The sequence below is a fragment of the Minwuia thermotolerans genome, assembly GCF_002924445.1.
In the GTDB taxonomy this organism is placed as follows: Bacteria; Pseudomonadota; Alphaproteobacteria; order Minwuiales; family Minwuiaceae; genus Minwuia; species Minwuia thermotolerans.
Map to the genome: position 1 here is coordinate 1 of NZ_PIGG01000045.1, position 57,522 is coordinate 57,522.

The window sequence follows — 57,522 nt, forward strand, 5'->3', positions numbered from 1 at the left end:
GAAGAGCAGCGTCATGGGGTAGTAGCGGACATGGAAGCGCTGCCAGGCATGCGTCTCGGGCGTGCCGCCCCCAAGCCACGGCGCGCGGCCGGGGTCGGTCAGCCCCGCCCGGCCTCCGACCTTCTGCAGCGCCAGCGCCAGACCCACCGCCACGGCGACCAGCACGGCAGGCCCAAGGAGGGTTTCCATCGGCTTCCCTCGTTATTGGTTGTTGCAGTTACAGCTAGGTGGCGCCCTGCCAAATGCCAACGCTGTCCGGACGAAACGACGCTTGATCGCGGGCCGATCTCGGGTCGCCCATTGCCCATCCATCAGGACGAGCACGCCCTCGCGCTTGGCCTTCAGACCGCTGGAACGTAGTGATAGAGCCAGGTTTCGGAGAGCGTCCGGTCGCCCAGGCGGAGATGACAGCGGAGATCGACGCCCATGCCGCCGCTCGTCGCGAGGTCGAAGACGGCGCGCCAGATATCGGTGCCGACGACCCTGACGACATAACGCCCGGAAACCTCGCCGCGCGAGGCGCTGACCACGGCCTCGACATCATAGCGCGGCTCCATTTCCGAGATCGGTCCGCCGCGGAAATCGATGACGAACTTCCTGACCGCGCTGGCGTCGGGCCGCGCCTGTCCCGGCCTCCCACCCCGGCCGGTCCGCGTGGCGACGACGCTGGCCACCGCGTCCGGCGGATAGGGCTGGCGGTCACGCCAGTGCAGCCGATAGGCGAACCGCATCGCATCGCCGGCGGTGACCGCTCCGGCGGGCGACCAGAAGGCGGCGATATTGTCATGGATTTCGTCGTCGGTCGGAATCTCGAGCAGCTGCACCGAGCCCGGCCCCCAATCGCCTTTCGGCTCCACCCAGAGGCTCGGCCGCCTGTCGTAGAAGGCGCCGTCATCCTGATAGCTGGCAAAATCGCGGTCGCGCTGGACCAGGCCGAATCCCTTGGGGTTGCGGTCCTCGAAGCTGTGAAGACGGACCGTCGGAGGATTGGTCAGAGGACGGAAGATGCGCTCGCCTGCGCCGGTCCAGAGGGCCAAGCCGTCACTGTCGTGGACCTCCGGACGCCAGTCGACCGCCCGGCGGGGCTCGTTCTCGCCGAACCAGTACATGCTGGTGAGCGGTGCAAGGCCCAGGCGTCGAACCGCGCGCCGGAAGAACAGAGACGTCTCCACGTCCATGATCACGCCCTCTCCGGGACGCGCGTCGAAGCGATAGGCGCCGGTGACGCTCGGGCCGTCGAGCAGCGCATGAATGCGCACGCCCCCGGCCACATCTGCGAGATCTTCCAGCCAGAACTCGGTAAAGGCAGGAAACTCCTCGGCACCCTCCACCGCCGTGTCGATGGCGACGCCGCGGGCGGAGAGACCGTACTGATCCGATTGTCCGGCGCTGCGGAAATAGCTCGCGCCCTGGAAGGCCAGCCAGTCGGACGGGCCGTCTGCCGGGTCCATGACACGGAACCCGGCGAACCCGAGATCCTCGGGCAGTTCGTCGGCGAGACCCGGGACGTCCCGTTCGAACATGCCGGGCCGGTAGACGATCTCGCGCGCCTCACCGCCTTCCACCCGATGAATGCGCACCGGGGACGGCGCAAAGCGATGCAGATGGAAGAACCGGATCGGCGCCCCGCCCGGGCGAACGGCCCATGGCGCGGCGTCCGGCCGGAAACGGATTTTCTGCACCGCATCGAAATCGATACGTTGAACGATATCGGGTGCCGGGGTCGGACGCGGCCTGAAGGCGTCTTCCGCCATCCGGCGGGCGCGGCTCCGGAGCCGGTCATAGCTGAAGGGAACCGCCCGGCCCGAAGACGACCGTGCAAGTGCGCCCCCGTAACCTGCGAGCCAGGCGGAACCCGTCAGCGCCGCCAGAGCCAGGAAGCTCCGGCGTGTGGCTCCTCTCGAACCGTCCATGTCAATGTCGACGCGCCAGCGCGCCGAATATTCCATCGCCGCGCGCGCGGTCTGCGTGACCGCGCGGCTCGTGCGGCACAAGGAACAGACCGAGTCGCGCCGTCGCCCGCCCCGAGGCGGCGCGGCCGGAAAGGACATCGATCGGCGCCGCCAGCAGCAGACCGGCCAGAACGGGCGCGAGCCACAGGAAATGGACCGGCGCGAAAACCGACAGCAGGGCGGCGCCGCCCAGCGCCGCCGCAATCTCCCACCTGTACTGACGCAGCGCTTCGGACCATCGCATGCGGTCCGCTTCCCGCCTTTGCGGATTCCACGCGACCGAGCGGCCGGTCAGAACCTCGATGACGAAACGCGTATACAGGATCATGAGGATCGGCGCCAGCAACGCCGAGAAGATCATCTCCAGCAGAACGCTTGCGCTCATGCGCAGGCCCCCGCCATGACCGTTCCGGATCCGCCGGTCGACCAGGCCATGGGCAAGAGCCAGAAGCTTCGGACCCACCAGATAGAAGACGGTCAGCGCCAGTACGGCGACATCGCCGGCGACCGGCAGATCCACGAGCGCCGCCCGCCGCGGCAGCGCGTCGGCCAGCGCCGCGGCCGTCATCGTGGCAAGCAGCAGGAACCAAAGCGGCCCGGCGACATAGCCCATGATGCCGAGAACGAAGTTCGCCCGGCTGATCCAGTTCAGACCGGCCACCGGGAGCAGCCGCGCGTGCTGCAGATTGCCCTGACACCACCGCCGGTCGCGGGTGGCAAAGTCGGTCAGGCTGGGCGGCCCTTCCTCATAGCTGCCGTCAATGTCCGTCTCGATGCGGACCTTCCAGCCGCGCCGGCGCAGCAGTGCAGCTTCAACGAAGTCGTGGCTCATGATGGGTCCGCCAAGTGGCGGCTGTCCCGGCAGTTCCGGCAGACCGCACGCGCCGGCGAATGCCTCCGTGCGCATGATCGCGTTATGGCCCCAGTAGAAGGCGGCGTCCCCCTGCGCCGCGGCTAGTCCGGGGGTAAACACCGCCCCGTAGACCGAGTTGGCGAACTGCCGGATCCGGGCGAAGAGCGTCACGCCATCACGCTCCAGGGGCCGGGTCTGCAGCAGGCCGAGCGCCGGATCGGCCTCCATCCGCTCGACCATCTCGGCCATCGCGCCGCCGGTCATCAGACTGTCGGCGTCGAGCACGATCATGTAGCGGTAGCGGCCGCCCCAGCGTTGGCAGAACTCGGCGATATTGCCGCTCTTCTTGCCCCGGTTGTCGGGCCGGCGGCGGTAGAATATCCGCCCGTGTCCCGAAACCTCGGCGCACAGCCCTCGCCACGCGCGTTCCTCGGCCGCCGCCACCTCGGGCCGGCGCGAATCGCTGAGGATGAAGAACTCGAAACCACCCAGCCGTCCCTCGCGACGCAGCGATTCATACATGGTCCGGATCCGGGCGAAGACCTCTGCAGGGTCCTCGTGGAAAACAGGCACGGCGATGACAGTCAGGAATCCGGCCTCGCAGGGCGTGCCGGTCGACTCGGTGGGGCACTCCGCCGATGGCCGCTTGCGCGCAGATTCGACCTGCCACAATCCCAGACAGGCAAAAACGAACCCCGCCGCCAGCATGGCATGCAGGGGAAGGATCAGAAGGAGAATCAGCGCCTCGATCGCGCTGACGCCGTCGCCCCCAAAAGCGGCGACAAGCGCGGCGCTCACCGCCAGAGACGAGACGGCGACGAAGGAAACGGCAAGCGGCGCGGCCGACATGGCCGTCTAGCCGCGGACAGCGGGCAAGCCGCGTCGCCGGAAGGCGGCGAACCGCCGAAGCCCGGCCAGCGGAGCGCGGATCGCCACAGCGACGGCCGTCCAGGCTGCGAAGGCGCTCAGATCCTGCTCGGGCATGTCCAGCGGCGCGGCGGGCGGGGATTGCGCCAGACGGTGACGCGGGGCCCGGGCAGCCAACGCGTCCAGCCGGTCGGCGGTGCGTCTGAGCCGTCTGCCGGCGGCGTCCACCGGCGCGTTATTGTAACCGGGCGCGAGCGCGCGACGGAGCGCCCGCGCCACCTCGCCATGACCGCGAGCGCTCCCGAACCGGGCGTCCAATGCTCTTTTTGCTTCAGGCATCTTGCCGACCTCCGATATCCCCGGTCCTGATCCGGCGTCGGGAAAGACGCCGTGACCGCCGGCGGCATGGGTTCCTGAAGCTGTCGACTGATTTGGTCCCCGGTTATTCCGCGCCGTGCTTCATTCCTTCGAGAGGTCCCCGCCGGACGACACCGTCGCCGATGCCGAAGAGGAGGCTTCGCACCCCTCGCCGTCTCCCCTGGCGCTGTCCTCGTCATGATCGACCACGCTGCGTTCGCCATCGTCGGCGCGCGCGCTGGAGCTGGCCCTAGATTCGCACTCGCCATCGCCTGACCGATTCGTCGAGCTGGATGCTCTGGCGGACGCAGAGGCCGACGACGAAGAGGTGGCCGAAGACGTGGCATTGGCGCCCGTCTTCTCGCCCGATCCAGCGACAGCCATCGAGACGCCTGTGACGGCGCCAAGCGCCAGGATCCCGATCGTGGCCAGGGCAGGCAGGGTCACGAGGTTGGATGGAGTGGGATTGAACATGAAACCATATCTCCTGAAACGGTGATGGCCCGGCGTGCGGTCGCCAGGCTCCTTCTCTCTCCGACTCACTCAACCCGGTCCTATTCCGAAGGCGCAGCCAATTCGCCGACCGAATGTCGAAACGCCGCAGCTCAATTGGATTTCGCGGTATTCTATTACTTACTTTATCCCCTTCAATTCGTAAGAGACGTCTCACATCGCATTTTATTTCTTTTGAATCCCTCTATCTGCGATATTTTTATTTATCTGGAATGATCCCGATCAGGTCCCGTCAACCCGAATGAGCGACCTCGAAGCCCGGTCGATGGACCGACGCCGGATGGGCCGTTCAACGAGTGCAATTCTATTTGGGAGACGGACTGATGAAGAACGCATCGATCCGAAAACAACTGCTGGGCTCGGCAAGCGCCGTTGCTCTTCTGGTCGTGGGAACGGCCAGCATGGCGCAGCCTGCAGCCGTGGCCGACAACAACTGGAACGATCTCATCCAGTCTCAGAAACTGACGGCGTCGGATCCTGAAGGCCGCGCCGTGCTCCATCTCGCCCAGGCGGGTGGCGATGCCGGTGGTGACGCTGGCGGCGATGCTGGTGCTGGCGGCGATGCCGGTGGTGACGCTGGTGGCGATGCTGGTGCTGGCGGCGATGCTGGTGCTGGCGGCGATGCCGGTGGTGACGCTGGCGGCGATGCCGGCGCTGGCGGTGATGCTGGCGCGGATGCCGGCGGCGATGCTGGCGCTGGCGCGGATGCCGGCGGCGACGCGGGCGCGGATGCCAGCGGCGATGCGGGCGCGGATGCTGGCGGCGACGCCAGCGCGGACGCGTCCGGCGAGGCCGGTGCGTCGGCGGGCGATGCCGGTGTCTCGGCTTCCGCCTCCTCCGGATCGTCGGCAAGCGCGTCCGGTGACGGCTCCGCGAGCGCTTCTTCGAGCGCCGGCTCGTCGGTGAGCGTCGGGGATGATGGCGCGAGCGCGAGCGGCGAGTCCGTATCGAGCGGCACCGCCAGCGGCGATTCGGCCAGCGTGGACACCAGCGCCGGCGTCTCGGTTGACGCGGGCGATGGCGATTCGGCCGGCTCCTCCGCGGCCGCGGACGGCTCGGTCGACGGCGAAGGTTCGGTTGGCGCGGCTTCCGGCGCTTCGGCCGGGGTGGCCGTCGACGGCACCAACGGCAGCTCGCAGTCGACCGGATCGGCGGCGGCGAGCGTTGATGGCGATGGCACGGGTTCGGCCTCGACCGACAGCAGCGCCGATGTCTCCGTCGACGGCGCGGGCGTGGCCAGCTCCGACGCCGATGCCGCTGCGGACATCGACGGCAGCGGTGCGGCAAGCGCCGGCACCACCGCCTCCGCGGACGTCAGCCTGGGCGAGGACGGCTCGTCCGTGGCGGATGCGGACTCCACGTCCACGGCCAGCGCGACCGGCGAAATCTCCGACTCTGCGGAAGGCGACACCGCCGCGAGCGTCGATCTGGACGGCAGCGCTTCCGGTGACAGCGCCGCTTCGGCGAGCACCACCGGCGGTTCCGCCAACGCTTCGAGCGGCGCCACCGCGTCGATCGACGTCGGCGAGGACGGCATCGCAGCCGATGCGGGCACGACCGCTGCGGCTGATGTCACCGGCGAGGGCGACACGTCGGCTTCGGGCGAGACCTCGATCGACATCTCCCTCGGCGATGATGCCAACGCCACCGCCACCGCCAATGGCGCGGCCGACGCCATCTCCGACACCGCGGCTTCGGCCGAGACCGGCGCGAGCGGCAGCGTCTCGCTGGGCGATGACGGCGCCGAGGCGAACGCCGGCGCAACCGCGGACGCCAACGCCGAGGGCAATGGCGAAGCCAACGCCTCGGTGAACGGCGAGTCCGGGATCGACCTGGGTGAGCTCGGCAACGCCAATGGCGCGGCTGAAGCCAACGCCGCCACCGAGAACGGTGCGGCCAGCGCGGCGGTCGATACAGCGGCCCGCGGCGAAGTCGACGGCACGGACGTCGGCGTCGACGCACAGGCGAACGGCGCCGCCGACGTGACCGGTGACGGCACTGCGACGGTCGATACCGATACGTCGGGCACCGCCAACGCCAACACCGAGGCCCCGGACGATGGCGTCGACGAGGGCGAAGAGTCCGAGACCGGCGCGCTCGACGAGAACGCCACCGAGCTCGACGACGAAACCGCGGCCACCGAGCCGACGGCGAAGGCCCGGTCGTTCTCGCGCACGCACAGCGTCGTCACGCCGAACATGGCGCTGAGCCTGTCGAAGTCGCACAGCAACGCGATGTCCCTCGACGATGAAGGCGGCGCAAACGTTGCCGTCAGCAACGCGATGGGCAGGTCGATGGCGCTGGACACGCCGGGCAAGACCATGGCGAAGGCGGACACGAAGACGAACACCAACGTCATCGGTGACGCCGACGCCGACAGCGATGCGGTCGCCGACGCCTCCGTGGATCCGGATGGGGATATGAACGCCTCCTCCGGTGCGGAGACCAGCGCGACGGCCGACTGATCGGCCGAAACGCGACGGCCGGCCTGGGCTCGGAACCTTCGGGTTCCGGGCCCTTGGCGTGTCGGAACGTCCGTTCTCTCGCGCTACCACCATCGAGCATCGGAATATTTCGGGACCGCGACGGGTCATGAAGGACAGCGCGGGGCGTCCATGCCGGAACGCCCCGTTCTGTCGCGCATCACCACCGAAACCAGCCGACCATCGGAGTACAAGAATGAAAACGACGGCTCAACGCCTTGGCCTGATTGCTGTTTTTTCCGGAATCCTGGCCGCGTGCGGCACCAGTCAGAACGCGTTCCAGAAGCAGACGGGCGTGGAACTGCCCGAGGAGACGGGCGTCTTCGCCATTCGCGGAGACGAACTCCAGCGCCTGGACGGCAGCCCCGAATGGGAGAACGAGACCTGGGCCGAGCGGTCCGACCTGTCGCCCAATGTCCGTTTCGTCATCCATGACCCGGCGGCGACCGGCGCCGGCGTCAGATTGTGGCGGGTCGCCTGGGCGCGAAGCGAAGTCAACGGTCCGGCTGCGGTGATGCCCCTGGAAGGATCCCGCTGGGTGGTGGCCCGCCTCTCCGAGTTCGAGACACCCGTCTCCGTGAACCGCTTCCCCGACCATCCGGGTTATCTGCTGGTCGAGCCGGTGCAGCGGGTCGAACCCGGCCTATACCAGCTCGAGGTCGGCCCCACAGGTGAAGTCCGCCGCGCGCGGGTCGGCGTGAACTGGCCGGGAGTAGAGCGCCGGCGCTACTCCTCGCGGAACTGCGTCGACCGCTACAGCGATCTCTCGCCGGCCTATCGCCCGTGCCGCAGCCAGGGCGAGGTATTCAATGAGATGGCGCGCCGCGGACTGGCCATCGAACTGACGGACACGCAGGTTCAGGACGGCACGCTGACCCTCCGGGGAAGAATCGTGAACCAGGCTCGTCGGCTCCGTACGATACCACCTCTGGAAGCGGAACTTGTCGACGCCGAGGGCAATGTCCTGCAGCGCTGGCTGTTCGAGCCTTCGTCCCGCAGCATCGAAGCCGGGGACGACGTCTCCTTCACGACCTCGACCGCCAACCCGCCCCGCGGCACGAAAAAAGCCAACATCCGCTTCCTCGACGCAGGGTGAGGCGGCTGGCGGGCCTGCCGGCCACAGGATTGTCATCGCGAGGACAGCGATGGGTCATCGGATCCACCCGATGTCCGGAACGGGCGCACTTCAACCATGGGAACCCGGCCGTGACAGATGGCGCGACAGAGGATTCGGACGGCGCTGAAGGCGCCGTTCCGGATCCCGAAGATCTTGAAACTCATGTCCGCGTGCTGCGGCGCTACGCCCGGGCACTGATGGGCAACCCCGCCGGCGCCGATGACCTGGTTCAGGAGACCCTCAAACGGGCACTGATCCACATCGGCAAGGGCCGTCAGGTCCGCAATCTGAGATCCTATCTGCTGACCATTCTGCACAACGTTCGCATGGATCAGATCCGCAAGGAGAAGAACCACGGTCAGCAGGTGCCGCTGGACGAGGCGATGACCGTTGCCGAGCCCGCCGCCCAGCCGCACCGGCTGGAATACAATCGGCTGCTGGCGGCCCTGTCCGAGCTTTCCGAAGACCAGCGCGCGGTGCTGCTGCTCGCGGGCCTGGAAGGCCGCAAGTACCGTGAAGTCGCCGAGATTCTGGGTCAGCCCATCGGCACGGTGATGTCGCGGCTGAACCGGGGACGCGCGGCGCTCAGGCGCCGTCTGGATGACGAAGCACCGGCGCAAGCGGCCGAGACCGCGTACGGCAAGCGGGACAAGCCGGTCCGTCGGCGCCACGCACGCTGAGCCCTCGTCCCGGCCGCCTACTCCGCCGCTTCGGGCAGCGCGCCGGGCTCTGCCCCGTCACCTTCGTCATCCTGTCCCCGGCCGGCGCCGCCGACCAGGCTGGCGATCGGCACGTCCATCACGATACGGGTGCCATCGCTGCCCTTGATCGAAAGCACGCCGCCGATCTGCTTGGCGAATGCGTGCATCAGGTGCACGCCGAGTCCCTCCCGCGCGGCCTCGACATCGAATCCGATGCCGTCGTCGGTCAGGATCAGTCGGCCCGTACCGTCGTCCCGGATCGCGAAGGACAGCCCGATATGGCCGGCCCGCCCGTCGGGAAAGGCATGTTTCAACGCGTTGGTGATCGCCTCGGTCACAAGCAGCGCGATCGGCACCGCCCGGTCCGAAAGGATTGGCAGGTCGGGAATATCGCACTGGAACGCGATCCGTATGCGGTCGTCGCCGCTGCTGGCCAGCACCGCCTGCCCCAGTTCAGAGACGAAGGAATTGAGATCCACGAGTTGAAGGTCATCGCTCTCGTAGAGATAGCGGTGGACCAGGGTCAGGGCGCGTACGCGCAGCTTCACCTCGTCCAACGCGCTGCGCGCCGACGTCTCGGTGACCGATTTGCCGTGGATGTTCAGCAGGCTGGTGACAATCTGAAGATTGTTCTTCACCCGGTGATGGATCTCCCGCAACAGCAGATCCTTCTGGGCCAGGGAGTCGCGCAGCTCCGCCTCCCGCGACTGGATGCGGAGGGCCATGACCTCCAATGTATCGCCCAATTGCCGGAGCTCCGCCGGCGCTTGTGTGAAATCCCGGCTGACCGAATAGTCGCCCCGGCCATAGGCCTGGCTCATCGCCCGCAGATCGGAGGTCCAGTGGATGACCAGCCGCTGGATGGCGAGCCACGCGGCTGCGACCGCCGTCAGCCAGATCACCGCCAGGCTCACGAGGCGGGTGATCATGTCCTTCTCCACCCAGCCGAGAGCGCTCGCCTTGGGCACGCCGAACAGCAGGCTCACGTCTCCGTGCGGCAGGGCGACGCTGCTGTAGAAGCGCGGCACGCCGTCGCTGCCGACCGCCTCGAAATCCGCGCTGCCACGGGCCACGATCCGCTCGCGCAGGTCCGCGTCGACCGTCTCGGAAAATGGCGACGAACCGGCCCGTTCCGCCTCCGCGTTCCATCGCGCCAGGGCGGCGTCCGTATCGTCCATAGAGAGGTCGGATCCGGCGAGCACCCGCCCGCGGCTATCGAGCAGGAAGGCGACGCCCTCCGCCGGCAATTGCGCCTGCCGGAGAAAGGAACTCAGCCAGTGAAGGCGCAGCGATGCCGCCAGGACACCGCGGAAGCGTCCCTCGTCATCATAGACGGCGTGAGCAACGACGATCACCGGATCGTTCGAATCCGGCACGAAGGTGTAGTCGCTGATCGTGAAACCGCGGTAACGCCGGACGTCGGCGAACCATGACCGCCCGGAGGCGTCGCTCATGCTCATTTCCCGGCCGCAGATCCGCCCGCCCGTTGGCGAGAAGAAGCCGAGACCGGCAAACTCGGGCGTGTTCTCGAGCGCCCGCGAAAAGACCTCTTCACAGACATAATCCGGGGCATCGAGCGGCGTTTCCCGAATGACGCGCTGCAAGGCCGAACGGGTGTCTTCGAACGACTTCCTCTCATAGGTCGCCGCGAGCAGGGCGAACTGCTTGACCGACAGCTGCGCCCGCCGGGTGTGTTCGTCATAGGCGTCCCAGGCAAGATAGACGCTGAGCGTCACCGGGGGCAGCAGCACGAGAGCCAGGACGACGGCCAGCCGCTGACGCAATGCGCCGCGCAGCCACCAGGACGACAGCCGCGAACCGATCACTGATCCCGGCCTCGCGATGGCGGACTAGGCCGCCTGCCTGCCGGCGGGCGCGGCCATCAGCGCGTGATAGATGGTCACCCTGAGCGTCTCCGGCTCGAAGGGCTTGGTGACGAGAAAGGCCGGCTCCCGCCCCTGCCCGCTCAGCAGACGCTCGGGATAGGCGGTCACGAAGATCACCGGCACATCCAGGGCGTCCAGAATATCTTCCACGGCGTCGATGCCTGAACTGCCGTCGCCCAGTTCGATGTCGGCCATGACGATGCCGGGATTGGTCCGCCGGGCGATAGCCACGGCCTCGTCCCGGGTGGCTGCGGTGCCCACGACCCTGTGGCCCATTTCCTCGACGATGCCGACGATGTCGACCGCGATGATGGGTTCGTCCTCGATCACCAGAGCCGTCGTCGCCGTCTGGTTCTGCAGATCGTCGTAGGCGAGTTGCAGCAGCCGGCCCACATCCTCCTCCGGGCGGTCGAGGATGCGCGCGGTCTCCTCGGTCGAAAAGCCGTCGATCGCCGTCAGCAGCAGAGCCTGGCGCTTGTGTTCGGCGAGGGCCTGAAGATAGGCGTCGGCTCCCCGGCCCGCCGGTTCCCCGCCCGAACCCGGTTCCGCGTGGATCGGGCCCGTCCGCTCCCACGCATTGTGGAAGCGTCTGTAGAGTTCAACGCGGCTTGCGGGCGGCGGCGTGCCGGCTTCGGCGTCGCAGAGCATGGCCTCCAGGCAGAGAACGACATAACGGTCGCCGCGCGTCTGCGAGCCGGTCAGGGCGCGCGCGTAGCGGCGCAGATAGGGCAGGTTGCGCGCAACCAGCCGGTTCTCATTGTTCATTTTTCTGTTGTACTCCCTTGCAACGCAACTTGGCGTTCGGGCCGGCGTCAGGCATCCGCGTCGCTGCCGCCTGATCCGCCCCCGCGCCTCTTCTTCTCGATCTGAGCCAGGAGCTCCGCCATCTGCGGCGGCAGGGGATCCTCCAGAACGTCGTTGTAGAGCGCCTCGAGTTCCGTCCGCATCCACAGCTCGAGATCGTCCTGGGCTTCCCGGTTCCTGTCCGGCTGTTGCGACACGTCCACTCCTCCGAAGGCCATCCGATGCGATACAGCGTGGCGTCCACCGGCAAGGCGCCGCGATCGGGTCCACCCGCGCAAGCGCCGCCGGCTGGGCGATATCTGCGCCGCCCGACCATTTCCGGAAAGTTTCAATCGATTCATCGAATGCCCTTCGTCATCCCCGCAACGGGGACACCACTTCTGTACGTACGACGAAGGGGGCCTCGAATTATTCCATGAGAATGCCGCTACATGCTGAGAACGGCGTCAGGCCGCTTCGGCCGCGTCGCGGGCGAGCGAGCAGAGACTCACGTCGACGACGCCCGGCATGCCGGCGACCCGCTCCCGCAAGGTCTCCGCCGCGCCCGCCTTGCCGCCAGAGAACATGAACCGGACCCGCGCACGTTCCGTCATCGCATCCGCGATGACCGCCCGGCGCAAATCGAATCCCATCCGGCGCAGCTGGTCGAGGGCGCGCGGGAATGTGTCCATCGGCCGATCAGTGGTGAAACGAAGCGCGTGCATGGTCTCCTCCTCAGGGAATGCACACAGACCATAGGCCCGAAGCTCCGGAATGAGTTTTTAAATTTGCGGAAATATTGCTTGAATTAAAAATTTTCGGTCGTGTTAGAAAGCTACGTCAAAAAATTAATTCGATCCGGAGCAATATCATGAAATCGGCGAAAGCCCGCCCGCTGGACGATATCGACCGCCGCATTCTCCGCGAGCTCGCCCTGAATGGCCGGCTGACCAGCGCGCAGCTCGGCGAACGGGTGGGGCTGTCGGCCAGCCCCTGCTGGCAGCGGGTCCGGCGCATGGAGGACGAAGGCGTCATCGAGGGCTACGCCGCGGTTCTCGACGCGCGGAAGCTGGGATTGCACCAGACCATCATCATCGAGGTCACGCTGGAGCGGCACGACGACGACATCATCGAGCGTTTCGGCCAGGCTCTCGCCGAATGCCCGGAGGTCATCGAGGCCTATCTGACCACGGGCGAGTATGACTATTTCATCCGCGTCGCGGTCGACAGCACAGAGGGTTACGAGAAATTCCTGAGAGAAAGGCTCTACCGCATTCCCGGCATCCGCCACACCCGCTCCTGCTTCGCGCTGCGCTGCCTGAAGCGGCTGGTCTCGCCCCTGCCCGACCCCGCGGGCTGAGCCGGACCTAGCCCGCCCGCCGTTCGAATTGCGGCAGGCCGTCAGGAATGTGATGGAAGGGCTGGCGGTCGATGGTGAAGATCGCCGCCTGTGGCTTGTAGATCGACGGATCGTCCAGGGTGCCGATCTTGATGATGAAGGAGTCTGGACGGTTCGGCGTCCGGGTGCCGATGGCGGTGCCGCAGGTCGGGCAGAACAGCCGCGTGACGGGCCGTTCCAGATCACTGCGGGCGAATGCCTTCGGCTCGCCTTTCGTGAAGCGGAATCCGTCCGCGGGCACGATCATGATCGCGTTGGGATTGCCGCCGGTGATGTACTGGCACTCGCGGCAGTGGCACTGGATCGCCGCCGTCGGCTCGCCGGTCGATTCGTAGCGCACGTCACCGCAATAACATCCGCCCTCGATCTTCATGGTCCACGCTCCTCCGCTCCGGCCATGGCCTGGGGGACGGAGACCCGAGGTCCCGCCCCTTTTTTCAGGCAGCCATGGTAACCGATCCGGCGCCAAGCGCGAGTCCGACGCCGGCGATGCCGGTGATCAGGCGGCCCGGATCCGTTCCAGGAAAGTGGAGACCTGACCGTTCAGGGAATCGAACTGGCCATTCAGGTTGGCCGCCGCATCGGAGACGATCCGGACCGAAGCCCCGGTCTCGTCGATCCGGGCATGAATCGATCGGATGGTCTGCACGGTCTCCTGCACCGCCGACGCAGCCTCCTGCGCGCTCCGTGAGATCTCGTGGGTGGCCGCCCCCTGTTCCTCGACAGCCGCGGCAATGGAGGAGGTCACCGAATCCACTTCGCGGGTGGTCTCGGCGATGCGGGCGATGGCGGCCACAGCCTCGTTGGTCGCGCCCTGGATGGCGGCAATCTGCTCGCCGATGTCCTCGGTCGCCCGCGCGGTCTGGTTGGCCAGGGTCTTGACCTCGGCGGCGACGACGGCAAAGCCCTTCCCCGCCTCGCCCGCTCGGGCGGCCTCGATGGTGGCATTCAGCGCCAGCAGATTGGTCTGGCCGGCGATGTCCTGGATCAGGCCGACGACAGCGCCGATGCGATCGGCGGCCTCGGCCAGCGACCTGACCCGATGGCTGGTGTTCTGCGCGGTTTCGGTCGCGCCCTTGGTCATCTGCACCGAATCCGCCAGCCGGCGATTGATCTCGGAGATCGAGCTGCTCAGTTCCTCCGCCGCGGCCGCGACGGCTTCGACCGCCGAGCTTGTGCGCTCCGACGACTCGGTCACTGCACCGGCTTCGTCGAGCGCCTGGCTGGCAACGTCGACAAGCTGCATGGACGTGCCCCGCATCTCGGTCACCGCGCCGGTCACGTTGTCGACTACCACCCTGACCGAGGAATCGAACTCGCCGGACAGGCTGAGGCGCGCCTGGCGGCGCTCCTCCGAGGCGGCGCGCAGCTGGCGCTCCTGATCGGCATGCAATCGCTTCACTTCAAGGGCGTTTTCCTTGAAGACCAGCACCGCATCGGCCATCCGGCCCAGTTCGTCGGCGCGGCCCGTGCGCGGCACTTCGACGTCCAGATCGCCGTCGGCCAACCGCCTCATCGTCACCGACAGCGCCTCCAGAGCGCGGACGATCCCGGTCGTGATGAAGGCCGCCAGCGGCAGGATGATCAGCATCGCGGCGAGCGCGGTCACGATGGATTCCGTCAGGGAGCCGTCGATCGCGCTGCCGGCCTCGGACAGCCGTTGGTTCAGCAAGGCCTGGCCCCTGGCCTCGATCGTGGCGAGGGACGCGCCCAGGCGGTCGCCGGCCTGATCGACGACATCGTCGATGCGCGCGAATTCGGCCTCGCTGGCGCCGCTTTCGATCGCCTGCCGCAGATCGGTCCGGATCGCCGTCGTCACATCCTCGAAGTCTGCCGCCAGTGTGCCCGCCGCGTCCTCGGCGCCCAACTCGCGTCCAAGGGATTCGATCGCCGGCAGGTTCTCGCCGAGATGGGCGACGGCCGCGTCGATGACCTCGGCCCGTTCGGGCCGGACCTGGCCTTCGGTCTTGTCGATGATCGAGTCCATCGCCGCCAGCAGCATGGCGCCGTTCTCCAGCCGCGCCTGGCTGACCATGGCGATGGAACGGCTGAGTTCGGCGGCCTGGCGCGTCTTCGTCTGTACCGAAGATGAGGCGAAATAATGGTTCGCGCCAAGTACCGCAATGGCCATCACCGCCGCCATCGACAACAGTAGCATCCTGTTCCTGATGGTCCATCTGATCTTCATGAAACTCGCCTCCGGATCAATGTTCCGGATCGTCAATAACCGCCAAATCTTGCCTGATTGTTAAGTGACCGACGGAAAGATTGCGGCGTGACGAGTGGGACCGGGGCGGATCAGAGTTCGGCGAAGACCCGTGCGCCGACGCGGCCGATTTCCTGGTCCTGTTCGGGCGTGCCGCCACTCTCGCCCAGGGCGCCCAGGACCTCGCCGGCGGCGGATTTCAGCAGGATACCGCCCCAGACGGGCGTGTACATGGGATCGCCGAACCAGGCGATGTCGCGGCGTTCCTCCCCCAGCCCCATGTCGAACAGCCGCTCCTTCAGCACCTTGGTGTCGCGCCGCCATTTCACGGCCGTATAGGCCTTGTTGTGGCTCATCCGCGCGTTCAGCGCCGAGCCGCCGTCCATGCGCGAGAGATGGATCAGGTCGCCCCCGGCGTCGACCACCGCCGCCGCCATCACCAGCCCGCGCTCCGCCGCCGCCGCCAGCATGGCGTCCACCACCTTGCGCGCCTCGGTCAGTCCCAGCCGTTCCGCCATTCACCTGCCTCCCTCTTCGCCTGCTCTCATCGGCGCGTTTCCATCCTACCCCTTCGCTGGCCGCCGGAAATGCCCATGTGGTCCGGTAACGACGCAACAAGAGGAGACAATCCCATGCGTATCGCCGCCCTCACCGCCCTGATCCTGAGCCTCGCCGCCTGCGCGTCGGCCGAGCGCGACTGGAATCATCCGACGGCCACCGCAGCGCAATTCGAGAACGACCAGGCCCATTGCCGCAACGAGGGCCTGCTGACCATCGGCGAGCGGTCGGAACTGCCCATGGACGCCGACGCTTTCGGCTTCGCCCGCGAGCGCGCCTATGAGGACTGCATGGCGGCGCTCGGCTACCGTTTCGGGGCCTGAGCGCGCTATCAACGCGGGTGCTGGCCGTCGTCCACCCGGACATAAGTGCCGGTCACGAAGTCCGACGATGGCGAGCAGAAATAGAGCAGCGAACTGTCGAGCTGTGACGGATCGCCCAGCCGCCCGCGCGGGAAGCCCTTGGTGATGTCGCCCATGCGCGAAAGCATGCCGTCCATCATCTCGGAGGCGAAGGCGCCGGGCGCGATGGCGTTGACGTTGATGTTGAAGCGCGCCCATTCCACGGCCAGCGCCTCGGTCATGCGGATCACCGCCGCCTTGCTGACCGAATAGAGGGCCGCGCCCTGGCCGCGGTAGTTGAACGCCCCGGCCGAGGAAATGTTCACGATGCGGCCGGGCGAATTCACCTCGATCAGACGCCGCGCGACCTCGCAGGACAGGATCCACGGCGCCCGAACGTTGGTGTCCAGCACCCCGTCGATCAGGTCCGTGGACATCTTCGTCGCCCACTGGGCGTCGGGAATGCCGGCATTGTTCACCAGGATCGTCGGCACGCCGAGTTCGGCCTCAACCTGCGGCACGATGGCCTTGAGCTGCCCGGCGTCCGTGACGTCCAGGGCGAACGGCGCAGCCGTCCCGCCGGCCTTGCGGATTTCGGCCGCCAGTTCCTCCAGCCGTTCGACCCGGCGCGCGGTCAGCGCCACCTTCGCGCCGGCGGCCGCCAGCACCTTCGCGAAACGCAGTCCGAGGCCGGAGGATGCGCCGGTCACGATCGCGGTCTGGCCGGTCAGGTCGATCGAGAAATTGGGCAACGGAGCGGTCATGTCGTTCGATCTCCTCAGAAGCGGCCATAGACGGGCACCAGCCCGCCGCGGGTCACGCGGTTTTCGGGGCCGGCCAGGAAGACGATGGTCCGCGCCACCTCCTCCAGCTTCGGCCACTGGCGGTGATCGGCTTTCGGCATCGCCGAGCGGTTCGCCGGCGTGTCCAGGATCGACGGCGCCACGGCGTTGATCAGGATGTCTTCCTTCGCCGTCTCCTCGGCCAGCGCCTCGGTCAGCGCCGCCACGGCCGCCTTCGCCGCCGTGTAGGCGGCCATGCTCGCGCCCTGCCTCGGTTCCAGACCGGGCCGCGCCGTCACGTTGACGATCCGCCCGCCCCCGTCCTGGCCGCGGAAGGCCGCGATCGCCGCCTGGCAGCAGTGAAAGCAGGTCTGGGCGTTCATGCGCCACTGCTTCTCGAAATCCGCCGCGCTGGTCTCCGCCACCGGCGCAAACAGGAAACCGCCGGCCAGATGGATGGATGCGCCGATCGGCGGCAGTCGCTCATAGAATGCCGCGACCTGGCCGGCGTCGGTCAGGTCCACGCCCTCGGCAATGCGCACACGTTCATGACCGCGATGGGCGAAGCCCTCCAGTTCGGCGGCGACCAGATTCGGAATGTGACAGGTCGCGCCCTGCTCCAGCAGCAGGCCGACGACGGCCTGCCCCAGATCGCCAGTGCCGCCGGTCACGACGACGTCGATGTTCTCGAAGCTCACTCGGCCCCTCCCCTAAGGTGCTGGCGTCATACTAACCGCCACCGCGCGGCGGACAACCGGGGCTCAGACCAGACGCCCGTCCTTGTCACGAACCTCGGGCCCGCGCACCCGCGCGCGGCCGTCGCCGAACTGGCCGTCGCGTTCCTTCAGCGCCGCCTTGAGGCCTTTCGCCCTGGCGTTGTCGCGGAAGGCGCGCGTGCCGGGCGCCAGATGGCCGCGGGCATCGTTCTCGGCGGCGATCCGCTGCAGCGTGCGCCCGCCCATCAGCTCGATGCCCAGATTGACGATACGCTTGTTGGCGGCCAGCAGATCGGGATCGATCTTCGCCATCCGGTCGGCCAGCCCCTCGACTTCCGCTTCCAGCATGTCCGCCGGCACCGCCTTCAGCACCAGCCCGATCAGCGCCGCTTCCTCGCCCGTTACCGTATCGCCGGTCAGCAGCAATCGCTTCGCCCATTGCGGCCCGCAGTTGTAGAGCCACATCTGGTTGGGCGGCGAACCGAGATCGCGTACCGGCGGAAAGCCGATGGTTGCGTCCTCGGCGGCGATGATGATGTCGCAGAGCAGCGCCAGGTCCGAACCGCCGGCCAGGCAGTGGCCGTGCACCTGGGCGATGACCGGCTTGTGCATGTCGAAAAGCGCCATGCGCAGACGCTGGCCCAGTTCCAGGCGCCAGATGTCGTCATCGATGGTGGGGTCGGCATAGATGCCGCCGTCACGGTAGCTGCCCGCCCCCTCGCCGGGCGTCGCGGACACGTTGGTGCCGGGCGTCAGGTCGTACCCCGCCGAGAACGACGTGCCGGCCCCGCGCAGGATGACGCAATGCACCGCCTTGTCGTTGTCGGCTTCCCAGAGCGCCTCGTTCATCTCCTTCTGCAACGGTACGGAAAGCGCGTTGCGTTTTTCCGGCTTGTTCAGCGTGATGCGCGCGCGCCCGTCCGCGGCCTCGTAGATGATGTGTTCGAATCCGGTCATCCTGATCTCCCCTTTCAAGATGCGCGCATTCTGTCCGTCCGGGCGGCCCCGCGCAAAGCCTGTGCGCGCATGGCCACCGTGACGGCGGCCGGAGTCAGCCGAAGATCACGCCGGGGAGGAAGGTCGAAAGGCCGGGCAGGGCGACAAGCAGCGTCAGCACCCCGAGTTCCGTCGCGACGAAGGGCCAGACGCCGCGATAGATCTCGGCGACCGGCACCCTGGTGACGCCGCTGACCACGAAGACGTTCATACCCATGGGCGGGGTCACCAGACCGATCTCCGCGGTCTTGACGAACACCACACCCATCCAGATCGGATCGAAGCCGAGTTCGGTCAGCAACGGAAAGGTAAGCGGCAGCGTCAGCAGCAATATGGCGAGCTGGTCCAGGAAGAACCCGAGTACGAGCAGCAACAGCAGGACCATCACCAGCACCAGCCAGCGGTTGACCCCTGCGCTGCGGATTGCCTCGATCAGGTCCGCAGTCACGCCGGTCATGGTCAGAAAGACGCCGAACACGGCGGCGAAGGCGACGATGGTCATGACCATGGCGCTCACCCGCGCGCCGCGCATCGTCGCCGCGGCAAGTTCGCGAAAGCCGCACCGCCCGGCGGCCACGGCGACCAGCAGCGCCATGAGCGCGCCCACCGCACCCACTTCCGTCGGCGTGATGATGCCCGAATAGAGCGCGAAGACCATCGCCCCCAGCAGCAGCAGGACCGGCCAGACGGCGCGCGCCGCCGAAAGCCGCGCTGCAGCGGACGCCGGTTCCGGCGCGGTCGGCGCAATGTCCGGCTTCCGGCGCACCATGACATGGATCGTCAGCACATAGCCCAGGCCCGTCACCACGCCCGGCAGCAGGCCGGCGACAAGCAGGCGGCCCACCGATGTCTCGGTGAACAGGCCGTAGAGCACCAGCCCCAGGCTGGGAGGGATCATGATGGCGAGCGTGCCGACGACGGCCAGCGTGGCCGTGGCGAAGCCCCGCTGGTAGCCATAGCGCCGCATCTCGGGATAGGCCGCGCCGGCAAGCGTGCTGGCCGCCGCCGTGCTGGAGCCGGAGATCGCCGCGAGGATCACCCCACCGGCAACCGCCGCGTAGCTGACGCCGCCGCGCAGATGACCCATCCAGGTATAGGCGAGGTTGAAGATGTCGCGCGTGAACCGGCCCGCCGTCAGATACTCGGCCATGAGAATGAACATGGGCAGCGTCGAGAGCGTGTAGCTGGCGACGTGTTCGTAGGGGGCGGACTTGAGCACGCCCATCAGCGGGGCAGATCCCACGGCCAGCCAGATCCCGACGGTGCCCGCGGCCAGCAGCGCGAAGGCGACCGGCAGCCCGAACAGCAGCAGCGCGAACAGCAGGCCGATGCCGGCCAGAGCCTCGGCGATCATTCGGCCTCTTTCCCGTCTTCCGGCGGCTGGGCCAGGTCGAGCGTCAGTCTGAGCACGAGCGCCAGCACGCCGATCGGCATCCAGATGTAGCTGAGATACAGCGGGAAGGCGATCGGCCCGAATGTGAGATCCTGAGCCAGCAGGCGCTCGACGCCTTCCTCCGTCGCCGCCCAGGCCAGCGGCAGGAACGCTGCCAGAGCGGCCAGCGCCAGCAGGCGGTCATAGGTCCGCCCCAGCTTCCGCCGGAGCCAGCCCGCGGCAGCGTCGAGACGCACGTGATGATTGCCCGCGTGGTTGGCCGAGAGCAGCAGGAAAACCGCCATCACCATGAAGTAGAGGCCGGTCATCTCATAGGCGCCCTGCACCGGCCGGTCGAAAAGATAGCGGCCGGCGGCGTCCGCCGAGATCGACAGCATCATCAGCACAAGCGACAGTCCGGCAAGGGCGGCCATGACGGCCTCCACCCTCGCCAGCCCGGCGCGCAGACGTCTCAGCACCGGACCGCCTGGCCGTACGGCGCCGGGACCGCGGTCATTCGGCGAGCAGCGCCTTGAACCGCTTCAGGATTTCGCCGGCCGCCGGATTGCGGGCGCCGACGTCTTCCAGCCACTTGGTCTCGACGGCCTTCAGGCGCCCGTTCAGTTCGGCAACCATCGGATCGGGCATGGCGACCACGTTCATCCCGGCATCGCCCAGCGCCTTGTAGGCCTTGTCGACCACACCATCCATGACCGCCGCGCCCTTTGCGCCGACGGCCGTGCCCACTTCCTGCACCGCGGCGCGCTGGCTTTCGCTCAGTTCCTCCCAGACGTCGCTGTTGACGAACAGGACGAAGGCCACCGTACCCATGGCGGCGTTGGTCGTGATCAGGTCGGTCACCTCGTTGAGCTTCAGCGAGTTGACGGAGGCAGAGGTCGATATCGCGCCGTCGACCGTGCCGCGATCGAGACCGACATAGAGGTCGGAACTGGGGATCTGCACGGCGACACCGCCCACGGATTCGACCGCCAGAGCGCCGGTCGCGCCGGGCACGCGAAGTTTCTTGCCGGCGAGCTGATCGACGGAGTCCAGCGTTTCGGTGTCGCGCAGCACGAACTGGTAGGGTGGCGTCAGCGCGACAAAGATCGGCTTCACGCCCTGGGGCTGGTGCTCCAGTTCGGCGATCCGCTCCTGCGTCACGGTCTGGAAGGCATGGTAACCGCGGGCGACGTTGTTCACGAGTCCCGGCAGTTCGACGACGCTGGTCAGCGGCATCTTCTCGGTCACATAGGTGACGCCGACGAAGGCGACGTCCGCCACGCGGTTGCGCACTGCGTCCAGCAGTCCGGAGGCCTTGGCGAGCTGCTCCGCGGGGAAGATCTTCATGGTGAGTTCGCCGCCGGTCTTCTCGGCAACGCCCGCGGCAAAAGGATCGATGACCAGCTTGACCGCGAAATGCGAGGTCGGGAACTGGTGAGCGAAGCGCAGCTCCTTGGCTGCGGCCACACTGACGGACAGGGCCAATACGGCTCCGATCGCAGGCATCAGAAATCTGGTCAGCATATGATCTCTCCCCTCTTGTCAAGGACCGCCCGGCAATGTGCCCGCCGGGAATGACGATTTCGCGAAACTCATGACAGCCTCCCGAACCGCAGCCTTCCCGTTCGCCGTCCCTCAGGTACTCTGCCCGCACCTTTGAGGGGAGGCAACATGAACGCCAGCAAGCGCCGCCCGGCCATCGTCGGCACGGGCCAGAGCGAATACACGAAATGGGGCGGGATCCAGGACCGCAGTCAGTTCCGCATCACCGCCGAGGCGATCCTTGCCGCGCTGGCGGACGCCGGCCTGACCGCGGACGACGTCGACGGCTTCGCCTCGTTCTCCAACGACGGCAACGAGGCGCCGGTGATGCAGGCGGCGCTTGGCGTGCCCGAACTGCGCTGGTCGTCGATGGTCTGGGGCGGCGGCGGCGGCGGCTCCTGCGCCGCGGTGGCACAGGCGGTCGCGGCGGTGGACTCCGGCCATGCGGACGTCGTGGTGGTCTATCGCGGGCTCTGTCAGGGTCAGGGCCGGCGTTTCGGCCAGGCGGGCGCGCATCGCACCCATGGCAGTTTCACCGCGCCCTTCGGCCTGTTCGCGCCGTCGCAGATGCTGGCGCTGATGGTGCAGCGTTTCATGTTCGAGACCCCGGCGACCTCGGATCATCTCTGCGAGATCGCCCTGTCCAGCCGGGCCAACGCCAACCGCAACCCGAATGCCGTGATGCGCGACCGCACGCTGAGCCGCGAGGAATACTTCGCCTCGCGCTGGATCGCCGAACCGCTACGGCTGTTCGACTGCTGCCTGGAGACGGACGGCGCCGCGGCGGTGGTGATCACCACGGCGGAGCGGGCGCGCGATCTCGACCGCCAATCCGTCGACATTCTGGCGGCCGCCCATGGCAGCGGTCCGGGCTGGAACACCGGACCTCTCGGTGCGCACAACATGCCGGACGCGGATTACGCCTCCACCAACAACCGCCGAATAGCCCGCGAACTGTTCGCCAGGGCGGGCCTCGCCCCCGGCGAAATCGACACCGTCCAGATCTACGATCACTTCTCCGGCCTCGTGCTGATGGCGCTGGAGGATTTCGGCTTCTGCGGCCGCGGCGAGAGCGGTGACTTCGTGGCCTCCGGCGCGATCCGCCGCGACGGGTCGCTGCCCCTCAACACCTCCGGCGGCCAGCTTTCGGAGGCCTATGTCCACGGCGTCAACCTGATCATCGAGGGCGTGCGGCAACTGCGCGGCGAGTCCTGCAACCAAGTGGCGGACGCACGAACCTGTCTCGTCACCGGCGGGCTCGGCGTTTCGCCGACCAGCGCCATCATCCTGGGGAGAAGCTGAGATGGCCCTGTTTCCCGACATCATGCCCCGCCCCGAGCCCAACATGGACGACGCGGCGTTCTGGGAGAACTGCGCGGCGCGGCGCCTCGCCTTCCAGGCCTGTGCGGCCTGTGGCGTGTTCCGTCATCCGCCCTCGCCGCTCTGCCCGGCCTGCCACGCACCGGAGACGAGATGGGTCGACGCGCCCGGGACGGCGGAGATCTACAGCTTCACGGTGGTCCACTATCCCAGTCATCCGGCAGTGCGGGAGCATCTGCCCTACGTCGTCGCCGTGCTGCGTTTCGACGGCATCGAGGGCGTGAAGTTTGTCAGCAACGTCACCGGCGTCAGCGCCGAAAAACTCCGGATCGGCATGAAGGTCCGGCTCTGGTGGGACGATATCGGCGAAGGCATGCATCTGCCCCGCTTCCGCCCCGCGCAATAGGCGATTGCATCTCGTCTCGCCCGAATTAATCTAAGCGCATTAGATTGTCGGGGGAGAGACGCCATGCACGAGAACAGCACCGCCACGGACAAGAACGTCCTGTCGGGCGCAGAAGGCCTGCGCGAACTGAACGACCATGTCCTGATCCTGCCGGCCCAGGGCAACGCACTCGCGGTCCGCACGGATATCGGGCTGGTGCTGGTGGATTCCGGCCCCGGGCGGGGTGCGACGGCGCGCATGATCAAGGCGCTGCGCGACTGGTGCGATGATCCCGTTCATGCCATCTGCTACAGCCACGGCCATGTGGGCTACAATGACGGCGTCGCGGACTGGATGGCCCACGCGGCCGAACGCGGCGACCCGAAGCCGCGCCTGATCGCCCAGGAGAACGCCGTCCGCCGCTACAACCGCTACCGGGAGACAGCCGGTCTGCAGGGTACGCTCAACAGCATGCAGTTCCCGCAGCTCAAGCTGGCGCCGGCCGGCGAGAAGCTGGTCAATCCGAACGTCACCTTCCGGGAGCGGATGGTCCTCGCCTGCTCGCCCCCGATCGAGCTGATCGCGGCGCCTTCGGAGACCGACGACGTGATGTCGCTGTGGCTGCCGGAAGACGGCATCCTCTATGCGGGCGCGGCCTTCCCCGGCACCACCATCGCCAATGTCGGCACGCCGCTCCGCAGCCTGCGGCTCACCATCCGCTGGGCGGAAACGCTGGAGATGCTGGCGGGCCTCAACGCCACCACCCTGATCCAGGAGTTCGGCCGCATCGTCGAGGGTGAGGAGAAGGTCCGCCACCGCCTGCTGACCACCGCGAAGGCGCTGCGATGGATGCGGCGCGAGGTGGTGGAGCGTATGAACCGCGGCATGACCGATGTCGAGATCATGCACGACATCGACTACCCGGACGAGCTGTTCGATCACGGCTTCATGCGGGAGCGCTATGGCGCGCGCGACTACATCGTGCGCGATATCTACCGCGAGGAGAATGGCTGGTGGACGGACCGCAACGCCACCAACCTGCACCCCGCCCACCCCGACGAGGCCGCCGCGGCGGTGCTTTCCGCGATCACCGACCGCAAGGCGGTGCTGGACCGCGCCCGCGCCCTGGCTGACGAAGGCAAGTCGCAGCAGGCGCTCCATGTCGTGGATCTGCTGGCGCTGGCGCCCGGCGACGAACCGGAACTGGTCGAGGCGCGCCATCTCAAGGCGGAGATATGCCGCAAGCGCGCCGAGGAAATCGCCCCTTACGTCTCCAAGGCGCTCTACAGCTCCACGGCGACCCTCCTGGAAAGCGGCCGGCGGCGCTGGTCGGAACCCGCGCCGGACTGAAGTCTGATGTCTCGCTAACGCAGCCGGCCCCGTCTGCGGACGGGGTATCGCGGGCCGCACCTTCGCGCGCGACGCAAGCCCCGGACCGACACGCGCCCCGGGGCTTGCGCATGTCCGAAGCGCCCCTACGTGCCCATGCGTGGACATCCGCCATCAACAAGAAACGTCAAGGGATCCGCGCCATGTATTACCTGCTGATCGCCGTCGCCGCGACCGTCGTGCTGCCGACGACCGGCGAAAAACTGGAAACCGTCACCAGCGACGGGCTCCCCCATGCAGTCCTGACCGACTATGACGAACGCCGCATCGCCTACAAGGCGCGGGAATGGAGCGACGATCTGGGCGAGGAGACCCGCCTGCACGTCGGCGTATTCGACAATCTGGAGTCCTGCAAGTCCTACCGCGCCGATCTGCGCCTCGCATTGCGCGATGCGAAACTGGCGGATCGGATCCGCTCCAACTGTTTCGAGAGCCGCCCCGAGGTCGAGACCCGCACCGCCGGCGACGACGAGGAAGCGAACGGCGAAGGCGCAGACTGACCGCCCCGCTTCAGGTTCCCCCGTCCTTCAGAAAGGCTTCGCGCTTGCGCCGGAGCCATTCCGGAGCCGGCGGCGGCTTCGGCGCGTGATCGCGGGTCCGGCTGGTCCAGTGCGCCGCCGGATCCCGCCAGGGCAGCACGAAGCGGACAGGGTCGCGCCCGAAGACCTGAATGTCGATCGTCTCGCCGATCTCGGCCACGCCCCAGGCCCCGGTCGGTTTGCCGGCGGTGGTGAAGCTCTCTGTCAGCGAATGGACGGTGACATAGGGAATGCCGTCGATCACGTGCAGCGCGTTCCAGTGCGTGTGGCCCGCCAGACACAGCACGACCTTGCCGCTGCGCTCGATCACCTGGCGCACCGCCGCGCCCTCGCCCGCCTGTTCGTAGAAGGCGAAGTGCCGGTGCCGCTCGAAATAGAGGTTCCCTTCCATGGAGCCATTGTCGAGCGGCACATGGGAGCAGATCACGGTCGGCAGCTCCGTCGCCGCCAGATCGGCCTCGAGCCAGGCCAGATCGCCCTCCCCCAGCCGGAAGCCCTCGCCGGGCCGCACATGTGTATCGGCGTTCCAGATGACGATGTGAAAGCCGTTCCGGTCGAAGCTGCGGCTGGCGAAACTGGCTTGGAAGGCGTTCTCGGATTCGGCGCGGGTGATCTCGTGATTGTCGTGATTGCCGAGCAGGTGCGCCGCCTGCAGGCCCGCCGCGCCGAACGCGCCGGCGACGTCGGCGGTCAGCTTCAGATCCTCGTCATGGTCGACGTCGTTGATCCGGTCGCCCAGTTCGATCACCGCGTCGGCGTTGAGGGCCTTCAGTTCCGGCAGCACATCTCGCATCAGCGGCAGCGCGGCGCTGCCTATCTTGGTTCCCAGGTCGGGCCCGTGGTGGATGTCGGCGATCAGGCCGAGCCGCAGCGATGATCCTTGCATCTGGCGTCCGCCCTCACCTCTGTTCCGGATGAGCGATGCTAGCGGCCCCTGCGGCCCCTGACCATTGGCCGATGCGCATTTTCACGTCCGCGGCTGATCCGACGTCGTCTCCCGCACGTACAAGACAGTTATCCAAATAAAAAATCAAGTTACTTCGCAATTTTTACTTCTTTATATTTGTCCTTCAAGAATTGATTCAGTGTTTTTTCATAACTCCCGGCTGATCATTGTGAGGTTCGCCGTCCTCCGGTTCCGGAGTCGGCTTGTCGCATCGCTGGGGAACCACACCATGCTTCGTTTCGTCGACGACCTTTCGATCACCACCAAGGTCGCCCTCCTCTCGCTCCTGCCATTGCTGACGGCGCTCGTCTTCGCCGGCCTGGAACTGCGCACCCTGCGCCTGGCTGCGGCGGACGCCCATGTGCTGGCCGCCGCGGTGGACGCAACGCCACCGGTCCTGGTCCTGGTGCACGAACTTCAGTCGGAACGCGGCCGCTCCGCCGGTTACGCGGTTTCCGAGGGCAAGGCCTTCGGCGCGGGTCTGGCGGCCTCCCGGGCGCGCGCCGACAGCGCGGCAACGGCCCTGCGTCGCCATATGGAGGAGGACCCGCGTATCCTGGCGGTCGACGGCTTCGCGACGCCCTTTCGCAAGGGTCTGGCCGCGTTGGAGGAACTGCCGCGGGTCCGCGCGGGAATCGACAGCGGACGACTGGATGACGCCGCGATCGGCGCAGCCTATACCGGCGCGATCACACACCTCATGACCGCCGTGGAAAGCGTCCACAAACTGGCCAACAACGGCCGGGCGGCTGAAGGCCTGTTCGCCTTCGGGGCGCTCATTGAAGGCAAGGAGGCCGCAGGACAGGAGCGCGCCGGTGGCGCTGCCGCGATCGCAAACGGCACGCTCGACAAGGCTGCGTTCCGCAAGCTGGCCCGGCTGGAAGGCAAGCAGATCGCCGACTGGGAAGAGTTCGTCCGCTACGCCGACCCTGTAAATGGCGAGCGGCTGCGCGCGGCGCTGAATGGCGAGCGGGTAACGGAGTTCCAGGCCCTGCGGGAGCGTCTGCATGCGACGCCGATGAACGGGACGATCACGGGCCTCGACGCCGAAACCTGGTTCGAATCGGCCAGCCGCCGCATCGACGCCCTGGAGGATGTCGCCGCCGCCGCAGCCGCGGATCTGATGGCGGCGGCCCACCGCGACGAGGACCGGGCCGAGCAGGCGTTCCGCCTCATTGCCGGCCTTGCCGCGGGTCTTCTGTTGCTGGTGATCGCCAGTTCCCTTCTGGTTGTCCGCTCGCTGCGCGGCGCGACCCGGCGCCTGGAAGGCACCATGTCCCGGCTCGCCGGCGGCGACACCTCGGTGGAGGTGCCTGACAGCCAGCGCCGCGACGAGATCGGCCGCATGGCCCGCGCCGTCCAGGTGTTCAGGGAGAACGCCATCGAGCGCATGCGGCTCGAGGCGGCGCAGGAGGAAGCCGAAAGACGGGCCGAAGCCGAACGCAGGCAGGCCATGCTCGAACTCGCCGACCAGTTCGAACAGGCGGTGGGCGCCATCGTCCAGACCGTCTCCAGCGCGGCGACGGAACTGCAGGCCGCTGCCGAGACGATGACCGGGACGGTCGACGAGACCAACAGCCGTTCGGCCGCCGTGGCCAGCGCCTCGGAACAGGCTTCGGTGAATGTCCAGACCGTGGCCTCCGCGGCCGAGCAGATGTCGGCCTCGATCCGTGAGATCGGGCGGCAGGTCAGCGAGTCCTCGGACCGGGCGGGCAGCGCGGAGAAGGAGGCCGACGAGACGGTGGTGACCGTCCAGCAGCTTTCGGAGACGGCCGAACGCATTGGCCAAGTCGTGGCCCTGATCCGCGAGATCGCCGAGCAGACCAACCTTCTGGCGCTGAACGCGACCATCGAAGCGGCGCGCGCGGGCGATGCCGGCAAGGGCTTCGCCGTCGTTGCCTCGGAGGTCAAGTCGCTGGCCAACCAGACGGCGAAGGCGACGACCGACATCGCCGGCCAGATCCAGGCCATCCAGGCCGCGACCGGATCCTCGGTCTCGGCCATCCGGAAGGTGACCGGCGCGGTGAAGGAACTGAACGGCATTGCGTCCACCATCGCCTCGGCCGTCGAGGAGCAGACCGCCGTGACCCGGGACATCGCCCGGAACGTGCAGCAGGCCGCGGCCGGGACTCAGGATGTTTCCGCCAACATCACCAACGTCACCGAAGCGGCGAGCCAGTCCAGCTCGGCGGCGGCTCAGGTGCTGTCGTCGGCCGGCGAACTGGCGCGGCAGGCGGCGAACCTCAACGACGAGATGAACAGCTTCCTCGCCCGCGTCCGCGCCGCCTGACCGGGCGGCCGCACAGCCGACGCGGAGGGGCTGCCGGCCGGCGGCCCCTTCCCTTTTGACACGCAGCCCCGCCATGCGTCGGGTGCGGGGGCGATTTACGCTTTCTTCACCCGCCAAGCCCGATTTCTGTGCCGTCGCCGCAGCCGCCTGCCAGCCCGGTTCCGGAAGCCTTCCCCCTGACATGGTTTCACGAGTCCGGCGGCGAACACGGTCTCTGAAGACCTGAGTGCAATCGACGGCCGGATCGGCCCGGGAACGGGCGTCCTGCCGTACAGAAAACGAGTTCGCGTATGAAACGATTCATTGATCACCTTTCCATCACCATCAAGGTCGCCCTTCTCGCCCTGCCGCCCGTGCTGGCGGCTCTCGGGATGGTCGCCTCGGAACTGCTGCAGGAGCAGGAGCGCGCCGACAACGCACAGGCGATGAAGCGCATCGTCGAGATCGCCCCGCTGGTCTCGGACCTGGTCCACGAACTGCAGACGGAACGCGGCTTCTCCGCGGCCTATCTCGGTTCCGGCGGTCAGGCCTTCGCCCAGACTCTCGATCCGGCGCGTCAGAAGACCGATCAGGCCCTGGCCTCGTTGCGGGCCGCAATCGAAACCGATGACGCGGTACTCGGCAACGCGGCCTTCGCCGCGCCCTTCGAACAGGCCATGGCTGCACTGACCGGAATCGAGGACACGCGCCTCGGGGTCGGACGGATGACGCTGTCGAGCGACGGCATGGCGGACTACTACTCCAAAGCGACCGACCACCTGCTGACAGCGGTCGAGAGCCTTACGGAAATGCCTCGGGAAGCGGACCTGACCCGTCAACTCACGGCCTATGTCGCGCTGATGCACGGCAAGGAAGCTGCAGGCGTGGAACGCGGCAAGGGCGTCGCCGCCTTCACCGCTGGCGGCTTCTGGGGCCCGCTTTTCAACGACTTTGTAGCCGCCGGCGCACGCCAGCGCGTGCACTGGAACACCTTTGCCCTGCTTTCCGACTCCGACAGTGTGAAATCGCTGCATTCGGTCGAGAATGGCCCGCTCGGCGCCGAGATCGGGCACATGCGCGACGTCGGGCGCGGCTACGTCGCCGGCGAGGACATCACCTCGGTCACCGGCAAGGCCTGGTTCGAAGCCGCCTCGGCGCGGATCGATGCGCTCAAGGCCGTGGAAGACGAGAAGGCCGGCTATCTGCTCGCCCAGGTCGACCAGGCCGCCGATGCGGCCAACAACGCCTTCACCACACTGGCGGTCGCCGCGGCGGCGCTGCTCGCGCTCGGTGTCGGCATCATGTTCCTGGTGTCGGGCTCGATCCGCGCCGGCGTGCGTGCGCTGACGGCGACCATGGGCGTTCTGGCGGATGGCCGGACCGACGTCGAAGTCGACGGCCAGAACCGCCGCGACGAGATCGGCCGCATGGCCCGCGCGGTTCAGGTGTTCAAGGAAAACGCCATCGAACGCATGCGCCTGGAAGCCGAACAGGAGAAGGCCGAACAGCGCGCCGAAGCGAAGCGCAAGCAGGCCATGCTCGAACTCGCCGACCAGTTCGAACAGGCCGTGGGCGCCATCGTCCAGACCGTCTCCAGCGCGGCGACGGAACTGCAGGCCGCGGCCGAAACCATGACAGGCACGGTCGACGAGACCAACAGCCGCTCCACCGCGGTGGCCAGCGCCTCCGAACAGGCGTCGATGAACGTCCAGACCGTGGCGTCGGCCGCCGAGGAGATGTCGTCATCGATCCGGGAGATCGGCCGCCAGGTCTCCCAGTCATCAAGCCGCGCCAATGCGGCCCAGCAGGACGCCGACGAGACGGTCCTCACCGTCCAGCAGCTCTCCGAGACCGCGGAGCGGATCGGCCAGGTGGTGGCCCTGATCCAGGAGATCGCCGAGCAGACCAACCTGCTGGCGCTCAACGCCACCATCGAAGCGGCGCGCGCCGGCGACGCCGGCAAGGGCTTCGCTGTGGTGGCGGCCGAGGTCAAGTCGCTGGCCAACCAGACGGCGAAGGCGACGACCGACATCGCCGGTCAGATCCAGGCCATCCAGGCCGCGACCGGAACGTCGGTCTCGGCGATCCAGAAGGTCACCAGCGCGGTCAAGGAGCTGAACGGCATCGCCTCGACCATCGCCTCGGCTGTGGAGGAGCAGACCGCCGTGACCCAGGACATCGCCCGCAACGTCCAGCAGGCAGCAGCCGGCACCCAGGACGTCTCGGTCAACATCTCGGGGGTCACCGAGGCCGCCACCCAGTCCAGCTCGGCGGCGGCGCAGGTACTGTCCTCGGCGGGCGAGCTGGCCCGTCAGTCGGCCAACCTGAACGAGGAGATGCACGGCTTCCTCGCCCGCGTCCGCGCCGCCTGAACCGCGAAGGCAGCGCCTGAATACATCGTCGGGGCCGCCGGATGGAGATCCGGCGGCCCTTGTCGTTTGCGGTCAGGGACAAACCGGATTCCGGGGCCGTCCCGGGGCACCTCCCGACGATTTACCCAAAATTTACAGCCCCCGGCAAGGATACCTAATCAACCGGAGGGCCGTTCGCATCGATCGCCCCCGGAAGCACGCCCGGTCGGCCTGCAATGGTCGAAGCCGGGCAACGAAGGAGGCGTCGCGCGTCCGGGCATCCCGGCCGGAGGCCGGCGGATAACAAGAAGCGGCGGCCTGCCGGCCGGCGCCATTGCGAGGGGACTGGACAAACATGAAACGCCTGATCGATCACCTGCCCATCGTCGCGAAGCTGGCGCTGCTGGCGCTGCTGCCGCTCATCGGCGCACTGGCGCTGGTCACGATGGAACTGCTTCAGCAACGCCACACGGCAGACCAGGCGAACAGGATCGCGAACATCGTCGAGGTCGCGCCACTGATCTCGGAGGTCGTGCACGAACTGCAGAAGGAGCGCGGCTACTCCGCCGGGTTCATCAGTTCCTACGGCGAGAAGTTCGCCGGTGAAGTCACCACGGTACGGGCCAGCACCGACAAGCAACTGAAGGCGCTCGAGACCGGACTGCCGGAGGACGATCCGGCCCTGCAGAACGAGAATTTCGCGCGGAACTACGCCCTCGCCCGGGAAGCGCTTGCCGAGCTGAAGAACACCCGCCGCGCCGTCGACGAGCAGATGCTCGGCACCGGCGAGATGGCGGCCTACTACACCGGCACCATCGACAAGCTGGTCTCTGCGCTCCAGAGCGTCACCCAGATTCCCGAGGAAGGCCATCTGACCCGCAACCTTACCGCCTTCTCCGCGTTGCTGCGCGGCAAGGAGGCCGCCGGCCAGGAGCGCGCCATGGGCGCTGCCGGCTTCAGCGGCGGCGCCTTCTCCCAGCAGGGCTACACCAGCTTCGTCAGCCTGCAGGGCAAGCAGGAGGTCGAATGGGAGACCTTCCGCATGACGGCCGAGCCGGCGATGACCGAGGCGCTGGACGCGATGCTGGCCGGCGACACCAGCATGACGGTCGAGCAGATGCGGGAACTGGCGCGGGGCTGGCCCTTCGGCGCCTCGCTCGCCGATGTGAGCGACGCCGACTGGTTCCAGGCTTCCACCAGGCGGATCGACGACCTGAAGGCGATCGAGGATCGGCTCGCCGCCAACCTCATGGAACAGGTCAACAGCGCCGAGAGCGCGGCCTCCGGCTACTTCTGGCTGCTCGCCGCGGTCGCGGCCGGCCTGCTGGCGCTCTGCGTGGGTTCCGCGGCGCTGGTCGCCGTCTCCCTGATCACCGGCATCCGCAGCCTGACAGACACCATGACGCGCCTCGCCGACGGCGACACGTCGGTTCACGTCTCCGGCCAGAAACGCCGCGACGAGATCGGCCGCATGGCCCGAGCGGTTCAGGTGTTCAAGGAGAACGCCCTGGAAAAGGCGCGGCTGGAAGCGGCCCAGGAAGAGACCGAGAAGCGCGCCGAGGCCGAACGCAAGCAGGCCATGCAGGAACTGGCCGACCAGTTCGAGGCCGCCGTCGGTCAGATCGTCCAGACCGTCTCCGCCGCGGCGACCGAACTGCAGGTCGCCGCCGAGACCATGACCGGCACCATCGAGGAGACCAACACCCGCTCCACCGCTGTGGCCAGCGCCTCGGAACAGGCGACGATGAATGTCCAGACCGTAGCCTCGGCCGCGGAGGAGATGTCGTCGTCCATCCGGGAGATCGGCCGTCAGGCCGCCGAATCGTCGACCCGGGCCAAGACGGCGGAAACCGAAGCCGACGAGACAGTGCTCACGGTCCAGCAGCTCTCCCAGACGGCCGAGAAGATCGGCGACGTCATCTCGCTGATCCAGGAGATCGCCGAGCAGACCAACCTGCTGGCGCTCAACGCCACGATCGAGGCCGCCCGCGCCGGCGACGCCGGCAAGGGCTTCGCCGTGGTGGCCTCCGAGGTGAAATCGCTGGCCAATCAGACGGCGAAGGCGACGACCGACATCGCCGAGCAGATCCAGGCCATCCAGGCCGCCACCGGTACCTCGGTCTCGGCGATCCAGAAGGTCACCGGCGCGGTCAAGGAGCTGAACGGCATCGCCTCGACCATCGCTTCGGCGGTGGAGGAGCAGACCGCCGTGACCCAGGACATCGCCAAGAACGTGCAGCAGGCCGCCACCGGCACGCAGGACGTCTCGTCGAACATCTCCGGGGTCAGCGAAGCGGCCACCCAGTCCAGCTCGGCCGCCGCCCAGGTACTGTCCTCGGCGGGCGAACTGGCCCGTCAGGCCGCCAATCTCAACACCGAGATGAACAGCTTCCTGGAGCGTGTCCGCGCCGCCTGAACGGACGCCTTCATCGACGGAATGAATCGGGGCCGTCGGCAGCATGCCGGCGGCCCCTGCTTCGCCCTATCGTTCCACGAATTCCTTCACCGTCGTGCAGAAATCGTCCAGGCGGTCGTGCTGCACCCAGTGGCCGGCGCCCTCGAAGGTGACGATCTCCGCCGTCTTGAAGTGCTTCGCGCGGCCGTCCTCTTCCGGGTTCGAGGCCCAGCTTTCGGAGCCGTAGACCAGCAGCGTCGGACACGCGATCCGCGACCAGAGCTCCTGCACGCCCCGGCCCGGCATGTCGTAGGGCGGCCAGACGCGGACATAGTTGTCGAATTTCCACGAATAGGTGCCGTCCTCGTTCTGGATGACGCCCTGCTCGGTCAGGTGCCGCGCCTGCTCGGGCGAGAGGTGCTTGTTCTCCTCCTGCATGCGGCTGAAGGCCTCCTCGATGGAGGCGTAGCGGCGAGGCATGCGGCCGGCCAGCTTGCGCGTGCCCTCGATCCATTCGCGCATGCGTCCGGCGAAGGACGTCTCGCCCCGCTCCTTGAGGATCTTCGGCGACGGGCCCAGCCCCTCGATCGCCACCAGGCGGCGGACGTTCTCCGGATAGATGCCGGCATAGCGCAGCGCGATGTTGCCGCCCAGCGAGTGCGCCACGATGGTCACCGGCGCCAGATCCTGCTGATGGATCAGCTGCGCCAGGTCGTAGACGTAGTTTTCCATGCCGTAGCTGCCATCCGCCGACCACTGGCTGTCGCCATGGCCGCGCAGGTCGGGCGCGATGACGTGCCAGTCGTCGCGGAAGCGCTCGGCCACCCAGTCCCAGTTGCGGCAATGGTCGCGCCCGCCATGGACGAGCAGCAGCGGCGGCGCCTCCGGATTGCCCCAGTCGACATAGTGGAGCCGGAGACGCTGGGAGAAATAGGTCCGTGAAATCGGGCCGGATGCGATGGCGGGCATGAAACGATCCTGCGGCGGTGAATCCGATGCTGGGCGGGACATTAGCGCCAATTCCGCCGCCTTGCATGGCCCCATGTTCGACAATTCCGCGCCGAGGGGTCAGGATTCGGCGCGACGGCCATCAGGGAGGACGAGGGCATGGCGAAGATCGGCTATCTGCTGCCGACGCGGGAACGGGTCATGGAAGGGCGGCACGAGACGGCTCCGCTGCTGGCGCTGGCGGAGCGCGCCGAGGGTCTCGGTTTCGATTCGCTCTGGGCCGGGGACAGCCTGCTGGCGCGGCCCCGCCATGAACCGCTGACCCTGCTTGCCGCCGTTGCGGCACGGACGGCGAAGGCCGAGCTGGGCACCGCCGTGCTGCTGCCGGCGCTGCGCAACCCGGTGATCCTGGCGCACATGGCGGCCACCGTGGACCGCATCAGCGAGGGCCGGCTGATCCTGGGCGTCGGCATCGCCACGGACGTGCCCAATGTCCGCGCCGAGTTCGCCGCCGCCGGCGTGCCGTTCGAGAAACGCGTCGGCCGCATGATGGAAGGGCTCCGGCTCTGCCGCGCGCTCTGGTCGGGCGAGGACACGAAATGGGAGGGCCGCTGGGACGTCGCCGGCGGCGCGCTCGGGCCGACGCCCCACCGCGAGGGCGGCCCGCCGATCTGGGGCGCGGCCTCGGCGCCGGCCGGACTGAAGCGCACGGCCCGCGGTTTCGATGGCTGGTTCCCCATCGGTCCGACGCCCGATGTGCTGGCCGAGCGCTGGGCGGACGTCCGCGGACTGGCCCGGGAAGCCGGGCGGAACCCGGACGACATCACCTTCGCCGTCTACCTGACGCTGGCCATCGACGAGGACCCGGCCGCCGCCGACCGGCGGATCGACGCCTATCTGGAGAACTACTATGGCCAGCCGGGTCCGGTAATGCGCCGGCTCCAGGCCTGCTTCGGCGGCGACGCAGCCGGCGCGGCGGACTGGCTGCGATCCTATGCCGACGCCGGCGCGAGCCACATCGTGCTGCGGCTGGTCGGCGACCACGAATGCCAGATGGATCAGGTCGCCGCCATCCGCCAGCGGCTGGGCTGGTAGTCCCTCCCCTCAGGCGTCGAGCTGGGCGCGGAGCTTGAATTTCTGGATCTTGCCCGACGGCGTCATCGGCAGGCCGTCAGTGAAGATCACCCGCCGCGGGATCTTGTAGCTGGCGATCCGGCCCTTGCAGTGCTCGATCACCGACGTCTCGGTCAGGTTGGCCCCCCGTTCGGGGACGATGAAGGCGACCGGCACCTCCGCCAGCCGCGGATCGGGCTGGCCGACGACCGCCGCCTGCTCGACGCCCGAAAGCTCCATCAGATAGGCCTCGACCTCGGCCGGGGAGACGTTTTCCCCGCCGACCTTCAGCATGTCCTTGTAGCGGCCCATGAAGCGCATGTAGCCGTCGCCGCGCATCAGCGCCATGTCGCCGGTGCAGAACCGCCCGTCGGCGTCGTAGGACTCCGCCGTCGCCTCGGGCTTGTTGTAGTAGCCCATCATGACCGAGTAGCCGCGCACCCGGATCTCGCCGGGGGCGTCGATGGCGCTCGGCTCGCCCGTCTCCGGGTCGACGATGTCGACCTGAATGTCCGGCATGGGCACGCCGGAAGCGTCGGTGCGCATCGCCATCGGGTCCATCAGCCGCGAGGACGTGATGTAGGCCCAGGTTTCGCTCATGCCGTAGCCGCTGACCACGTGGCAAAGCTCCTTCTCGGTGCGCCGCGCGACGGGAATCGAGTTCTCGACACCGCTCGGGAACGTGGCGAGCCGCAGGCTGGAAGTGTCGGCGCCCGTCCGCTTCTTCGCCGCCAGCAGGTCGGCGTAATGAGTGTCGAAGCCGTGCAGCACCGTGACTCGCTCGCTCTCCACCAGGCCGATGGCCTCGTCGGGATCGAAGGCCGTGGTCATCACCATGGCCGCGCCGGTCATGATCGCGACGAGGGCCGCCTCGCTCAGCCCGTAGAGGTGAAACAGCGGCAGGTAGCAGAGGTGGATGTCGCGCTCGGCGTAGCTCCAGAGCAGTGCGCGCTCCTGAATCATGCGCAGGCAGATGTGGTTGTGCAGCACGCCCTTCGGATTGCCGGTGGTGCCGGAGGTGTAGGCGATGACCCAGGGCGCGTCCGGGTCGACGGCCGCCGCACGGGCGGAAAGCTGTTCGTCGCTCACCGCCTCCCCGGCCGCGATCAGATCGTCCCAGCCGAGTCCGTGCTCCAGCGGCGCGCCCAGCATCACCGTCTGGCGCAGCTTCGGGTATTCGGGATGGCTGATCCGGTCGCCGTCGCGGCTGTAGCCGGCGAGGCAGGCCGCCATCATCTCGCGATAGTCGACCGGCCCCGAACGCTCCACCGCGATCATCATCACGCTGTCGGACTGTCCCACCGCATAGCCCAGATCGGCCGTGCGGTAGCGGGTGTTGAGCGGCACCAGCACGGCGCCGACCTTCGTCACCGCGTAGGTCAGGAACATGAACTCCGGACAGTTGGTCATCCAGACCGCGACCTTCTCGCCGGCCTGGACGCCGAGACCCATCAGTCCCTTCGCGACCCGGTCGACCTCCCGGTCGAATTCCCCGTAGGTGAAGCGCCGGCCTTCGTGAACCAGCGCGAGACGCCCGCCCCAGAGCGCCGCGGCGCGTTTCGGCAGATCGCCGATGCGCCGCTTCGCGAACCATTCGCCCATGTCGTCAATTCCTCCCCAGAAATCGTCGGCCCCATCCTAGCGAAGGCGGCGCGGCGCACAAGAAATGCGCCCCCGGACGGGGAGGGTCCGGGGGCGCAGCTTCGCCGTGGTGACTGGGAGGGGGTCAGCCGGCGATTTCCAGGGTGGCCTCGACCGGGACAGGACGGGTCACATTGAAGTAGTTGGGCGAGGTCGCCAGCACGTTCTCGTGGATCTCCCGGAACTGCTCCGGGGTGCCGTCGCCCTTGATCCGGACCGTGTAGCGCAAGACCTCGTAGCCGGCCGGCACCTGGGGATCGAGACCGAGGAAGCCGCGCAGGTCGAGTTCGCCGGTCGTCTCGATCTCGACGCTGTCGAGACGGATGCCCCGCATCGAGGCGCCGGCGATGTAGCCGACCATGATGCAGGCGTTCAAGGCGGTCATCAGATACTCCTGCGGGTTCGGCGCGCTGTCGCCGCCCAGCAGTTCCGTCGGCTCGTCGACGCGAACGGTGAAGTTCCGCGGCACATGCTTGCCGGCCAGCTCGAAGCCCTCGATACGGGTCTCGCTCGCCGTGGCGCCGCACCAGTCGGTGGTGACGCGGAAGCCCACCTTGCCCTCCGCGGGGTCGGCGGCGACGGCCTCGGCGACCCCGGCCAGGGCCGCGATGTCGATGCCGTTGATCAGGTCCATGCTCTGTGTGGTGTCAGCCATTGTCTTTTCCTTCATGTCAATGGGTTGTTGGGTGTTGCTTGCCGTGTGGTTCAGCAGAAGGTCGGGGCCATTTCCTCGATCTGCTCGCGCGCCGCCGGGCTCAGATGGCCGACCGTGGCGAGGAAGTTCGGGTGGCTCATGCCGGAGCCGAGATAGGTCCAGCGGTTGGCCTGATGCTGCTGCTCGGCGATCTCCTCGCGCTCGGGCCATTCCAGCTTGCGGCCGCTGGCGCGTTCGAAGGCGTCCAGGTCGAAGACCGTCTGCTGACGCAGCCCTTCGTCCAGGAAGGCGCCGATGGCGGCGTAGCCCTGCACGCCCGCCTCGATACCCGCCTCGTCGAGGCCGGCGGCGATGGTTTCGACCATCAGCGTGTCGAGCTTCGCGTGCTGGGCCTCTTCCATCCAGTGATGGCGCAGCAGGCTGCGGAACAGCGGATCGAGATCCAGGTCGTCGCGCACGCTCTCGACGTAGTGGCGCTGGGTCATCCACTCGATATGCAGGATGGTCAGCGCCACCGCGAGCGGCGGGTGACCGAAGACGAACTCGGCGACTGCCGAGGGCGGGCCGATGAGGTCGCAGCGCGTCCCGAAGCCGGCCTCGAAGGCCGCGGCGAAGCGCTTGAACAGGTGGATGTGCTTCGCCTCCTCGGTGGCGAACTGCAGCATCGCGCGGGTCTGGTGGTCGTCGACGTCGAGCTGCGGACGAGCGTGGTCCATCACGAAGGGCAGGATGAACTCCTCGACCAGGCCGAAGATGCCGAGATACGCATTGCCCCGGACCTGGTTGAGGATGCGCCGCTCGTCGTCGCTCAGCATGGTCAGCGGTTCGACCCGCGCCAGCGCCTCCGGCATGAAACGGCGCGAAAAGTCGAGGCGCTTGCCGTCATTGATGATGTCCTCGACCTGCCAGTTCACGCGCGCCGAGGCGGCCAGCGTGTCGGCGTAGGTGTAGTTGTGGTAGTACATGATCGTTTCTCCTTCCCGGTGGCTACGGGGCGTCGCGCCTCCGTCGCTGGAAAGGAGATTGCGGGCGGCCCGTTGGCTTTCGCGTGGCAGCGCCCGTGGGTTTGTCGCGTTCAGTCGTGGAAATACGGACGGGTCAGCATGTGAACCGCCGTGGTCAGAGCGTCAGGCCTGCTTCGGAAAGGCCGCCCAGCAGCCTGTCGCGGTGCTCGTCCGTGCGGAAGGGATAGGTCGTGGTGAAATATTCGGGGCCCGGCATGCCGCCCCGGCCGACGATCTGCTGGAAGGCTTCGGCCGCCTCCGCCGTGCGCCCCTGGAGGCCGAGCGCCGCCGCCAGCCGCTCCCAGGCGCGGGTGTTGCCCCAGTAGCGGCTGATCGCCCGCCGGGCATAGGTGACGGACTGGTCGAGGTCGCCGACCAGCAAATGCGAAAGCGACATGTCGGCCAGCAGCAGCGTGGCCGAGCTGGGCCCCGGATTGAGCTTCAACGACGAGGCCAGATGCGGCAGCGCCTCGGCCGGACGGCCATCGAAATTGCGCACGCAGCCCAGGAACTGATGCGCCAGCGGCGCGGTTGGGTTGAGCGCGAGCGCCCGCTCCTCGGCCGCGCTCGCCCCGTCGTAATCGCGCAACCGCCACATCGTCGAAATGCCGAGCAGGGCGTGACCCAGCCAGTTCTTGTCGTCCAGCTCCACCGCCTGCCGGGCCGCATCCATGACCCGACCGGCGGCGCTGACCGGATCGTCAGTCCAGTTGATCAGGGAGCGGTTGTAGAGCGCATAGGCCCGGAGCGCGTGCGTGTAGCTGCTGTGCGGCTCGATCTCCAGACTGCGGTCCAGCGTCTCGAGCGCGCGCTGCAGGTCGCGCGGTCCGCCACGGTCGATGCTGGCCAGCGCCCGGAGGTTCAGATCCCAGACGTCGAGCGACTCCGGCTTGCGGCGCTCCGCGCGCTTGCGTTCCGCCCGGGCGACCTCGGGCTCGATCTCGACCACGATCTGCGTGGCGATATCGTCCTGCAGTTCGAAGATGTCGCTGATCTCCCGGTCGTAGCGCTGGCCCCAGATCGAAAGGCCCGACTCGGCGTCGATGAGCTGCGCCACGACCCGGACGCGTGCGCCGGCGCGGCGGACGCTGCCCTGGACCACATAGCGCGCGCCGAGTTGCCGCCCGACATCCTCGACCGGCAGGTTCCGCCCGCGATAGGCGAAGGTCGAGGTGCGGGCAATGACGGGGAACCACCGCCACTGCGACAGGGCGGTGATGATCTCCTCGGTGATGCCATCGGCGAAATACGCCTTGTCGGGATCGCCGGACATGTCGTCGAAGGGCAGCACGGCGACGGCGGGCCGGCGCAGGATGGACGCAGCCTCCTCGGCCGCGGGGGGCTCGGCGACGCCGACAACCTCAGCCGGCCCGGCACGCGATGCCGCTTCCGGCGCATCGGAGGCGGCAGGCGACGCAGCAATGATCCGGCGGGCGTTCCGGTCGTTCCAGGCGTTCCGCAGAGCGGCAGCGTCGATACCCTCCTGCTCCAGTTCCCGCAGGATCTGCCGGTACTGCGCCTCCGCGCGCGCCGTCTCGCCCATCCGCCATAGCGCCGAGATCAACGCTCCCTGCGCCTCCTGGTCATAGGGATCGAAATCGACCAGCGCCCGCGCGTGCGGCAGCCCGCAGGCCGGGTCGTCGGCGAAACGCCGCAGCAGTTCGCGGTCGAGCTTCGCGCGGATGCCCGCGGCGCTTTCCCGCGCCGAAACCAGCCAGAACTGGAACTCGTGCGAATCCGGCAGGTCGAGCCCCGCGAACAGCTCGCCTTCGAAGGCTTCCACCGCCGCCAGCAACGTCTCCGTCTTCACGTCGCCCAGTCCGGCATCGACCAGGTCACGCAGCCGGATGACATCGACATCCGCATCGGAAAGGTCGAGCGCGACCGTGTCGCGGTCGGCCAGAACCCGCCGGCGGTCGGGCTCGTCGAGAGCGACACGAAGCTTGCTGAGACTCCAGCGCAGCGCGCCTCTGGGGTCATCGGGAACGGACCAGAAGAGCGAAACCAGCCGGTCGCGGCTGTAACGCCGGTCGGTCAGCGCCAGATAGCCGAGCAACGCCCGGGTCTTGCGCGAACGCGGCAGTGGCAATACCTCTCCGTCGCGCCTGAGTTCCAGACGCCCGAGACACTGCAGTTCCAATCCCCTGCTCATGGCCGCTGAAGATACAGCGGCAGCGTCCGCTTCAGAAGCGTCAAGAACCCCGGCCACTTGAATGCTAGCCGTCTTCATCGTCGGGATTCACGATCAGCGGCTCTCGGCGTTGGACCGCCCGCATCACATGCTCGATGTCGGCGGAGCCGCCGAGATGGCGGTCGAGAACGCTGCGCAGCACGCTCATGGCACCATCGAACGCCTCCGGCGGCAGCCGGCGTTCGGCGACCCGGCGGCGGTCCTCGGCACTGTCAAACGCCGCGGGGCCATCGAGAACCCAGGTGAGGAAGCGCCGGTGACGATCCGCCAGTTCCTCCATGTCGGTGTTCTCGAAGCGTGAGCTGAAATACGGAACCCCACTTAGTCCCTCGTGATACTCGGCGACGATGCGTTTGACGGTCGCAGCGCCGCCGACGCGCTTGTACATGCTTGGCATTCGATACTGATCTTTCCTTTCAGTGACTTGCCCTCTCGGAGGACGCTCTACCGGACGCCGGTGGGGAACATCGTGTGAAGCACCGTGGAAACGGCGCGGCCGGACGGGAGCGGTGAACAGCCGCTCTCCGCCCGACCTGCATCCCTCACGCGCGTGCCGGATCGTCCGCCTCCGGCCGGGGCGCGGCGCCTACCAGTCCCGCCGGAAGACCAGGCCCGCGTCCAGATGCATCCGGTCCAGCCCCAGATCCCGCAGCTGGTGGGCCGGCAGCGACAGCAGTTCATGGCGCTCGCTGCGCCGGGCAGCGGCCCGTTTCAGGCGCTCGCGCAACCGCTCGAGGGCGCTGCAGGCCGCACCGGCGATTTCGGACAGCAGGAAGGCGCCGCGGGCGCTCGCGCCCAGCCGTTCGGTCATCAGTTCGTAAGTCATCTTCAGCTCCTTTCTCCCGCCGGCGGCCTCGATCGGCCCGCTGGACGGAGCGGAAGATGACTTCGCTACATGGTTAAGCGCGTGTTGACGTTCATGGAAACCGCCGCGAAACACGTGGAAAAGCGCGGCTTCCGGCGTGGGAAGCGTGACCGCCGCCACAGTGCCGCGCCGCAGTTAGAAGATCCAGCGATCCCAGGACCCGAAGCTGTCGCGGATATGGCCGCGGCGAATGCTGAATGCCGTGAGCGCGAGCGCACTGCCGATGCATGACGCCCAGCCGGCCATGCCAGCGCCGATCATGAACGGCGTCGCCAGCAGGCAGGCCGCCAGGACCAGGTTGAGGAACCGCACCGCGCGCAGCGGCGCGGCCAGCGCAGTGACGGTCACTGTGATGGCGACGGAGCCGACCAGGTGACTGACATTGGCCATGGTTCCCTCGAATCCCAGCACCAGCGGCGTGAACATCAGCCAGACGCCGGCCAGCAGGCAGAGCGCCAGATTCCACGGCAGCGAAACGCCGCCGATCACCATCTCGCGGACGATGCCCCACGGGCTCCGCTCGAAGTCGTCGGTGACCTCCTCCCACGCGCCCTCATCAGTGTCGCCGGTGAAGAAGATGCGCAGCACGGGCCGCCCCGCCCGGTGACGCCGTGCCAGGAACTGCCCGGTTGCGACCAGTTCGTCCACCGAATAGGGGATCTGGATCAGCATGGCGGCGGCCGCGATCAGGCAGAGCGTGCAGTAGGTGCCGATCATGATCGGCTGGATCACGATGAAGAAGATCGAGATCGCGCCCAGCGGCACGATCATGATGCCGAAGATGGTCACCAGCCACGGCATGGTCCGCCAGCGCCGGGCCGAACCGATCAGCCCGACGATGATTTCCAGCGCATAGGTGAGCGCGCCCAGGCCGGCGTCCGGCACGGGCCAGGCTTCGGAGACGCTTGACGTGATGATCTCCTCGGTCCCGTTCTTCCCCGCCTCGTTGCCCGGAAAGAACGGCTCCCAGACGCCCGGAATGGCCTCGAGCTGGTAGGCCGCAAGATAGCGGGAGATCAGCAGTCCGACCACGGCCAGCACGATGATCGGCACGCGCTGGTACCAGCTCGACGGGGAGAACGGCCAGCCCTTCGGAATGGTCGGTCCGGTCTGCGAAGCGACGGCGGTGACGCCGGGCGGCGGGCGCACGGCGACCGCGAAGCAGATCACCAGCATGCCGACCAGGGTGCCGTTCAGATAGGCCACGCCGGAGGGCGCCCAGAAGACCAGTGGCGCGGCCATCACCCAGATACCGACGGCGGCCGTGACCCAGCGCGCCCAGGCGTGGCGCCAGGACAGCGAAATGAATGCGAAGACCAGAAGGGCGACACCCGAGGCGACATCGCTCCATACCATCCACGGGTCCTGGTAATCCAGCAGCGGCGGCGACGTCATGAGCCAGAAGGCCAGCCCCATGTTCGTCCAGTGGCCCCAGAGATTGTTGCGGTGCTCGCGGCGGAACTGCGCCTCGTGGCGGGCGCGGACGTCCTCGGCGTTGTCGACCTTCTGCTCGGCAGCCTGCATCCAGTACGGCTGGACGATGCCGTTGCGGTCGTACCATGCGGCCGGGTCGGTCTTCAGGCTATCGACCAGCCCGGGCAGTTCCTCGCGCAGACGCCGGCGGGGCTCCCAGCCCAGCAGATCCCGGGCCTTGCGCGTGTTGAGCATGAAATGGTCGCTGGCCATGTCGACCATGAAGGGCCGGATGAAAGGCGGTTCGCCATGGTCGAAGTCGTCGGGAATGACCGGCTCGCCCTTGACCTCGGCCCAGGCGCCGGCCTTCGCCACCGGTGCGGGTACGGTCACTGTCGTCCAGTCACCCTCTCCATGGATCAGGCGGCCGATCTCGTCCTGCAACTCGGCATAGCTCATCACCGCCTCTTCGCCGGCGAGGATCGGACACCATTCGGGCAGATCCTTGCGGCGTTCCACGGTTCGGCGGAACAGTTCGACGACATCATCCTGATGGATTACCGCCTGCCCCGCGCGCTGATCGCCGGCGTAGAGATGGCTCTTCGGGTCGCGCTCGTAGATGCGCGCAATCTGCTGCGACAATGTCGGGATGGCGCTTTCGCCGTCGTACATCCCGGCCAGACGCAGCATTGCGACGGGTATGTCGCCGTGTTCTTCGGCAATCACCCTCTCGGACTCGGCCTTGGATTTCGGATAGGCCCATTTCGGCCCGATCGGCGAGTCCTCGTCGATCATGGCCCCCAGCTCGCAGGGCTCGTGCACCAGCATGGTGCTGGAATAGACGAACTGCTCGACCTCGAAGTCCTGCAGCCGCCGCAGCACCCGGCGCGTACCCTCGACATTGACCGCGTCGTAGAGCGGATGATCCTCGCCGGTGAAGTCGAAATAGGCCGCCAGATGAACGACGGAAGCGATGCGCCCGCCATGGCGGGCGCGAAACTTCTCGAATGCCTCCGCGACCGAGGCGTCATCGGTCAGGTCGAACTCGATCAGCTCGCAGTCGGCTTCGAGCCCCGGCATGTCCATGCCGACGATGTGGAAACGGTCGGACAACGCTTCGGCGAGCGCCGTTCCGATACCGCCCGCAGCGCCGGTGATGAGGACGATGGGCCTGCCGTCGTTCTTCTTGTTGTTCCTGGCCATAGGCTCTTTCTTGTTTCCCCTGCTGCCCGGGCGGCTGGAGACACGTCCTCCCTAGATGCGGTCGTCCCCGCCGATCTGGATGCGCGGAACCGACGCAGCCGCCGGCGCGGCCCGGTGAATGGCGGTATCTTGCGCATGATCGGCCGAGTCCCGATTTCATTGAAGGAACGTCTACAGGCGGGGGAACCAGCAATGTCCAGCGGCACGCGTCAGGAATCCGACTCCTTCGGCATCATCGAAGTGCCCTCCGAGCGCTACTGGGGCGCGCAGACGCAGCGCAGTCTGGGTAATTTCCGCATCGGCGCCGACCGCTTTCCGCCCTCGTTCATCCGCGCCCTGGGCCTGGTGAAATGGGCCGCCGCCATGGCCAACATGGATTTCAATCTTCTCGACAGGAAGATCGGCGAAGCCATTGTATCTGCAGCGAAAGAGGTCGCCGAGAACCGGCTGGACGATCACTTTCCGCTGGTCGTCTGGCAGACCGGTTCGGGCACCCAGACGAACATGAACGCCAACGAAGTGATCGCCAACCGCGCGATCGAAATCCTGGGCGGCAAGATGGGCGCCAAGGATCCCGTCCACCCCAACGATCACGTCAACCGCTCCCAGTCCTCCAACGACACCTTCCCGACGGCAATGCACGTCGCCGTGGTGGAACAGCTTCGCAATGCCCTCGTTCCGTCGCTGCGGCACCTGCAGGAAGCGCTCTCGGCGAAGGCCGAGAGCTTCGAGGACATCGTCAAGATCGGCCGCACCCATCTGCAGGATGCGACGCCGCTCACCCTCGGCCAGGAATTCTCCGGCTATGCCCGGCAGGTGGAACTGGGGATGGACCGCATCCGCGCCGCCATGCCCCGTCTCCACCCGCTGGCCCAGGGCGGCACCGCCGTCGGTACCGGCCTGAACAGCCCCGCAGGGTTCTCGGAGACGTTCGTGGAGCGGATCGCGGAAATCACCCACCTGCCCTTCGAATCGGCCACCAACAAGTTCGAGGCGCTGGCGGCGCATGACGCCATGGTGGAGATCTCCGGCGTGCTCAACACCATCGCCGCCAGCCTGTTCAAGATCGCCCAGGACATCCGCTTCCTGGGCTCCGGCCCGCGATCCGGTCTGGGCGAACTGAAGCTGCCGCAGAACGAGCCCGGTTCCTCGATCATGCCCGGCAAGGTGAACCCGACCCAGGCGGAGGCGCTGACCATGGTCTGCGTCCAGATCATGGGCAACCACACCGCAGTCACCGTGGCCGGCAGCCAGGGCAATTTCGAACTCAACGTCTTCAAGCCGGTGATCGCCCACAACGTGCTGCACTCCATCCGCCTTCTGGCGGACGCGGCGCAGAGCTTCACGGACAACTGCATCGCCGGCATCGAGCCCGACCGGGAGCGCATCGCCGAGCTGATGGAGCGTTCGCTGATGCTGGTGACGGCGCTCGCCCCGCATATCGGCTACGACGCGGCCGCGAAGATCGCCAAGTCGGCACACGACAAGGGCGTCACCCTGCGGGAGGCGGCGCTGGAGAGCGGCGCGGTCAGCGCCGAGGATTACGACCGCTGGATCGATCCGAAGGCGATGACGGAACCCGATCCGGGGGATTGAGACGAACGACGCTTGCCGCAGCGTCAGGTGCGGCTTAGCGTCTTCCCATGCGCATTGCCAAGGTCGACACGCTCCGGCTGGGTGAATTCCCAAATCTGTTCTGGGTCCGGCTGACGGCCGATGACGGAACGGAGGGCGTGGGCGAGGCCTTCTTCGGCTCGCGCGCCGCCGTCGCCTACATCCACGAGTCCGCCGCGGACATTCTGATCGGGCGGGATCCCCGGCAGATCAACGCGCTGAACCGAGATCTCACGCCCTATGTCGGCTATTCCGGCTCGGGGGCAGAAATGCGCGGGCGCTCCGCCATCGACATGGCGCTGCACGACCTCATCGGCCGGGCGACGGGACTGCCGGTCCATGATCTGCTGGGCGGCCTCGCGCGCCCCTCGATCCGCGTCTACAACACCTGCGCCGGCTATCGCTATGTCCGCGAGGCGCCGCGCCAGGTGACGGCCAACTGGGGCCTCGGCGCCGGCGCCGAAGGGCCCTACGAGGATCTCGACGCATTTCTCAACGAGGCCGGCGACCTGGCCGAGAGCCTGCTGGAAATGGGCGTCACGGGGATGAAGATCTGGCCCTTCGACTTCGCCGCGGAACGCAGCCGCGGCTTCGACATCTCCCCGGCGGAGCTGGAGACAGCGCTGGAGCCGTTCCGCAAGATCCGCCGGGCAGTCGGCCATCGAATGGATATCATGGCCGAGCTTCATGGCCACTGGTCGCCGCCGGCGGCTGCGCGCATCGCCGAGGCGCTGACGGACGCCCGCCCCTTCTGGATCGAGGACGCAATCCGGCCTGACAACTGGGAAGGTTTCCAGCGCCTCAGGCAAGCGACCAATGCCCAGATCACCGCTTCCGAGACCGTCGGCGGCCTGCGCGACTGGACGCGGCTGATCAACTCCGGCTTCGTCGATGTCGTCATGCCCGACCTGGGCTGGTGCGGCGGCCTCAGCGAGGCGCGCAAGATCGCCGCCGTGGCCGAGGCCCGCGGCCTGCCTGTCGCGCCGCACGACTGCACGGGGCCGCTGCAGTTCGCCGCCTCGGTCCATTTCGTGCTGGCGATGCCGAACGCGCTGATCCAGGAGTTCGTCCGCGCTTTCTATTTCGGCTGGTACAACGAGATCGCCGAAAACCTGCCAGAGGTGGCGGACGGACGCGTCACGGCCCCCGCCGGACCGGGCTTCGGCACGCGGCTGAAAACCGGCGTGTTCGACCGGGCGGACGCCGAGACGGTCAGCAGCACCGCCTGAAGCCTCAGAGCACGAAGACCACAGCCCCCATCAGCACGTCCACATTCTCGCCGTCGCTGGCCAGCGGCAGCAGCAGGCGGCGGTAGACCTTGCGCAGACGCGCGGGCTTGAGGACCACATCGTTGACGGTCAGGCAGGGTCGGCGATCCTGAATCACGAACTCGTAGTCCTTGCGCACCTCGTTCCAGTCGGGTCCGGCATAGGCGCGGGAGACAAGCTGCCCGGTCATGTCATAGCCCATGCCCGCCACGACGTCGGTGCCTACCAGACGATAGCGGTAGCCGCCCGGCGCCAGCACGTCGATCAGGAACATCACGGGCAACACCGGTACGAGATCGGCCGGATCGACCTGATCGCGGGACGGCAGACGCCCGTCCTGCCGCAGGCCGTGCCAGTACCGCCGCAGCCGCAGCAGGCGCGGATCCTTCAGATCCCGGTCACTGGGATCGCGGTAGACCTCGAGGCTCATCAACCTGTCCGCAGGCGTTGTGGAACCGGCGCACGATACACGCCAGACGTTGAAACAATCCTAACCTTCCGGCAGAGAACAGGGGAATCGCACAGGGTCGTGATTGCAATTTTATATCGATCCTATATATATCGGTCTGAATTAAATTACCATCAGGCGTTGAGCGTACATGGATATCCGCACCCTTTGCCTCGGCATCCTCACATTCGGGGACGCCACCGGCTATGAAATCAAGAAGACCTTCGAGGATGATCTGAGCCACTTCTACGAGGCCAGTTTCGGCTCGATCTATCCGGCCCTGACCAGGATGACCGAGGAAGGTCTGGTGACCTGCACCGAACAGGCGCAGGACGGCCGCCCCGACAAGAAGATCTACACCATCACGTCCGCCGGCCGCATGGTCTTCCTGGACGCGCTTTCCGAACCGCCGCGCAAGGATCGGATCCGCTCCGAGTTCCTGGCGATGCTGATGTTCTCCGACCTGATGTCGACCGCCCGGGTCTCCCGGCTGATCGACGACCGGCTGGGCGAACTGCAGTCGAAGATCGACGGTCTCGCCGAATGTCACGGCAACGCAACGTCGAACGTCGACAAGTTCATGCGGGGCTTCGGCGCCGCCATCTACCGGGCGGAACGCGACTATCTGAACGACAACCGCCACCTGCTCGAAGCCGAAGCGCTGCTCGCCCGCTCCGCGGGCGACTGAAGGCGTGACACCCTGCCAGGGGAGTAACCGATTTGAACCGCTCCTTCATCATCGCCATCGTGATCGCAGTGCTGGCGGTCGGGTGGCTCGCCACCGGCGTATTCCGGGACGAGATCGCCCAGGCCATCGAGCAGCCATCAGGCGACGGCGCCGCGGAAGCGCAGGCTGCCGGTGAGGGCGATGCCGGCGACGACCGGGCCGAACGCGCCACCGCGGCACTGACTGCCCCTGCGGAAGACCGCGAGATCATGCGCGTGCAGACCGAAGTCTTCGAGGCCCGTCCCCACGCCATGGAGATCGGCGTGCGCGGCCGCACGGAGTCGGTCCGCACCGTCGACCTCCGTGCAGAGGCCGAGGGCAAGGTGGTCAAGCTCTACAAGGCCAAGGGCGAGACCGTGAAGGCCGGCGACCCCATCGCCCGCCTCAGCACCGAGGACCGCGAGGCCCGCCGCCTCGAAGCGCTGGCCCTGATCGAACAGCGTGAAATCGAGTACAACGCCGCCGTGAAGCTGGCCGCCAAGGGCTACAAGTCCGAGACCTCGGTCGCCACGGCCAGGGCGCTGCTGGATGCGGCCCGCGCGGCACAGAAGCGCGTCGCCGTCGAGATCGAGCAACTCACGATCCGCGCGCCATTCGACGGCGTTATCGCCGTCCGGCCGATTCAGCTCGGCGCCTTCCTGCGGATAGGCGATCCGGTGGCCACCATCGTCGACCGCGATCCGATTCTGATCGTCGGCAACATCTCCGAGCGCGAGGTCGGCCTGGTCGAAGTTGGCGCGCCCGCCACGGCGCGGCTGGTCGACGGCGCCACGGTCCAGGGCACGGTCCGCTTCATCTCGCCGACCGCGGACGCCAGCACGCGGACCTTCCGCATCGAGGTCGAGGCCGACAATGCAGAGCGACGCATCCGCGACGGGGTCACCGCCGAGATACAGCTCGCCGCCGGCGAGGCGCCGGCGCACCGCCTGACGCCCGCGATCCTGACGCTCAACGACCAGGGCGATGTCGGCGTGCGGACGGTGGACCGGGAGCGCCGGGTGCGCTTCCGGCCGGTTGAGATCATCGCTGACGACGCCGATGGAGTCTGGGTCGCCGGCCTGCCGCAGACGGCCGAAATCATCACCGTTGGGCAGGAATACGTGCGCGAGGGCCAGACCGTGGAAGTGGCCCGGGCGGCGGGCAGCCAGGACCAGCGCCCATGATGAGCACCCTGATCGACGCGGCCATCAGCCGCGCGCGGACCGTCATCGCCACCCTGCTGCTGATCCTGACGGCCGGCGCCGCCGCCTACATCGCGATTCCCAAGGAGTCCGATCCCGACATCAACATCCCCATCCTCTACGTCTCCATGACCCATGAGGGCATCAGCCCCGAGGACGCGTCGCGTCTGCTGGTGCGTCCGATGGAGCAGGAACTTCAGGGTATCGAGGGGCTGAAGGAGATGCGCTCCATCGCCGCCGACGGCTTCGGTTCGGTGGTGCTGGAGTTCGATGCCGGTTTCAACGCCGACCAGGCGATGGACGACGTCCGCGAGAAAGTCGACCTGGCCAAGAGCGAACTGCCCGACGACACCGACGAACCACAGGTCCACGAGGTCAATTTCAGCCTGTTCCCGGTCATCGTGGTCACGCTGTCCGGCGACATCCCCGAGCGCGCGCTGTTCAAGGTCGCGCGCGACCTGCAGGACCGTATCGAGGGCCTGCCCAACGTCCTCGGCGTCGACATGGCCGGCGACCGGGAAGAGCTGCTCGAAGTGATCATCGATCCGGCCAGGCTGGAAAGCTACCAGATCGACCAGCAGCAGCTCGTCCAGACCATGAACCTGAACAACCGTCTGGTGGCCGCCGGCGCGCTGGACACCGGCAATGGCCGTTTCGCGATTAAGGTGCCGGCGCTGTTCAAGACCGCGAAGGACGTGCTGACGCTGCCGATCAAGACCGATGGCGACGCCGTGGTCACGCTGGCGGACGTCACCACCATTCGCCGCACCTTCAAGGACGTGGAGAACTTCGCCCGCCTGGACGGCAAGCCGGCAGTGGCGCTGGAGGTCAAGAAGCGCCTCGGCGCCAACATCATCGACACCATCGACCAGGTGAAGGCCATGGTCGGCGCGACCGCCACGCAATGGCCGGCAGGCGTCGAGGTCTCCTTCAGCCAGGACCGCTCCCAGCAGATCCGCACCATGCTGACGGACCTGCAGAACAACGTCATCAGCGCCATCCTGCTGGTGATGATCGTGGTCGTCGCCGCGCTGGGCCTGCGCTCCGCCCTGCTGGTCGGCGTCGCCATCCCGGGCTCGTTCCTGATCGGCATCCTCTACCTGTTCCTGTTCGGCTTCACCATCAACATCGTGGTGCTGTTCTCGCTGATCCTGGCCGTCGGCATGCTGGTCGACGGCGCCATCGTGGTCACCGAATTCGCTGACCGGAAGATGGCCGAGGGCGAGCACCGCCGGACCGCCTACGCCCTGGCGGCGAAGCGCATGGCCTGGCCGATCATCGCCTCCACGGCGACCACGCTGGCCGCCTTCATGCCGCTGCTGTTCTGGCCCGGCGTGGTCGGCGAGTTCATGCAGTTCCTGCCGTTGACGCTCATCACCACGCTCTCGGGTTCGCTGCTCATGGCGCTGATCTTCGTGCCGACGCTGGGTTCGATCTTCGGCAAGAGCCCGACCGGCGAGAACAGCGCGGTCGCCATGGCGGAATCCGGATCGATCCGGGAAATTCCCGGTTTTACAGGCATGTACGCCAGGTTCCTCTCAGGCGTGATGAAGCGACCGGCGCTCTGGCCCTCGGTCATCGTCGCGCTGGCCGTGGCGACACTGATCGGCGTCAACGTGGCCTACGGGACCTTCGGCAAGGGGGTCGAGTTCTTCCCCGACGTCGAGCCTGAACAGGCGCTGGTCTACGTTCATGCCAGGGGCAATCTGTCGGTCCGCGAGCAGGATGCGCTGGTGCGCCAGGTGGAGGACCGGATCCTGACGCTGGACGACTTCTCGTCGGTCTACACGCGCGCCGGCAAGCGCAACGAGGACGGCTCCGACATATCCGAGGACGTCATCGGCATCATCAACCTGGAACTCAAGGACTGGGAAGACCGCCGCTCCGTCGACGAGATCTTCCCGCATATCCGCCGCCTGACATCCGACATCGCCGGCATCGTGGTCGAGCCGCGCGAGCCCGAGGCCGGTCCGCCCACCGGCAAGGACGTCCAGGTCCAGATCACCTCCATCTACCGTGAGAGCCTGGACCCGGTGGCCGCGCGGATCCGCAACTATCTGGAGAACGAGGTCGCCGACCTGCAGGACATCGAGGACTCGCGCCCCCTCCCCGGCATTCAGTGGGAACTGGAGGTCGACCGCGCCATGGCCGGCCGCTTCGGCGTCGACGTCGCCACCATCGGCGCCTATGTCCAGTTCGTCACCAACGGCGTGCTCGCGGACGACTACCTGCCCGACGACGCCGAGGAAGATGTCGACATCCGCATCCGCTTCCCCGTCGAGTACCGCAATCTCGACATGCTGGACAATCTCAACATCAACACGCCCCAAGGTTCGGTGCCGCTGTCGAACTTCGTCAAGCGCGAGGCCCGACCGAAGGTCGGCAAGATCGAGCGCATCGACGGCAAGTTCCGGCTGATGGTGAAGGCGAACGTCGCCGAGGGCGTGCTGGTCGACGACAAGGTGCAGGAGATCAAGGCCTGGCTGGACACCCAGGATATCCCGGAAAGCGTGGAGATCACCTTCCGCGGCGCCGACGAGGAACAGGCCAGGTCGATGCAGTTCCTGATGCAGGCCTTCGTCATCGCCCTGTTCATCATGGCGATCATCCTGGTCACGCAGTTCAACAGCTTCTACCGCGCCTTCCTGATCCTGACCGCGGTGATCATGTCCACCATCGGCGTGATGATCGGGCTTCTGGTGATGGATCAGCCCTTCGGCATCGTCATGACGGGCGTCGGCGTGATCTCGCTGGCGGGCATCGTCGTCAACAACAACATCGTCCTGATCGATACCTATGCCCATCTGGAGAAGCAGGGCATGGACCGCTACGAGGCGATCGTGCGCACCGGCGCCCAGCGTCTCCGACCGGTGCTGCTGACCACCATCACGACGATCTGCGGCCTGATGCCGATGGTCTTCCAGGCCAATATCGATTTCTTCACCCGCACCATCGCGATCGGCGCGCCGTCGACCCAGTGGTGGGTGCAGCTCGCCAGCGCCGTCGCCTTCGGTCTCGGCTTCGCGACCATTCTCACGCTGGTGGTGACGCCCTGCCTGCTGGCGCTCGGCGTCCGCGTCGGCCAGGCGGTGCACGGCCGCCGGAAGGGCGACGGCTCCGGCCGTGGCGACCACACGCCCGAACTGGACCTGGCGCCGGCGGAGTAGGACAGACCGGCGCCCCGGGATTCGAGTAGCCCCTACACCTCGAAGGGGTGGCGGACCACGATGGTGTCGTCACGTTCGGGGCTGGTGGAGAGCAGCGAGACCGGCGCGCCGGTCAGTTCCTCAATGGCGCGGACATACTTGACCGCCGCCGCCGGAAGCTGGCTCCAGGAACGCGCGCCGTAGGACGAGGCCGACCAGCCCTCGAAGGTCTCGTAAACCGGCTGAACCCGCATCTGCTCGGACTTGTTGGCGGGAAAATAGTCGATCCGCTGGCCGTCGATCTCGTAGGCGACGCAGACCTTCAACTCCTCGAAGCCGTCGAGCACGTCCAGCTTGGTCAGCGCGACGCCGTCGATGCCGCCGGTCAGGATCGCCTGGCGCACCATGACCGCATCGAACCAGCCGCAGCGCCGGGCGCGGCCGGTGTTGGTGCCGAACTCGTGGCCGCGCTCGCCCATGCGGCGGCCGACCTCGTTGTCCTGCTCGGTCGGGAACGGCCCCGCGCCGACGCGGGTGGTGTAGGCCTTGGTGATGCCCAGCACGTAATCGATGGTGCGCGGTCCGGTGCCCGATCCGGTCGCGGCCTGCCCGGCCACGGTGTTGGACGAGGTGACGAAGGGATAGGTGCCGTGGTCGATGTCCAGCATCGCGCCCTGGGCGCCTTCGAACAGGATGCGCCGGCCCTGACGGCGCGTCTGGTCGAGTGTCCGCCAGACATGGTCCGCGTAGGGGAATATCTCCTCCGAGACCGCATCCAGTTCGGCCAGGACATCGGCCGGATCGATCTCGGGCTGCTTCAGTCCGCGCCGGAGCGCATTGTGGTGCACCAGCAGCCGCTCGATCTTTTCTTCCAGCGTGTCGCGGTCGTTCAGGTCGGCCAGCCGGATGGCGCGTCGGGCCACCTTGTCCTCGTAGGCCGGGCCGATGCCGCGCCGGGTGGTGCCGATCTGTCCCCGGCCCGCGGCCTCCTCGCGGAGCGCGTCGAGGTCCCGGTGCAGGCCGAGGATCAGGCAGACATTGGCGGCGATCCTGAGGTTCTGCGGCGTGACCGAAACGCCCTGGGCGTTGAGGCGGGCGACCTCCTCCAGAAACGCCTTGGGATCGAGCACGACGCCATTGCCGATGATGGAGAGCTTGCCGGGCCGCACGATGCCCGAGGGCAGCAGCGCCAGCTTGTAGGTGACGCCATCGATGACCAGCGTATGGCCCGCGTTGTGGCCGCCCTGATAGCGCACGACGACGTCCGCCTTCTCGGACAGCCAGTCCACGATCTTGCCCTTGCCCTCGTCGCCCCACTGGGCGCCCACGACGACCACGTTGGTCATGGATTTTCCCCGCTTGTTGTCCGGTCAGTCCAGGGAGACGGGTCCGCCGTCCCCGAGCACATGGCTGCAGCCGAGGCGACGCGCCTCGGCCTCGGTATCGTCAGCGGCGTCCAGGCCGTGCAGCACCGTCCAGCCCTCCGCCTTCAGGTCCCGCGCCGCGCCGCGCGGCGTGCCGGCCGGCAGGTAGAGCCGCCGCGGCGGCTGGCGCCTGGGAAGCGCGCGCAGCACGGAATCGAGATAGACCGTGGCGCCGACCGCCGTTTCGCCCGCCTCGCCGCGATAACGTCCGCCACGGGCGATCTCGCCCCGGACCCCGCGGGCGAAGACGGCGAAGGCGATGCCGCTCTGATACTCGAAGCCGCGATACTCGCCGGGGTCGATCGTGACCGCGAGTTCCGGATCGGCGGCCGTAACTTCGCCGACAAGCGCCGAAAGCCGGTCCACCAGCATCCCCGCCTCGCCGTCGATGGCGAGGCGCTTCAGCCGTGCGATCGCTTCGCGGGCCTCGCCCACGGCCTCCAGAAGACCGAAAACCGTCTCGTCACCGTTCACCAGCGCACGGAGTTCGCCTGCATCCTTGGCGTCCAGCGCGCGGCGCGCCGCGGCGACGGCGGCATCGTCGAGCCCCCTGCCCTTCAGCACCATCGGCGCCAGCGCCGGCAAGGTGAGATCGACCGTGATCCCCCGCACCCCCGCGGCTCTGAGCGCCTCCACCACCAGCAACACGATCTCCGCCTCCGCGGCGACGGCGTCGGTCCCGAAGATCTCGATGCCCGCCTGGGTGAACTGCCGCTCAGGCCGCAGCTGGTCGCCGCGCACACGCAGCACCTGACCTGAATAGCAGAGCCTGAGCGGCCGCGGCGCGGAGGCGAGACGGGTCGTCGCCAGGCGCGCGATCTGCGGCGTCATGTCGGCGCGCAGGCCCATCATCTTCTGCGAGATCGGGTCCATCAGCCGGAAGACCTGCGCCGACAGCTGCTGGCCGGGACCGGTAAGCAGGCTGCTCTCGAATTCGAGCAGCGGCGGCTTCACGCGCCGGTAGCCCTGACGCCCGAAGGCCGTCATAAGGCAATGGACCGCCGCCGCCTCCATCTCCGCTTCCTCGGGGAGGGCGTCGCGCAGTCCGGCCGGCAGCAGCGCCGTGTGCATCGCTTTCTTCATGGCGCGCTTCTGGTATCCAAGTCCCCCCGCCCATGCAACGACAATCGGGGAACGCGTCGCCGCAGGCCCGCCAGCCACGGGCCAGGCGCATGGCGATTCGCCGGATTTGACCGTTCCGTCATGCAAATGACACACTATGTCGGCGCAAACCTGTTGGAATTGTTGAGTTTTGCCACATGCCCCTTGCCACGCCGCCCGGCTGCTCCGAGAGTCACGACATGACCTTCATGGGTTCCGCATCGGTCAAGGGACGCACGGTCGCCCTGCTTGGCCCGACGAACACCGGCAAGACTCATCTTGCGGTGGAAACCATGCTCTGCCACGCCAGCGGCATCATCGGCTTTCCGCTCCGCCTGCTCGCGCGGGAGGTCTACGACCGGGTCGTGGAGCGGGTCGGCCGCTCCAATGTCGCCCTGGTGACGGGCGAGGAGAAGATCGTCCCGCCCAACCCGCACTACTTCCTCTGCACGGTGGAGGCAATGCCCCTCGGGCGCAGCTTCGACTTCGTGGCGGTGGACGAGATCCAGCTTGCCGCCGACCCGGAACGCGGCCACGTCTTCACCGACCGGCTGATCCACGCCCGGGGCATCGAGACCACGATGTTCCTGGGATCGGAGACCGCAAGGCCGCTGATTGCGCGCATGCTGCCCGACGCGATGATGACGTCCAGGCCGAGGCTTTCGACGCTGCGCTATGACGGCCGCACCAAGCTGTCCCGCCTGCCCCGGCGCAGCGCCGTCGTCGCCTTCTCCGCCAACGACGTCTATGCCATCGCGGAGCTGATGCGCCGTCAGCGCGGCGGCGCGGCCGTGGTGCTCGGCGCGCTCAGCCCGCGCACCCGCAACGCGCAGGTGGCGATGTACCAGGCCGGCGAGGTCGATTTCCTGGTCGCGACCGACGCCATCGGCATGGGCCTGAACATGGACATCGACCATGTCGCCTTCGCCGGCACACACAAGTTCGACGGCCATCGCCGCCGCGTGCTCGGCCCGGCCGAGTACGGCCAGATCGCCGGCCGCGCCGGCCGCTTCATGCGCGACGGCACCTTCGGCGTCACCGCCGATGTGGACGAACTGGACGAGGAGCTGGTCGCGGCGATCGAGAACCACCATTTCGAGCCGCAGAATCAGTTCCGCTGGCGTTCGGCGCGGCTGGACTACGACAGCCCGAAGGCGTTGCTGCGGGCGCTGGAGGCGCCGCCGCCCTATCCCTGGCTGGTCCCGCCCCGGCAGCCGGACGACCTGCGCAGCCTGAAGGCGCTGCTCAAGGACGAGACGATCCGCCAGCGCGCCGAAGCCACGCGCGAGAACCTGATCACGCTCTGGGACATCTGCCAGATTCCGGATTTCCGGAAGACCATGCACGACAGCCATGTCCGGCTGATCGGCCAGATCTACACCCAGGTCACCTCGGCGGGCGCCATCCACCGGGACTGGATGGCGCGCCAGCTCGACCATCTGAACCGGGTCGAGGGCGATATCGACACGCTGCAGTCCCGCCTCGCCCATGTCCGTACCTGGACCTACATCTCCCACCGCGGCGTCTGGCTGGACGACCCGGTCGAATGGCAGGCCCGGGCGCGGGCCATCGAGGATCGTCTGTCGGACGCACTGCACGACAAGCTGACCCAGCGTTTCGTCGACCGCCGCACCGGCACGCTGGTCAAGCGCCTCCGGGACGCCGAGAACGTGGAGGCCGCGGTCGACAACGAAGGCGGTGTTTCTGTCGAAGGCCAGTATGTCGGCCATCTGGACGGACTCCTGTTCGTCGCCGACCGGTCCGCGATGGACAACAAGGCCATGAAGGCCGCGGTGAACCACGTCCTGGCCGGCGCGCTAAACGCCCGCGCACGGCGCATCGCCGATTGCCCCGACGAGGATCTGGAACTGCTGGACGACGGCGTGCTGGCCTGGCGCTCGGAGCGCATCGCGCGGCTGCATCGCGGCGGGCACGTGCTGAAGCCCGAGGTTCGCCTGATTGCCGGCAACCAGCTTGCCCCGCAGCGAACCGAGGCCCTGATCGGCCGCCTGCAGCAGTGGATCGCCGGCCGCGTGGCGCAGCTGATGCGGCCAATCATGGGACTGGAGGAAGCCGAGTTCTCTCCCGCCGCCCGCGGCGTCGCCTTCCAGCTCGTCGAACGGCTCGGCGTCTTGCCCCGGGCCGCCGTGGAGCCGCAGCTCCGGCAGCTCGAGCCCAAGGACTACGGCCGGTTCAAGTATCGCGGGGTGCAGCTCGGCCGCTTCGCCATCTTCTGTCCCGCGCTGCTGAAGCCGGAGGCGACGCGCTGGCGCACCATCCTGCACAACCTGGGCGAACGGACCTTCGATCCCGCCGAAGACCAGGGCCGCGTCTCCTTCGAGGCGCCCGGCGGCATGCAGCGCGACGCCCTGCTGCTGGCCGGCTACGAGCGCTTCGGCCGCATCGCCGTGCGCGTCGACATGGTGGAGCGTATCGCCAGCCATGCGCACAGGGCCACGCGTGAAGGGGAGGCGGAAGCCGATCACGCACTGATGTCGATGCTGGGCGGCGGGGCTGAACGCCTGCAGCCCGTTCTCGCCGGCCTCGGCTACATGACCCAGA

At 67.5% G+C, this 57,522-nt stretch carries 48 protein-coding genes and 1 pseudogene (1 of these 49 only partly in view); 19 read left to right on the forward strand and 30 right to left on the reverse strand.

All coding sequences use genetic code 11. The features are described 5' to 3' along the window. The 5 genes and pseudogenes from CWC60_RS23915 to CWC60_RS14270 all read right to left on the reverse strand — a co-directional run. Positions 1-189, reverse strand: a pseudogene (locus CWC60_RS23915) (NADH-quinone oxidoreductase subunit A); the annotation flags it as partial. Positions 190-341: 152 nt separating this feature from the next. Continuing rightward, the gene (locus CWC60_RS14255; RefSeq protein ID WP_338133089.1) at positions 342-1,949 is read right to left on the reverse strand and encodes an OpgD/OpgG family glucan biosynthesis protein; all 1,608 of its coding nucleotides are present in this window, start codon (positions 1,947-1,949) and stop codon (positions 342-344) included. After that, positions 1,915-3,654, reverse strand: coding sequence for a glucans biosynthesis glucosyltransferase MdoH (mdoH, locus tag CWC60_RS14260; protein WP_109794614.1), 1,740 nt, complete (start codon positions 3,652-3,654; stop codon positions 1,915-1,917). The genes CWC60_RS14255 and mdoH overlap by 35 nt, the downstream gene beginning before the upstream one ends. A 6-nt stretch (positions 3,655-3,660) precedes the next feature. Then, on the reverse strand, positions 3,661-4,011 hold the full coding sequence (locus tag CWC60_RS14265; RefSeq protein WP_125182793.1) for a hypothetical protein: 351 nt from the start codon (positions 4,009-4,011) through the stop codon (positions 3,661-3,663). Positions 4,012-4,131: 120 nt separating this feature from the next. Next, a complete protein-coding gene (locus CWC60_RS14270; RefSeq protein WP_109794616.1) occupies positions 4,132-4,503 on the reverse strand; it encodes a hypothetical protein in 372 nt (123 codons plus the stop codon). Between the two features lie 362 nt (positions 4,504-4,865). Between CWC60_RS14270 and CWC60_RS24300 the strand changes: the two genes are divergently transcribed. From CWC60_RS24300 to CWC60_RS14290, 3 genes are all read left to right on the forward strand, one after another. Further along, complete coding sequence (locus CWC60_RS24300; RefSeq protein WP_125182794.1) at positions 4,866-7,007, forward strand: hypothetical protein; 2,142 nt, start codon at positions 4,866-4,868, stop codon at positions 7,005-7,007. Positions 7,008-7,221: 214 nt separating this feature from the next. Continuing rightward, a complete protein-coding gene (locus CWC60_RS14285; protein ID WP_109794619.1) occupies positions 7,222-8,121 on the forward strand; it encodes a hypothetical protein in 900 nt (299 codons plus the stop codon). Positions 8,122-8,231: 110 nt separating this feature from the next. After that, positions 8,232-8,822, forward strand: a complete 591-nt coding sequence (locus tag CWC60_RS14290; protein ID WP_206419944.1) for an RNA polymerase sigma factor — start codon at positions 8,232-8,234, stop codon at positions 8,820-8,822. A gap of 17 nt (positions 8,823-8,839) precedes the next feature. Here the strand turns inward: CWC60_RS14290 and CWC60_RS14295 are convergent, their stop codons facing one another. From CWC60_RS14295 to CWC60_RS14310, 4 genes are all read right to left on the reverse strand, one after another. Next, the gene (locus CWC60_RS14295; RefSeq protein ID WP_109794620.1) at positions 8,840-10,669 is read right to left on the reverse strand and encodes a sensor histidine kinase; all 1,830 of its coding nucleotides are present in this window, start codon (positions 10,667-10,669) and stop codon (positions 8,840-8,842) included. A gap of 24 nt (positions 10,670-10,693) precedes the next feature. Then, positions 10,694-11,494, reverse strand: coding sequence for a response regulator (locus CWC60_RS14300; RefSeq protein ID WP_109794621.1), 801 nt, complete (start codon positions 11,492-11,494; stop codon positions 10,694-10,696). 47 nt (positions 11,495-11,541) lie between these two features. Beyond that, the gene (locus tag CWC60_RS14305) at positions 11,542-11,730 is read right to left on the reverse strand and encodes a hypothetical protein (protein ID WP_109796397.1); all 189 of its coding nucleotides are present in this window, start codon (positions 11,728-11,730) and stop codon (positions 11,542-11,544) included. Positions 11,731-11,979: 249 nt separating this feature from the next. Next, a complete protein-coding gene (locus CWC60_RS14310) occupies positions 11,980-12,237 on the reverse strand; it encodes a hypothetical protein (protein WP_109796398.1) in 258 nt (85 codons plus the stop codon). Positions 12,238-12,383: 146 nt separating this feature from the next. On the opposite strand from CWC60_RS14310, the gene CWC60_RS14315 reads away from it, so the two are divergent. Then, positions 12,384-12,872, forward strand: a complete 489-nt coding sequence (locus CWC60_RS14315; protein WP_109794624.1) for an Lrp/AsnC family transcriptional regulator — start codon at positions 12,384-12,386, stop codon at positions 12,870-12,872. Positions 12,873-12,879: 7 nt separating this feature from the next. Here CWC60_RS14315 and CWC60_RS14320 read toward each other — a convergent pair whose 3' ends face one another. From CWC60_RS14320 to CWC60_RS14330, 3 genes are all read right to left on the reverse strand, one after another. After that, positions 12,880-13,284 carry a GFA family protein gene (locus tag CWC60_RS14320; RefSeq protein WP_109794625.1) on the reverse strand — a complete coding sequence of 135 codons (405 nt, stop codon included), beginning with the start codon at positions 13,282-13,284 and terminating at the stop codon, positions 12,880-12,882. A gap of 126 nt (positions 13,285-13,410) precedes the next feature. Further along, a complete protein-coding gene (locus CWC60_RS14325; protein WP_109796399.1) occupies positions 13,411-15,099 on the reverse strand; it encodes a methyl-accepting chemotaxis protein in 1,689 nt (562 codons plus the stop codon). Positions 15,100-15,209: 110 nt separating this feature from the next. After that, positions 15,210-15,635 carry a GlcG/HbpS family heme-binding protein gene (locus CWC60_RS14330; RefSeq protein ID WP_109794627.1) on the reverse strand — a complete coding sequence of 142 codons (426 nt, stop codon included), beginning with the start codon at positions 15,633-15,635 and terminating at the stop codon, positions 15,210-15,212. Between the two features lie 114 nt (positions 15,636-15,749). Between CWC60_RS14330 and CWC60_RS14335 the strand changes: the two genes are divergently transcribed. Continuing rightward, positions 15,750-15,998 carry a hypothetical protein gene (locus CWC60_RS14335; protein ID WP_109794628.1) on the forward strand — a complete coding sequence of 83 codons (249 nt, stop codon included), beginning with the start codon at positions 15,750-15,752 and terminating at the stop codon, positions 15,996-15,998. Positions 15,999-16,006: 8 nt separating this feature from the next. Here the strand turns inward: CWC60_RS14335 and CWC60_RS14340 are convergent, their stop codons facing one another. The 6 genes from CWC60_RS14340 to dctP all read right to left on the reverse strand — a co-directional run bounded on the left by CWC60_RS14340 (position 16,007) and on the right by dctP (position 21,406). Continuing rightward, on the reverse strand, positions 16,007-16,780 hold the full coding sequence (locus CWC60_RS14340) for an SDR family NAD(P)-dependent oxidoreductase (protein WP_109794629.1): 774 nt from the start codon (positions 16,778-16,780) through the stop codon (positions 16,007-16,009). A gap of 14 nt (positions 16,781-16,794) precedes the next feature. Further along, positions 16,795-17,496: an SDR family NAD(P)-dependent oxidoreductase gene (locus CWC60_RS14345; protein ID WP_109794630.1), complete on the reverse strand. Its 702-nt coding sequence runs from the start codon at positions 17,494-17,496 to the stop codon at positions 16,795-16,797. 63 nt (positions 17,497-17,559) lie between these two features. Further along, positions 17,560-18,471 (reverse strand): crotonase/enoyl-CoA hydratase family protein, encoded by a 912-nt coding sequence (locus tag CWC60_RS14350; RefSeq protein ID WP_109794631.1) that lies wholly within the window; start codon positions 18,469-18,471, stop codon positions 17,560-17,562. 94 nt (positions 18,472-18,565) lie between these two features. Continuing rightward, positions 18,566-19,864, reverse strand: a complete 1,299-nt coding sequence (locus CWC60_RS14355; protein WP_109794632.1) for a TRAP transporter large permease — start codon at positions 19,862-19,864, stop codon at positions 18,566-18,568. Further along, entirely contained in the window at positions 19,861-20,361 is a 501-nt protein-coding gene (locus tag CWC60_RS14360) for a TRAP transporter small permease (RefSeq protein WP_109794633.1), read from the reverse strand. The genes CWC60_RS14355 and CWC60_RS14360 overlap by 4 nt, the downstream gene beginning before the upstream one ends. Before the next feature lie 34 nt (positions 20,362-20,395). After that, a complete protein-coding gene (gene dctP / locus CWC60_RS14365; protein ID WP_109794634.1) occupies positions 20,396-21,406 on the reverse strand; it encodes a TRAP transporter substrate-binding protein DctP in 1,011 nt (336 codons plus the stop codon). Positions 21,407-21,553: 147 nt separating this feature from the next. Here dctP and CWC60_RS14370 point away from each other — a divergent pair, with 147 nt between their 5' ends. The 4 genes from CWC60_RS14370 to CWC60_RS14385 all read left to right on the forward strand — a co-directional run bounded on the left by CWC60_RS14370 (position 21,554) and on the right by CWC60_RS14385 (position 25,018). After that, positions 21,554-22,726 carry a thiolase C-terminal domain-containing protein gene (locus CWC60_RS14370; protein ID WP_109794635.1) on the forward strand — a complete coding sequence of 391 codons (1,173 nt, stop codon included), beginning with the start codon at positions 21,554-21,556 and terminating at the stop codon, positions 22,724-22,726. A gap of 1 nt (position 22,727) precedes the next feature. After that, on the forward strand, positions 22,728-23,150 hold the full coding sequence (locus CWC60_RS14375) for a Zn-ribbon domain-containing OB-fold protein (RefSeq protein WP_109794636.1): 423 nt from the start codon (positions 22,728-22,730) through the stop codon (positions 23,148-23,150). Between the two features lie 63 nt (positions 23,151-23,213). Next, a complete protein-coding gene (locus tag CWC60_RS14380; RefSeq protein ID WP_109794637.1) occupies positions 23,214-24,479 on the forward strand; it encodes an alkyl sulfatase dimerization domain-containing protein in 1,266 nt (421 codons plus the stop codon). Positions 24,480-24,661: 182 nt separating this feature from the next. Next, positions 24,662-25,018: a hypothetical protein gene (locus tag CWC60_RS14385; protein WP_109794638.1), complete on the forward strand. Its 357-nt coding sequence runs from the start codon at positions 24,662-24,664 to the stop codon at positions 25,016-25,018. A 10-nt stretch (positions 25,019-25,028) separates the two neighbouring features. Here the strand turns inward: CWC60_RS14385 and CWC60_RS14390 are convergent, their stop codons facing one another. Beyond that, complete coding sequence (locus CWC60_RS14390; protein ID WP_109794639.1) at positions 25,029-25,943, reverse strand: metallophosphoesterase family protein; 915 nt, start codon at positions 25,941-25,943, stop codon at positions 25,029-25,031. A gap of 289 nt (positions 25,944-26,232) precedes the next feature. Between CWC60_RS14390 and CWC60_RS14395 the strand changes: the two genes are divergently transcribed. From CWC60_RS14395 to CWC60_RS14405, 3 genes are all read left to right on the forward strand, one after another. Continuing rightward, on the forward strand, positions 26,233-28,293 hold the full coding sequence (locus CWC60_RS14395; protein WP_109794640.1) for a methyl-accepting chemotaxis protein: 2,061 nt from the start codon (positions 26,233-26,235) through the stop codon (positions 28,291-28,293). Between the two features lie 290 nt (positions 28,294-28,583). After that, positions 28,584-30,644: a methyl-accepting chemotaxis protein gene (locus CWC60_RS14400; RefSeq protein WP_109794641.1), complete on the forward strand. Its 2,061-nt coding sequence runs from the start codon at positions 28,584-28,586 to the stop codon at positions 30,642-30,644. A 334-nt stretch (positions 30,645-30,978) separates the two neighbouring features. Then, on the forward strand, positions 30,979-33,039 hold the full coding sequence (locus CWC60_RS14405) for a methyl-accepting chemotaxis protein (protein ID WP_109794642.1): 2,061 nt from the start codon (positions 30,979-30,981) through the stop codon (positions 33,037-33,039). Between the two features lie 66 nt (positions 33,040-33,105). On the opposite strand, the gene CWC60_RS14410 is transcribed toward CWC60_RS14405, so the two are convergent. Beyond that, on the reverse strand, positions 33,106-33,987 hold the full coding sequence (locus CWC60_RS14410; RefSeq protein ID WP_109794643.1) for an alpha/beta fold hydrolase: 882 nt from the start codon (positions 33,985-33,987) through the stop codon (positions 33,106-33,108). 138 nt (positions 33,988-34,125) lie between these two features. Between CWC60_RS14410 and CWC60_RS14415 the strand changes: the two genes are divergently transcribed. Continuing rightward, a complete protein-coding gene (locus tag CWC60_RS14415) occupies positions 34,126-35,061 on the forward strand; it encodes an LLM class flavin-dependent oxidoreductase (protein ID WP_109794644.1) in 936 nt (311 codons plus the stop codon). A gap of 9 nt (positions 35,062-35,070) precedes the next feature. Here CWC60_RS14415 and CWC60_RS14420 read toward each other — a convergent pair whose 3' ends face one another. The 7 genes from CWC60_RS14420 to CWC60_RS14450 all read right to left on the reverse strand — a co-directional run bounded on the left by CWC60_RS14420 (position 35,071) and on the right by CWC60_RS14450 (position 44,051). After that, positions 35,071-36,681: an AMP-binding protein gene (locus CWC60_RS14420; RefSeq protein WP_109794645.1), complete on the reverse strand. Its 1,611-nt coding sequence runs from the start codon at positions 36,679-36,681 to the stop codon at positions 35,071-35,073. A gap of 124 nt (positions 36,682-36,805) precedes the next feature. Then, positions 36,806-37,375: an OsmC family protein gene (locus CWC60_RS14425; RefSeq protein WP_109794794.1), complete on the reverse strand. Its 570-nt coding sequence runs from the start codon at positions 37,373-37,375 to the stop codon at positions 36,806-36,808. A 50-nt stretch (positions 37,376-37,425) separates the two neighbouring features. Then, positions 37,426-38,340, reverse strand: coding sequence for a diiron oxygenase (locus tag CWC60_RS14430; protein WP_109794646.1), 915 nt, complete (start codon positions 38,338-38,340; stop codon positions 37,426-37,428). Between the two features lie 154 nt (positions 38,341-38,494). Further along, complete coding sequence (locus CWC60_RS14435) at positions 38,495-40,531, reverse strand: BTAD domain-containing putative transcriptional regulator (RefSeq protein WP_164516555.1); 2,037 nt, start codon at positions 40,529-40,531, stop codon at positions 38,495-38,497. Between the two features lie 64 nt (positions 40,532-40,595). Further along, positions 40,596-40,958, reverse strand: a complete 363-nt coding sequence (locus CWC60_RS14440) for a globin domain-containing protein (RefSeq protein WP_164516556.1) — start codon at positions 40,956-40,958, stop codon at positions 40,596-40,598. A 198-nt stretch (positions 40,959-41,156) separates the two neighbouring features. Then, complete coding sequence (locus CWC60_RS14445; RefSeq protein ID WP_109794649.1) at positions 41,157-41,396, reverse strand: YjiS-like domain-containing protein; 240 nt, start codon at positions 41,394-41,396, stop codon at positions 41,157-41,159. A 174-nt stretch (positions 41,397-41,570) separates the two neighbouring features. Continuing rightward, the gene (locus CWC60_RS14450) at positions 41,571-44,051 is read right to left on the reverse strand and encodes a vitamin K epoxide reductase family protein (protein ID WP_109794650.1); all 2,481 of its coding nucleotides are present in this window, start codon (positions 44,049-44,051) and stop codon (positions 41,571-41,573) included. A gap of 192 nt (positions 44,052-44,243) precedes the next feature. On the opposite strand from CWC60_RS14450, the gene fumC reads away from it, so the two are divergent. Both fumC and CWC60_RS14460 read left to right on the forward strand, forming a co-directional pair. After that, a complete protein-coding gene (gene fumC, locus CWC60_RS14455; protein ID WP_109794651.1) occupies positions 44,244-45,647 on the forward strand; it encodes a class II fumarate hydratase in 1,404 nt (467 codons plus the stop codon). Positions 45,648-45,694: 47 nt separating this feature from the next. Continuing rightward, on the forward strand, positions 45,695-46,894 hold the full coding sequence (locus CWC60_RS14460; RefSeq protein ID WP_109794652.1) for a mandelate racemase/muconate lactonizing enzyme family protein: 1,200 nt from the start codon (positions 45,695-45,697) through the stop codon (positions 46,892-46,894). A 4-nt stretch (positions 46,895-46,898) separates the two neighbouring features. Here the strand turns inward: CWC60_RS14460 and CWC60_RS14465 are convergent, their stop codons facing one another. Beyond that, complete coding sequence (locus CWC60_RS14465; protein ID WP_109794653.1) at positions 46,899-47,363, reverse strand: PAS domain-containing protein; 465 nt, start codon at positions 47,361-47,363, stop codon at positions 46,899-46,901. Positions 47,364-47,532: 169 nt separating this feature from the next. On the opposite strand from CWC60_RS14465, the gene CWC60_RS14470 reads away from it, so the two are divergent. From CWC60_RS14470 to CWC60_RS14480, 3 genes are read left to right on the forward strand one after another with little or no spacing between them, the layout of a single operon-like run. Continuing rightward, positions 47,533-48,069, forward strand: coding sequence for a PadR family transcriptional regulator (locus tag CWC60_RS14470; RefSeq protein WP_109794654.1), 537 nt, complete (start codon positions 47,533-47,535; stop codon positions 48,067-48,069). A gap of 32 nt (positions 48,070-48,101) precedes the next feature. Further along, entirely contained in the window at positions 48,102-49,271 is a 1,170-nt protein-coding gene (locus CWC60_RS14475; protein ID WP_109794655.1) for an efflux RND transporter periplasmic adaptor subunit, read from the forward strand. Further along, a complete protein-coding gene (locus CWC60_RS14480) occupies positions 49,268-52,456 on the forward strand; it encodes an efflux RND transporter permease subunit (protein WP_277422333.1) in 3,189 nt (1,062 codons plus the stop codon). Before CWC60_RS14475 ends, CWC60_RS14480 begins: the two co-directional genes overlap by 4 nt. A gap of 32 nt (positions 52,457-52,488) precedes the next feature. Here the strand turns inward: CWC60_RS14480 and CWC60_RS14485 are convergent, their stop codons facing one another. Both CWC60_RS14485 and CWC60_RS14490 read right to left on the reverse strand, forming a co-directional pair. Next, positions 52,489-53,781 (reverse strand): adenylosuccinate synthase, encoded by a 1,293-nt coding sequence (locus tag CWC60_RS14485; RefSeq protein ID WP_109794656.1) that lies wholly within the window; start codon positions 53,779-53,781, stop codon positions 52,489-52,491. 24 nt (positions 53,782-53,805) lie between these two features. Further along, a complete protein-coding gene (locus CWC60_RS14490; protein ID WP_109794657.1) occupies positions 53,806-54,942 on the reverse strand; it encodes an ATP phosphoribosyltransferase regulatory subunit in 1,137 nt (378 codons plus the stop codon). Between the two features lie 176 nt (positions 54,943-55,118). Here CWC60_RS14490 and CWC60_RS14495 point away from each other — a divergent pair, with 176 nt between their 5' ends. Further along, a protein-coding gene (locus tag CWC60_RS14495) for a helicase-related protein (RefSeq protein WP_206419945.1) crosses the window boundary here: on the forward strand, positions 55,119-57,522 show its 5' portion. It continues 158 nt past the right edge of the window; the window shows 2,404 of its 2,562 coding nt (coding positions 1-2,404); the start codon lies at positions 55,119-55,121; the stop codon falls past the right edge of the window.

Bases quoted from the DNA above. Each gene is read 5' to 3' on its own strand.
- CWC60_RS14405 (WP_109794642.1), top strand. From the start codon at position 30,979: ATGAAACGCCTGATCGATCACCTGCCCATCGTCGCGAAGCTGGCGCTG.
- CWC60_RS14325 (WP_109796399.1), bottom strand. From the start codon at position 15,099: ATGAAGATCAGATGGACCATCAGGAACAGGATGCTACTGTTGTCGATG.
- fumC (WP_109794651.1), top strand. From the start codon at position 44,244: ATGTCCAGCGGCACGCGTCAGGAATCCGACTCCTTCGGCATCATCGAA.
- mdoH (WP_109794614.1), bottom strand. From the start codon at position 3,654: ATGTCGGCCGCGCCGCTTGCCGTTTCCTTCGTCGCCGTCTCGTCTCTG.
- CWC60_RS14430 (WP_109794646.1), bottom strand. From the start codon at position 38,340: ATGTACTACCACAACTACACCTACGCCGACACGCTGGCCGCCTCGGCG.
- CWC60_RS14315 (WP_109794624.1), top strand. From the start codon at position 12,384: ATGAAATCGGCGAAAGCCCGCCCGCTGGACGATATCGACCGCCGCATT.
- CWC60_RS14375 (WP_109794636.1), top strand. From the start codon at position 22,728: ATGGCCCTGTTTCCCGACATCATGCCCCGCCCCGAGCCCAACATGGAC.
- CWC60_RS14265 (WP_125182793.1), bottom strand. From the start codon at position 4,011: ATGCCTGAAGCAAAAAGAGCATTGGACGCCCGGTTCGGGAGCGCTCGC.
- CWC60_RS14465 (WP_109794653.1), bottom strand. From the start codon at position 47,363: ATGAGCCTCGAGGTCTACCGCGATCCCAGTGACCGGGATCTGAAGGAT.
- CWC60_RS14440 (WP_164516556.1), bottom strand. From the start codon at position 40,958: ATGTACAAGCGCGTCGGCGGCGCTGCGACCGTCAAACGCATCGTCGCC.
- CWC60_RS14435 (WP_164516555.1), bottom strand. From the start codon at position 40,531: ATGAGCAGGGGATTGGAACTGCAGTGTCTCGGGCGTCTGGAACTCAGG.
- CWC60_RS14410 (WP_109794643.1), bottom strand. From the start codon at position 33,987: ATGCCCGCCATCGCATCCGGCCCGATTTCACGGACCTATTTCTCCCAG.
- CWC60_RS14330 (WP_109794627.1), bottom strand. From the start codon at position 15,635: ATGGCGGAACGGCTGGGACTGACCGAGGCGCGCAAGGTGGTGGACGCC.
- CWC60_RS14320 (WP_109794625.1), bottom strand. From the start codon at position 13,284: ATGAAGATCGAGGGCGGATGTTATTGCGGTGACGTGCGCTACGAATCG.
- CWC60_RS14470 (WP_109794654.1), top strand. From the start codon at position 47,533: ATGGATATCCGCACCCTTTGCCTCGGCATCCTCACATTCGGGGACGCC.
- CWC60_RS14425 (WP_109794794.1), bottom strand. From the start codon at position 37,375: ATGGCTGACACCACACAGAGCATGGACCTGATCAACGGCATCGACATC.
- CWC60_RS14390 (WP_109794639.1), bottom strand. From the start codon at position 25,943: ATGCAAGGATCATCGCTGCGGCTCGGCCTGATCGCCGACATCCACCAC.
- CWC60_RS14270 (WP_109794616.1), bottom strand. From the start codon at position 4,503: ATGTTCAATCCCACTCCATCCAACCTCGTGACCCTGCCTGCCCTGGCC.
- CWC60_RS14460 (WP_109794652.1), top strand. From the start codon at position 45,695: ATGCGCATTGCCAAGGTCGACACGCTCCGGCTGGGTGAATTCCCAAAT.
- CWC60_RS14310 (WP_109796398.1), bottom strand. From the start codon at position 12,237: ATGCACGCGCTTCGTTTCACCACTGATCGGCCGATGGACACATTCCCG.
- CWC60_RS14385 (WP_109794638.1), top strand. From the start codon at position 24,662: ATGTATTACCTGCTGATCGCCGTCGCCGCGACCGTCGTGCTGCCGACG.
- CWC60_RS14420 (WP_109794645.1), bottom strand. From the start codon at position 36,681: ATGGGCGAATGGTTCGCGAAGCGGCGCATCGGCGATCTGCCGAAACGC.
- CWC60_RS14485 (WP_109794656.1), bottom strand. From the start codon at position 53,781: ATGACCAACGTGGTCGTCGTGGGCGCCCAGTGGGGCGACGAGGGCAAG.
- CWC60_RS14355 (WP_109794632.1), bottom strand. From the start codon at position 19,864: ATGATCGCCGAGGCTCTGGCCGGCATCGGCCTGCTGTTCGCGCTGCTG.
- CWC60_RS14395 (WP_109794640.1), top strand. From the start codon at position 26,233: ATGCTTCGTTTCGTCGACGACCTTTCGATCACCACCAAGGTCGCCCTC.
- CWC60_RS14335 (WP_109794628.1), top strand. From the start codon at position 15,750: ATGCGTATCGCCGCCCTCACCGCCCTGATCCTGAGCCTCGCCGCCTGC.
- CWC60_RS14380 (WP_109794637.1), top strand. From the start codon at position 23,214: ATGCACGAGAACAGCACCGCCACGGACAAGAACGTCCTGTCGGGCGCA.
- CWC60_RS24300 (WP_125182794.1), top strand. From the start codon at position 4,866: ATGAAGAACGCATCGATCCGAAAACAACTGCTGGGCTCGGCAAGCGCC.
- CWC60_RS14350 (WP_109794631.1), bottom strand. From the start codon at position 18,471: ATGACCGGATTCGAACACATCATCTACGAGGCCGCGGACGGGCGCGCG.
- CWC60_RS14255 (WP_338133089.1), bottom strand. From the start codon at position 1,949: ATGGAATATTCGGCGCGCTGGCGCGTCGACATTGACATGGACGGTTCG.
- CWC60_RS14450 (WP_109794650.1), bottom strand. From the start codon at position 44,051: ATGGCCAGGAACAACAAGAAGAACGACGGCAGGCCCATCGTCCTCATC.
- CWC60_RS14370 (WP_109794635.1), top strand. From the start codon at position 21,554: ATGAACGCCAGCAAGCGCCGCCCGGCCATCGTCGGCACGGGCCAGAGC.
- CWC60_RS14480 (WP_277422333.1), top strand. From the start codon at position 49,268: ATGATGAGCACCCTGATCGACGCGGCCATCAGCCGCGCGCGGACCGTC.
- CWC60_RS14300 (WP_109794621.1), bottom strand. From the start codon at position 11,494: ATGAACAATGAGAACCGGCTGGTTGCGCGCAACCTGCCCTATCTGCGC.
- dctP (WP_109794634.1), bottom strand. From the start codon at position 21,406: ATGCTGACCAGATTTCTGATGCCTGCGATCGGAGCCGTATTGGCCCTG.
- CWC60_RS14285 (WP_109794619.1), top strand. From the start codon at position 7,222: ATGAAAACGACGGCTCAACGCCTTGGCCTGATTGCTGTTTTTTCCGGA.
- CWC60_RS14445 (WP_109794649.1), bottom strand. From the start codon at position 41,396: ATGACTTACGAACTGATGACCGAACGGCTGGGCGCGAGCGCCCGCGGC.
- CWC60_RS14490 (WP_109794657.1), bottom strand. From the start codon at position 54,942: ATGAAGAAAGCGATGCACACGGCGCTGCTGCCGGCCGGACTGCGCGAC.
- CWC60_RS14400 (WP_109794641.1), top strand. From the start codon at position 28,584: ATGAAACGATTCATTGATCACCTTTCCATCACCATCAAGGTCGCCCTT.
- CWC60_RS14340 (WP_109794629.1), bottom strand. From the start codon at position 16,780: ATGACCGCTCCGTTGCCCAATTTCTCGATCGACCTGACCGGCCAGACC.
- CWC60_RS14415 (WP_109794644.1), top strand. From the start codon at position 34,126: ATGGCGAAGATCGGCTATCTGCTGCCGACGCGGGAACGGGTCATGGAA.